At 71.8% G+C, this 49856-nt stretch carries 41 protein-coding genes and 1 pseudogene (1 of these 42 only partly in view); 23 read left to right on the forward strand and 19 right to left on the reverse strand.

What is annotated here, in order from left to right; all coding sequences use genetic code 11:
• Both BLV01_RS20195 and BLV01_RS20200 read right to left on the reverse strand, forming a co-directional pair.
• A protein-coding gene (locus BLV01_RS20195; RefSeq protein ID WP_091804274.1) for an efflux RND transporter permease subunit crosses the window boundary here: on the reverse strand, nucleotides 1-138 show its 5' end (the start). The gene continues 3027 nt to the left of window position 1, outside the view; only the first 138 of its 3165 coding nucleotides appear in the window; the start codon lies at nucleotides 136-138; its stop codon lies beyond the left edge, outside the window.
• 128 nt (nucleotides 139-266) lie between these two features.
• On the reverse strand, nucleotides 267-1325 hold the full coding sequence (locus BLV01_RS20200; RefSeq protein ID WP_254782706.1) for an efflux RND transporter periplasmic adaptor subunit: 1059 nt from the start codon (nucleotides 1323-1325) through the stop codon (nucleotides 267-269).
• A gap of 194 nt (nucleotides 1326-1519) precedes the next feature.
• Here BLV01_RS20200 and BLV01_RS20205 point away from each other — a divergent pair, with 194 nt between their 5' ends.
• From BLV01_RS20205 to BLV01_RS20215, 3 genes are all read left to right on the forward strand, one after another.
• Nucleotides 1520-2203, forward strand: coding sequence for a TetR/AcrR family transcriptional regulator (locus BLV01_RS20205; RefSeq protein WP_091804280.1), 684 nt, complete (start codon nucleotides 1520-1522; stop codon nucleotides 2201-2203).
• A gap of 176 nt (nucleotides 2204-2379) precedes the next feature.
• Nucleotides 2380-3048 (forward strand): protein-L-isoaspartate O-methyltransferase family protein, encoded by a 669-nt coding sequence (locus BLV01_RS20210; RefSeq protein WP_091804283.1) that lies wholly within the window; start codon nucleotides 2380-2382, stop codon nucleotides 3046-3048.
• 88 nt (nucleotides 3049-3136) lie between these two features.
• Complete coding sequence (locus BLV01_RS20215; RefSeq protein ID WP_091804286.1) at nucleotides 3137-4564, forward strand: TolC family outer membrane protein; 1428 nt, start codon at nucleotides 3137-3139, stop codon at nucleotides 4562-4564.
• Nucleotides 4565-4703: 139 nt separating this feature from the next.
• Here the strand turns inward: BLV01_RS20215 and BLV01_RS26425 are convergent, their stop codons facing one another.
• Nucleotides 4704-4871, reverse strand: a complete 168-nt coding sequence (locus BLV01_RS26425; protein ID WP_175486138.1) for a hypothetical protein — start codon at nucleotides 4869-4871, stop codon at nucleotides 4704-4706.
• A gap of 203 nt (nucleotides 4872-5074) precedes the next feature.
• A complete protein-coding gene (waaA, locus tag BLV01_RS20220; protein WP_091804289.1) occupies nucleotides 5075-6370 on the reverse strand; it encodes a lipid IV(A) 3-deoxy-D-manno-octulosonic acid transferase in 1296 nt (431 codons plus the stop codon).
• 573 nt (nucleotides 6371-6943) lie between these two features.
• Between waaA and lpxL the strand changes: the two genes are divergently transcribed.
• Nucleotides 6944-7870, forward strand: a complete 927-nt coding sequence (gene lpxL / locus BLV01_RS20225) for an LpxL/LpxP family Kdo(2)-lipid IV(A) lauroyl/palmitoleoyl acyltransferase (RefSeq protein WP_091804292.1) — start codon at nucleotides 6944-6946, stop codon at nucleotides 7868-7870.
• 118 nt (nucleotides 7871-7988) lie between these two features.
• Here lpxL and BLV01_RS20230 read toward each other — a convergent pair whose 3' ends face one another.
• The 6 genes from BLV01_RS20230 to BLV01_RS20255 form a co-directional block, all read right to left on the reverse strand.
• The gene (locus BLV01_RS20230) at nucleotides 7989-9296 is read right to left on the reverse strand and encodes an O-antigen ligase family protein (protein ID WP_091804377.1); all 1308 of its coding nucleotides are present in this window, start codon (nucleotides 9294-9296) and stop codon (nucleotides 7989-7991) included.
• Between the two features lie 58 nt (nucleotides 9297-9354).
• Nucleotides 9355-10494, reverse strand: coding sequence for a glycosyltransferase family 4 protein (locus tag BLV01_RS20235; protein ID WP_091804295.1), 1140 nt, complete (start codon nucleotides 10492-10494; stop codon nucleotides 9355-9357).
• Between the two features lie 10 nt (nucleotides 10495-10504).
• Complete coding sequence (locus tag BLV01_RS20240; protein WP_057946305.1) at nucleotides 10505-10705, reverse strand: zinc-finger domain-containing protein; 201 nt, start codon at nucleotides 10703-10705, stop codon at nucleotides 10505-10507.
• Between the two features lie 217 nt (nucleotides 10706-10922).
• Nucleotides 10923-11669: a pirin family protein gene (locus tag BLV01_RS20245; protein ID WP_091804298.1), complete on the reverse strand. Its 747-nt coding sequence runs from the start codon at nucleotides 11667-11669 to the stop codon at nucleotides 10923-10925.
• 92 nt (nucleotides 11670-11761) lie between these two features.
• A complete protein-coding gene (locus BLV01_RS20250; protein WP_091804301.1) occupies nucleotides 11762-12340 on the reverse strand; it encodes a YceI family protein in 579 nt (192 codons plus the stop codon).
• Between the two features lie 134 nt (nucleotides 12341-12474).
• A complete protein-coding gene (locus tag BLV01_RS20255; protein ID WP_091804380.1) occupies nucleotides 12475-13062 on the reverse strand; it encodes a malonic semialdehyde reductase in 588 nt (195 codons plus the stop codon).
• A gap of 162 nt (nucleotides 13063-13224) precedes the next feature.
• On the opposite strand from BLV01_RS20255, the gene BLV01_RS20260 reads away from it, so the two are divergent.
• A complete protein-coding gene (locus tag BLV01_RS20260; RefSeq protein ID WP_254782707.1) occupies nucleotides 13225-14157 on the forward strand; it encodes a mitochondrial fission ELM1 family protein in 933 nt (310 codons plus the stop codon).
• Between the two features lie 13 nt (nucleotides 14158-14170).
• Here the strand turns inward: BLV01_RS20260 and BLV01_RS20265 are convergent, their stop codons facing one another.
• On the reverse strand, nucleotides 14171-14575 hold the full coding sequence (locus BLV01_RS20265; protein ID WP_091804304.1) for an immunity 22 family protein: 405 nt from the start codon (nucleotides 14573-14575) through the stop codon (nucleotides 14171-14173).
• A 34-nt stretch (nucleotides 14576-14609) separates the two neighbouring features.
• Nucleotides 14610-17450, reverse strand: coding sequence for a bifunctional [glutamate--ammonia ligase]-adenylyl-L-tyrosine phosphorylase/[glutamate--ammonia-ligase] adenylyltransferase (gene glnE, locus BLV01_RS20270; RefSeq protein ID WP_091804307.1), 2841 nt, complete (start codon nucleotides 17448-17450; stop codon nucleotides 14610-14612).
• Nucleotides 17451-18634: 1184 nt separating this feature from the next.
• On the opposite strand from glnE, the gene BLV01_RS20275 reads away from it, so the two are divergent.
• From BLV01_RS20275 to BLV01_RS26430, 3 genes are all read left to right on the forward strand, one after another.
• Nucleotides 18635-20593 carry a multicopper oxidase family protein gene (locus BLV01_RS20275; protein WP_091804310.1) on the forward strand — a complete coding sequence of 653 codons (1959 nt, stop codon included), beginning with the start codon at nucleotides 18635-18637 and terminating at the stop codon, nucleotides 20591-20593.
• A gap of 293 nt (nucleotides 20594-20886) precedes the next feature.
• Nucleotides 20887-21372 (forward strand): hypothetical protein, encoded by a 486-nt coding sequence (locus BLV01_RS20280; RefSeq protein ID WP_139178921.1) that lies wholly within the window; start codon nucleotides 20887-20889, stop codon nucleotides 21370-21372.
• Nucleotides 21373-21395: 23 nt separating this feature from the next.
• Nucleotides 21396-22868 (forward strand): XVIPCD domain-containing protein, encoded by a 1473-nt coding sequence (locus BLV01_RS26430; protein WP_175486140.1) that lies wholly within the window; start codon nucleotides 21396-21398, stop codon nucleotides 22866-22868.
• Between the two features lie 24 nt (nucleotides 22869-22892).
• Here the strand turns inward: BLV01_RS26430 and BLV01_RS20290 are convergent, their stop codons facing one another.
• Nucleotides 22893-24998, reverse strand: a complete 2106-nt coding sequence (locus BLV01_RS20290) for an esterase/lipase family protein (protein ID WP_091804318.1) — start codon at nucleotides 24996-24998, stop codon at nucleotides 22893-22895.
• 148 nt (nucleotides 24999-25146) lie between these two features.
• On the opposite strand from BLV01_RS20290, the gene BLV01_RS20295 reads away from it, so the two are divergent.
• The gene (locus BLV01_RS20295) at nucleotides 25147-25509 is read left to right on the forward strand and encodes a hypothetical protein (protein ID WP_091804321.1); all 363 of its coding nucleotides are present in this window, start codon (nucleotides 25147-25149) and stop codon (nucleotides 25507-25509) included.
• 509 nt (nucleotides 25510-26018) lie between these two features.
• Here the strand turns inward: BLV01_RS20295 and groL are convergent.
• The 3 genes from groL to BLV01_RS20310 all read right to left on the reverse strand — a co-directional run bounded on the left by groL (nucleotide 26019) and on the right by BLV01_RS20310 (nucleotide 29259).
• Complete coding sequence (gene groL / locus BLV01_RS20300; protein ID WP_091804324.1) at nucleotides 26019-27659, reverse strand: chaperonin GroEL; 1641 nt, start codon at nucleotides 27657-27659, stop codon at nucleotides 26019-26021.
• 121 nt (nucleotides 27660-27780) lie between these two features.
• Complete coding sequence (locus BLV01_RS20305) at nucleotides 27781-28068, reverse strand: co-chaperone GroES (protein WP_057946296.1); 288 nt, start codon at nucleotides 28066-28068, stop codon at nucleotides 27781-27783.
• A gap of 381 nt (nucleotides 28069-28449) precedes the next feature.
• The gene (locus BLV01_RS20310; protein ID WP_091804327.1) at nucleotides 28450-29259 is read right to left on the reverse strand and encodes an AraC family transcriptional regulator; all 810 of its coding nucleotides are present in this window, start codon (nucleotides 29257-29259) and stop codon (nucleotides 28450-28452) included.
• 154 nt (nucleotides 29260-29413) lie between these two features.
• Here BLV01_RS20310 and BLV01_RS20315 point away from each other — a divergent pair, with 154 nt between their 5' ends.
• The 4 genes from BLV01_RS20315 (at nucleotide 29414) to BLV01_RS20330 (ending at nucleotide 33306) form a co-directional block, all read left to right on the forward strand.
• Nucleotides 29414-29692, forward strand: coding sequence for a hypothetical protein (locus tag BLV01_RS20315; protein WP_091804330.1), 279 nt, complete (start codon nucleotides 29414-29416; stop codon nucleotides 29690-29692).
• Nucleotides 29693-29982: 290 nt separating this feature from the next.
• On the forward strand, nucleotides 29983-30354 hold the full coding sequence (locus BLV01_RS20320) for a cupin domain-containing protein (protein ID WP_091804333.1): 372 nt from the start codon (nucleotides 29983-29985) through the stop codon (nucleotides 30352-30354).
• 495 nt (nucleotides 30355-30849) lie between these two features.
• The gene (locus tag BLV01_RS20325; protein WP_091804336.1) at nucleotides 30850-31260 is read left to right on the forward strand and encodes a helix-turn-helix transcriptional regulator; all 411 of its coding nucleotides are present in this window, start codon (nucleotides 30850-30852) and stop codon (nucleotides 31258-31260) included.
• Between the two features lie 333 nt (nucleotides 31261-31593).
• Nucleotides 31594-33306 (forward strand): endonuclease, encoded by a 1713-nt coding sequence (locus BLV01_RS20330; protein ID WP_254782709.1) that lies wholly within the window; start codon nucleotides 31594-31596, stop codon nucleotides 33304-33306.
• Nucleotides 33307-33552: 246 nt separating this feature from the next.
• On the opposite strand, the gene BLV01_RS20335 is transcribed toward BLV01_RS20330, so the two are convergent.
• On the reverse strand, nucleotides 33553-34563 hold the full coding sequence (locus BLV01_RS20335) for a zinc-dependent alcohol dehydrogenase family protein (RefSeq protein ID WP_175486142.1): 1011 nt from the start codon (nucleotides 34561-34563) through the stop codon (nucleotides 33553-33555).
• 100 nt (nucleotides 34564-34663) lie between these two features.
• Here BLV01_RS20335 and BLV01_RS25745 point away from each other — a divergent pair, with 100 nt between their 5' ends.
• Both BLV01_RS25745 and mprF read left to right on the forward strand, forming a co-directional pair.
• A complete protein-coding gene (locus tag BLV01_RS25745; RefSeq protein ID WP_175486144.1) occupies nucleotides 34664-35629 on the forward strand; it encodes a LysR family transcriptional regulator in 966 nt (321 codons plus the stop codon).
• A 121-nt stretch (nucleotides 35630-35750) separates the two neighbouring features.
• Nucleotides 35751-38333 (forward strand): annotated as a pseudogene (gene mprF, locus BLV01_RS20350) (bifunctional lysylphosphatidylglycerol flippase/synthetase MprF); the annotation flags it as partial.
• Nucleotides 38334-38383: 50 nt separating this feature from the next.
• On the opposite strand, the gene BLV01_RS20355 reads toward mprF, so the two are convergent.
• Nucleotides 38384-39811 carry a virulence factor family protein gene (locus tag BLV01_RS20355; protein WP_091804345.1) on the reverse strand — a complete coding sequence of 476 codons (1428 nt, stop codon included), beginning with the start codon at nucleotides 39809-39811 and terminating at the stop codon, nucleotides 38384-38386.
• 175 nt (nucleotides 39812-39986) lie between these two features.
• On the opposite strand from BLV01_RS20355, the gene BLV01_RS20360 reads away from it, so the two are divergent.
• Nucleotides 39987-40655 carry an SH3 domain-containing protein gene (locus tag BLV01_RS20360; RefSeq protein ID WP_091804348.1) on the forward strand — a complete coding sequence of 223 codons (669 nt, stop codon included), beginning with the start codon at nucleotides 39987-39989 and terminating at the stop codon, nucleotides 40653-40655.
• A gap of 216 nt (nucleotides 40656-40871) precedes the next feature.
• Here BLV01_RS20360 and BLV01_RS20365 read toward each other — a convergent pair whose 3' ends face one another.
• Nucleotides 40872-41963: an aldo/keto reductase gene (locus BLV01_RS20365; RefSeq protein ID WP_091804392.1), complete on the reverse strand. Its 1092-nt coding sequence runs from the start codon at nucleotides 41961-41963 to the stop codon at nucleotides 40872-40874.
• Between the two features lie 101 nt (nucleotides 41964-42064).
• On the opposite strand from BLV01_RS20365, the gene BLV01_RS20370 reads away from it, so the two are divergent.
• The 7 genes from BLV01_RS20370 to accC all read left to right on the forward strand — a co-directional run bounded on the left by BLV01_RS20370 (nucleotide 42065) and on the right by accC (nucleotide 49639).
• A complete protein-coding gene (locus BLV01_RS20370) occupies nucleotides 42065-43051 on the forward strand; it encodes a LysR family transcriptional regulator (RefSeq protein ID WP_091804351.1) in 987 nt (328 codons plus the stop codon).
• A gap of 83 nt (nucleotides 43052-43134) precedes the next feature.
• On the forward strand, nucleotides 43135-43467 hold the full coding sequence (gene cutA / locus BLV01_RS20375; protein ID WP_091804354.1) for a divalent-cation tolerance protein CutA: 333 nt from the start codon (nucleotides 43135-43137) through the stop codon (nucleotides 43465-43467).
• Nucleotides 43464-46046, forward strand: coding sequence for a protein-disulfide reductase DsbD (dsbD, locus tag BLV01_RS20380; RefSeq protein WP_175486146.1), 2583 nt, complete (start codon nucleotides 43464-43466; stop codon nucleotides 46044-46046). The genes cutA and dsbD overlap by 4 nt, the downstream gene beginning before the upstream one ends.
• Nucleotides 46047-46049: 3 nt before the next feature.
• Complete coding sequence (locus tag BLV01_RS20385; protein WP_091804360.1) at nucleotides 46050-46649, forward strand: TlpA disulfide reductase family protein; 600 nt, start codon at nucleotides 46050-46052, stop codon at nucleotides 46647-46649.
• A 511-nt stretch (nucleotides 46650-47160) separates the two neighbouring features.
• Nucleotides 47161-47601 (forward strand): type II 3-dehydroquinate dehydratase, encoded by a 441-nt coding sequence (aroQ, locus tag BLV01_RS20390; protein WP_091804363.1) that lies wholly within the window; start codon nucleotides 47161-47163, stop codon nucleotides 47599-47601.
• Nucleotides 47602-47668: 67 nt separating this feature from the next.
• A complete protein-coding gene (gene accB / locus BLV01_RS20395; RefSeq protein ID WP_091804366.1) occupies nucleotides 47669-48154 on the forward strand; it encodes an acetyl-CoA carboxylase biotin carboxyl carrier protein in 486 nt (161 codons plus the stop codon).
• 117 nt (nucleotides 48155-48271) lie between these two features.
• On the forward strand, nucleotides 48272-49639 hold the full coding sequence (gene accC / locus BLV01_RS20400) for an acetyl-CoA carboxylase biotin carboxylase subunit (RefSeq protein ID WP_091804369.1): 1368 nt from the start codon (nucleotides 48272-48274) through the stop codon (nucleotides 49637-49639).
• Nucleotides 49640-49856: the final 217 nt, after the last annotated feature.

The following is a 49856-nucleotide window of genomic DNA, read 5'->3' on the forward strand; positions in this document are numbered from 1 at the left end:
CACCTTGAAGGTGAAGGCCGGATCCTCGCTGCGGCCCAGGCGCAGGTAGGACATCGCGCCGGCCAGGGCCAGCACCAGCATCGCGTAGACGATCAGGCTGCGGTGGCGCAGCGCCCATTCGGAAAGATTGAAGCGCATGGGGTCGGTTCGCTCTTGCGTTCTTTATCGCGCGCGCACAAGCGGGCGCGGGGTCCGGCGGGCCGGAACGTGCGTGCGCGGCGTGCGGCGCGACAAAGCGCCGGCGCGCGCGGGCGAGGCGGCGGCGTTCACCGCTCCACCGGATGGTTCTCGCGATCCACCGGCGCCACCTTCTGGCCGTCGCGCAGCAGATGGCCGCCGGCCACCACCACCCAGTCGTCCGGGCCCAGGCCCGAGCGCACCGGCACCCGCTCGGGGCCGTACGGCCCGGTCGTCACCGGCTTGAGCCTGACCGTGCCGGTGCGCGGATCGGCGACGAACACGGCGCGGCCCTGGCCGGTCTGCTGCACCGCGGCCAGCGGCACGCTCAAGCCCGAGGCGGCGGGGTCGGCCTGGTAGATGCGCGCGCTCTGGCCCAGTTCCAGGGTCCCGGCGGGCGCCTCGACGGTGACCCGCGCGGCGTAGGTGCGCGAGGCCGGATCGGCGGCCGGAGCGACTTCGCGCACCCGCCCGGGCCAGCGCTTGCCCGGGAGCGACCACAGCTCCACCTGCACCTGCTGGCCCGGCTTGAACGCGGCGATGACGCCCTCGGGCACGGCGAAGGCGACCTCGCGCGCGCCGTCGGCGGCCAGCGCGAACACCTGCTGGCCGGCGGCGACCACCTGCCCGGCCTCGGCCGCGCGCGAGGCGATCACCCCGGCGGCCGGCGCGCGCAACTGGGCGTAGGCCGACTGGTTGCGCGCCACTTCCCAATTGGCCCGGGCCGAATTGAGCTGGCCCTGCGCGGCCTTGGTCTGGGCATCCTGGGCGTCCTTGGTCGAGCGGCTGACCAACTGGTCCTTGGCCAACTGGTCGTAGCGGACCTGGTCGGCGCGGGCGCGGGCGTATTCGGCCTCGGCCGCGGCCAGTTGGGCCTGGGCGGCGCGGGTCTGCGCGTCCAGGTCGCCCGGGTCGAGCACCGCCAGCACCTGGCCGGCGGCCACGTGCGCGCCGACGTCGACCTTGCGCTCGACCAGCTTGCCGCCGACCCGGAACGACAGCGGGCTTTCCTCGCGCGCGCGGACCTCGCCGGCATAGGCCGCGATCGCGGCGACCGCGCCGCCGGGCTTGGCCACCAGCACCGGCCGCGCGCCCTCGGCGGCGGGCTTGGCGCCGCCGCAGGCGCTCAGGGCCAGGGCCAGCGCCACGGCCAGCCACAGCCGGGCGGAACCGCCGGCGCGGGCGACGGGAAAGCGGCCTGCGGGACGGATATGACCGAAGCAGGCATGATCTGCGACGGAGGCAGGAAAAATCCGGCTGCGCATTGCGGACGGCCTCTTTGAGAATTAATGTACTTGCCAGTACTGTATAAATATCAAACCCGACAGTCCAGTATTTAAGCATGGTCTCGCCCCGACCCTCCATCCCAACCGACGCCGCTGGTCAGAAGACCGCCGCCCCGAAGCCGGCCGGTCCCGGCCGCCCGAAGGATCTGAGCAAGCGCAACGCCATCCTCGAGGCGGCCAAGCGGCTGTTCCTGATCGAGGGCTACGACGGCGTCAGCATGGATCAGATCGCCGCCGAGGCCGGCGTCTCCAAGCTCACCGTCTACAGCCATTTCGGCGACAAGGAGACGCTGTTCGCGGCTGCCGTGCGCGCCCATTGCGAGCAGCACCTGCCGGCCCTGCTGTTCGCGCCGGAGCCCGGTACGCCGCTGCGCGAGCGCCTGCTGGCGATCGCCCAGGCCTTCTTCGAGATGGCCAGCGCGCCGGAAGCGATCCGCATCCACCGCCTGTTGTGCACCCCGCAGCTGGCCCAGTCGCCGCTGACCCGGCTGTTCTGGGACGTGGGTCCGCAACGGCTGCACGAGGAATTCGCCGGGCTGCTGCGCAGCCGCGCGCAGGCCGGCGAGCTGGACCTGGCCGACGCCGATACCGCCGCGCGCCAGTTCTTCGCCGTGCTCAAGGGCGAGCCGTACGCCTTGCTGATGCTGGGTTATCCCTTGCCCGGCAAGGCCGAGACCCGCGCCCACCTGGAGGCCTCGGTGGACATGTTCCTGCGCGCCTATGCGCGGCGCGGGGGCTGAACGTGCCGACCCTGGCGGCGCCGCGCGCAACGCTAAGTCCGCGGCGTGCCAGGAGTTCCGGTGACTTTCGGCACTGAGCCCGGTTGCCCGGGTGGTTAATTCTTTTTCCGCCGGGGGGCGCGCGGTCCCGGTAGAATTCGCGGTTCCCGCGCACGAATTTCCCGAAGAACCCCCACATGACTACGATCGATTACGCCAAGGCCCGAGAACTGATGGTCGAACAACAAGTTCGGCCCTGGGACGTGCTCGACCCGCGCGTGCTCGACGTGCTGGCGGCGCTGCCGCGCGAAGCCTTCGTCGCCGACGCGCACAAGAACCTCGCCTACGCCGACCTGGCGCTGCCGCTGGCCCACGGCGAGTTCATGATGAAGCCGGTGATGGAAGGCCGCACCCTGCAGTCGCTGGCGGTGGACCCGACCGACGACGTGCTCGAGATCGGCACCGGCAGCGGCTACCTGACCGCCTGCCTGGGCCGGCTGGCGCGCGAAGTGGTGAGCCTGGAGATCCACCCCGACCTCGCCGCGACCGCGCGCGAACGCCTGGCCGGGCAGACCATCCTCAACGCCCAGGTGGTCGACGCCGACGCGCTGAACTACAGCACCGACCGCCGTTTCAACGCGATCTGCGTCACCGGCGCGGTGTCGCAGATCCCGGCGCAATGGCTGCAGTGGCTGCAGCCCGGCGGCCGCCTGTTCGTGGTCCGCGGCCGCTCGCCGGCGATGGAAGCGGTCCTGGTCGGCGGCGGCGAGCGCAACGAAGTCAACGCCGCGCGCATCCAGTCGTTGTTCGAAACCGACCTGGCTTACCTGCAAGGCGCCGCGCCCGCGCCCGCCTTCGAGTTCTGACCGTCCTGTCAGTTGTACGTCAGCACACCGTAAGAGCCCGCGTGCCAGCATGCGGACCCATCAAAACACGCAAGTCCAAGGAAGCCGCATGATTCGCCGTCCGCTCGTTCTTGCCCTCGTCGTCGGCCTGCTGCCCGCGGCCGCGTCGGCCGAAGACCTGCTGCAGACCTACGAACAGGCGCGGCAGAGCGACCCGAGCCTGTCCCAGGCCGAGTCCACCCGGCTGGCGACCAAGGAAGACCGCATCCAGGCGCGCGCGCGGCTGCTGCCTTCGCTGTCGGCCGACGCCAAGCTGACCAAAAGCCGCAGCGAGAGCGTGTACCGCGCCACCCGCAACGGCTCGTCGACCGATCCGGACGACGTCGACATCCCCAACGGCACCGACGTGCGCTCCGACAGCACCAGCCGCAGCTACGGCATCAACGCCAGCCAGGTGCTGTTCGACCGCTCGCTGATCAAGAACCTGCAGAGCCAGACCAAGCTCAGCGAAGCGGCCGACTTCACCCTGGAATCGGCCAGCCAGGACCTGATCGTGCGCACCGCGCAGGCCTACTTCAACGTGTTGGTGGCGCTGGAGAACCTGGCCGCCGCCGAGGCCGCCGAGACCGCGCTGCAGAAGCAGTTCGACTACACCACCAAGCGCCTGGAGGTCGGCCTGGCGCCGATCACCGACGTGCACGAAGCGCGCGCCCAGTACGACAACGCCCGCGCGCTGACCATCACCGCGCGCAACACGGTCGAGGACAGCTACCAGGGCCTGAGCCAGATCACCGGCCAGCCGGTGACCACGCTCAAGGCGCTGCCGGCCGACTTCAAGCCGAACCTGCCGGAAACCCAGCAGGTCGACGCCTGGGTCGACAACGCGATCGCCACCAACCCGGCGCTGCGCGCGCGCAGGCTGGCGGTGGAATCGGCCGACATCGGGGTGGAAACCGCGCGTTCCGGCCACTGGCCGACGCTCAGCCTGAACGGCGGCTACGGCGACAGCGCGACCTGGGGCGACACCCACGCGCTCGGCCAGACCTTCGGCCAGCCCGGCAACGCCAACCACGGCCCCAGCATCGGCCTGACCTTCTCGGTGCCGCTGTACGCCGGCGGCGCGGTGCAGTCGGGCGTGCGCCAGGCGCTGGCGCGCCGCGACGCCGCCCAGGACCAGTACGAACTCGAACGCCGCCAACTGGTGCGCAGCACCCGCAACGCCTACCAGGTGCTGGTCGCCGGCATCAGCGAAGTCGAGGCGCGCCGCCTCGCGGTGGTCTCGGCGCAGGCCGCCTACGACGCCTCGCAGGTCGGCCTGGAAGTGGGCACCCGCACCGTGCTGGACGTGCTCAACAACCAGCGCACCCTGCTGCAGGCGCAGCAGTCCTACGCCCAGTCCAAGTACAACTTCCTGCTCAACCGCCTGCTGCTGGAACAGGCCGCCGGCTCGCTCGACATCGCCGACGTGCAGGACGTCAACCGCCTGCTGACCGCCGACGCCGCCACCAACCTGGCGCCGCCGCCGACGATGCGCTGAGCCGCGCGCGAATCGCGCAGCGACGAAAAAGCCGCCGTTTCCACGGCGGCTTTTTCGTTTCGCGGCGGCGGCGCGGTCTTTCGCCGCAGCGCGCCGGCGCCGGATCGCGCCGGTCGATCCCGGCACCCTCGGCCCCGGATCATTCGGGCAGTTCGAGCGCCATCAGCATCGCCAGGTACAGCAGCCACAGCGCCGCCATCGCGCTTCCCAGCGCGAGCCACGCCCGCCGGCCGGTTTTTCCGCGGGTCAGCCAGGCCGCCGCAAAGCAACACAATGCGGCCAACGGCAGCAACAACAATATCGGCACTGCGGCGCGCTCCTGAGCGTGGGCGTTCGTGGCCGGCGCGGCCTCGCGGCGATGCGCCTTCCTAGCGCGAGACTACACGCGCCCATCGAGCGTGCGGGCCGCTGCGCAGCGCAGTGGACCACGCCCCCGGTTCGCGCGGGCGCGGGCGCCGCGATCCGGCGCTGCCGGCGGACGTTGCCGGCCGCCAGCGACGGCCCGCCGCCTCAATCGCGCGGCGGCAACGCCGGCTGCAGCAGCGCCATCGTCCGCGCCAGCGCGCCGCGGCCGGTTTCCACCAGCGCGCGGCCGGCGGCGACCATCTGCGCGCGCTCGGCCGGATCGGCCAGCAGGCGCTCCACCGCCGCCTCGACCTGCTCGGCGTCCTGGCCGATGCGCAGCGCGCCGGCGTCGTCCAGGCGCTGGGCGATCTCGACGAAATTGTGCAGGTGCGGGCCGGTGACGATGGCGGTGCCGGTCGCGGCCGGTTCGAGCAGGTTGTGCCCGCCGATCGGCTGCAGGCTGCCGCCGACGAAGGCGACGTCGGCGCAGGCGTAGAAGCTCATCAGCTCGCCGAGGGTGTCGATCACGAACACGTCGTCGCCCGGCTGCGGCCAGCGCGCGCGCGAACGCGTGGACACCTGCCAGCCGGCGCTGCGCGCGTTCTCGGCCACCACCCGGAACCGCTCGGGGTGGCGCGGCGCCCACAGCAGCAGCAGGCCGGGGAAACGCTCGCGCAGGTGCCGGTGCATCGCCACGGTCACCGCTTCCTCGTCCTCGTGGGTGCTGGCGGCGATCCACACCGGGCGCTCGCCGGTGTGGCGATGGCATTCCTGGGCGAAGTCCTCCAGCGCGTCGGGCACGCTGACGTCGAACTTGAGGTTGCCGGTCTCCACCACCTGGCGCGGGTCGGCGCCGAGTTCGACGAAGCGCTGGCCGTCGGCGTGCGATTGCGCCGCGACCGTGCGCACCGTGCGCAGCGCGCGGCTGACCAGCGGCGCCAGCACCCGGTAGCCGCGCAGCGAGCGCTCCGACAGGCGCGCATTGAGGATGTAGGCGGGAATGCCGCGGTCGCGGCAGCCGAACAGCAGGTTCGGCCACAGCTCGGTTTCCATGATCAGCGCCGCGCACGGCTGGTGATGCTTGAGGAAGCGGCCGACCGCGCCGGGCAAGTCGTAGGGCAGGTAGACGTGCTCGACCGAATCGCTCCAGGCCGCGCGCGCGCGGTCGGCGCCGGTGGGTGTGATCGTGGTCACCAGCAAGCGCAGGTCCGGGCGGCCGCGGCGCAGCGCGTTGACCAGCGGGATCGCGGCATTGACCTCGCCGACCGAGACCGCGTGCAGCCACAGGGTGCGGGTCTGGGCCGGGCCGCGGTAGACCGCGTAGCGCTCCAGCCAGCCGCGGAAATACGCCGGCTGGCGAAAACCGCGCCAGATCAGGTGATAGACCGTGACCGGAGCCAACAGGTACAGGGCGACCGAATACAGGCCGCGCAACAGGCGCTCGATCAAATCCTTCCGCATGGCGCCAAGGATAAAGGCTGCGGCTGCGGTTCGGGGTGGCGGCGGTGTTCATGAAGCCGGTCCGGCGCTCGGGGCCGTCTGCCGTCGGCGCTGTTGCGGCTGCGTCGTTGCGGCGAACAGCGCAACCCGGCCGCGGCGGCGGGAGGGGCTTCCGCCGCGATGCTCCGCGCTCGGATCGCCGCGTCGCTGCGGACACAACAGCGTCGGGCCTGAAGACCCTCCCACAACCGCGGCGCTTCGCGATGTCCATCGCGAGCCCGCCTGGGTTTGCGTTCGCTGTGCGCTGCGGTTTAGGAGATACATCAACGGCAACGTCAAGATGGATCGCGGCTTTCGCCGCAATGACGGGGTCGCAGCGGTCCGATGGCACGGGCACGGGTATGGGCATGGGTGCGGGCAACTTGGCGATACGGCGATACGGCGACGCCGGACCATGGTCGCGGCGTCCACGCCGCGATTTCGCCCGATCCCGCGTCGCCTGCTTCATCGCCCGCCGCGCCGCGGGCTACGCCTCGGCGCCGGGCAATGCGTTGCGCTCACAGCATCGCCGCCCGCAGCGAATAAACTATCGCGATGGCCGAACCCGCCCTGCCCCCCCGTCCTTCCCTGCTCTCGCCGCGGCTGTGGCCGATGTGGCTGGCGCTGGCCGCGATGTGCGCCGGCGCGCGCCTGCCCTGGGGCCTGCAGCGCCGGCTCGGCGCGCTGATCGGCGCGTTCGCGCTGCGCGCGGCCGGCACCCGCCGGCGCGCGGCGCAGATCAACCTGAAGCTGTGCTTCCCGGAGAAGAGCGACGCCGAGCGCGAGACCCTGCTGCGCGAGAGTTTCCGCGACCTGGGCATCGGCTTCTTCGAGTTCGCCCGCGCCTGGTGGGGCGGGGTCGAGCCGATGCGGCGCACGGTGCGGATCGAGGGCGTGGAACTGCTCGACGAGGTCCGCGCCGCCGGCCGCGGCGTGCTGATGATCTCCGGCCACTTCATGACCCTGGAGATGTGCGGCCGGCTGATGTGCGACCGGCTGCCGCTGGCCGGCATGTACCGCAAGCACCGCAACCCGGTGATGGAATGGGCGGTCAAGCGCGGCCGCCTGCGCTACGCCGCGGCCATGTTCACCAACGAGGAGATCCGCCCGGCGATGCGCCACCTCAAGCAGGGCGGCTTCCTGTGGTACGCGCCGGACCAGGACATGCGCGGCAAGGACACCGTGTTCGCGCCGTTCTTCGGCGTGCCGGCGGCGACGATCACCGCCACCCACCAGTTCGCGCGCCTGGCCGGCTGCGCGGTGGTGCCGTTCTTCCATCGCCGCGAAGGCGCCGACTACATCCTGCGCGTCGGCGCGCCGCTGCCCGATTTTCCGTCCAGCGACGCCACCGCCGACAGCGCGCGGGTCAATGCCCAGATCGAGGCGATGGTGCGCGAAGCGCCGAGCCAGTACCTGTGGATCCACCGCCGGTTCAAGCGCCGGCCGCAAGGCATGACCTCGCCGTACAAACAGCAACCGTAAGCCGCGCCCGCTCCCTGTAGGAGCGGCGCAAGCCGCGACCGCCACATCGCGGCTACGTCGCAACCTTCGCCGTAGTTTCGATGTCGCGGTCGCGGCTTGCGCCGCTCCTGCATGAAAGCTACTCGCTGCGCGGCTGGGCCAGCAGGCTGCCCGCATACAACGCCGCCAGCAGCAGCGTCAGCCCGCCCCAGAAGGTCGAATAGAACGCCAGGTGGGTGTTGAGCGGGAACACCGTCACCGCCAGCGCCACCATCGCCGGACGCGCGCGTTCGCGCGCCTGCGCGTCGGCGAAGGCCCAGGCGCGCCACGCCAGCGCGGCGCCGGCCAGCCACAGCAGCAGGCCGAAGGCGCCGGTTTCGCTGAGCACTTCCAGGACCAGTTGGTGCGCGTGCAGGGCCGGGCCGTCGCCCCACGACGTGGTCACCCCCGGCATCGGGTCGCAGCCCGGGAAGGCTTCGCGGAAGCCGCGCGCGCCGACGCCGTTGAGCGGATGCGCGGCGATCATGCAACCGGCCGCGCGCCAGATCCGCGCGCGCCCGGACAGCGCGTCGTCGAGCCCGGCCACGTCGGCGCTGACGATGTGCGCGGTGCGTACCAGCCGCTCGTGCACCTGGCTGGAGGTGCGGTCCAGCACCACCAGCGCGAGCAGGCCGCAGGCGAACAGCGCCAGCAGCTTCTTCCAGCCCAGCAGGCGCCAGCCGCTGAGCAGCAGCACCAGGGCGAAGGTGATCCACGAGGCGCGCGAGCCGGCCAGCACCACCACGATGCCGGTCAGCGCGGTCGCCGCCAGCCAGCCGGCCAGGCCGTAGCGGCGGCCGGCGGCGTACAGCAGAAACGGCGAGAAGCTGGCGATGACCTGGCCGAGCTTGAGGTTGCACGGGCCGAGCACGCCGCCGAGGCGGTCGACCACCGCCAGTTCGCCCGCGGTGCACATGCCGTGCCCGCTGATCGCCTGCTTGGCCGCGTCGATGGCGCGGAACAGCGGGCTCTCGACCGCGCCGGACAGCGCCTGCAGCAGCGCGTCGGCGATCCACACCGCCAGGATCGCGGCCAATCCGCCGAAGGTGATGCGGCGTCCGCGCGGCGACGCCACCGCCGCGGCGACCAACCACAGGAACGGCAGATAGCGCAGGTCCACCGCGGCCTCGCGCAGCGCGCGCGCCGGATCGACCGCGTCGATCGCCGAGACCAGTTCGGGCAGCCAGTACGCCGCGAACAAGGCGCTGGTCAGCGCCCAGGCCGCGTCGCTGAGCAGGCGCGGGCCGGTGCGCATGCGCCCCAGCGCCAGCTTCACCAGCATGGTCAGCGCGCCCAGGCTCAACACGGTCTCGGCGAAGCCCGGCGCGAACAGCAGCGCGACATAGGCCAGCACCCAGACCGGCGCCCAGCGCCAGCCGACGATTTCCTGCGGCGGCGGCGCGCGCATCGCGCCGGCCGCATCCGCGGCGAACGACGCGGGCGCGCCCGGCGACGGCGCGGCCGGCTCAGGCATCGACGAGTTCGGCATAGACGGCAAGCGTGGCCTCCTGCATGGCGCGCAGGGAAAACGCCATCGTATCCACTGGCGCGGGCGCATGCGTTAGCAATTCGCAAGCGCTGCGCTTGAGCGCGAGCGGATCGAACGCCGCGACCGCGCCGCGCGGTTGCAGGCGCGCCAGCAGCTCGCCGACGCCGCCGTGGTTCCAGCCCAGCACCGGCCGGCCGCAGGCCAGCGCCTCGACCACGGTGCGGCCGAACGCCTCGGGCTTGCGCGAGAGTTGCAGCACCAGGTCGCTGGCGGCGTAGGCGCGCGCGATCGCGTCGGTCGGCGCGGCGAAGGCGACCGCGTCGGCGATGCCCAGGCCCTGCGCGAGCTGCTGCATTTCCTCGATGTAGTCCTCGCGTCCCGGCTCGCGCGCGCCCGGCAGCCACAGCCGCGCATCGAGGCCGTCGGCGCGCACGTCGGCCAGCAATTGCAGGCCGTCGGCATGGCCTTTCAGGCGGGTGCCGCGGCCGGGCAGCAACAGCAGCGGGCCGTCGCCGGCGAGCTGCGGATGCTGCGCGGCGGCCCAGGCGCGCGCCTGGAGGTCGGGCCACGGCGCGCGCGGGAACGCGGCCGGGTCGATCCCGCGCGGCACCACCCGCAGCCTGTACGGGTCGGTGTCGGGATAGTGTTGGAGCACGTAGTCCCGGACGGTGTCGGACACGCAGATCACGCGCTCGCCGCGGGTCATGACCTGGCTGTAGCGCGAGGGCGAGTTGAGCCCGTGCACGGTGGTCACCAGCGCCGGCCGCGCGCCGTCGGGCAGGCCGCGCCAGGCCAGCAGGCCGACCCAGGCCGGCAGGCGCGAGCGCAGGTGCAGTACGTCCACGCCCAGCTCGGTCATCAGCCGGCGCAGCTTGAAGGCATGCAGCAGGGTCGAGGGCGACTTGCGCCCGATCGGCAGTTCGATGTGCTCGGCGCCGAGCTGCAGCAGCCGCGGCACCAGCCGGCCGCCGGCCGAGACCACGATCGCGCGGTGGCCGGCGCGCACCAGCGCATCGGCGATTTCCAGGGTGGAACGCTCGACGCCGCCGGATTCCAGCGCCGGCAGCAACTGCATCGCCGTCAGCCGGCGCGTGGGGGTCGGCTGCGGCGGATTCATGGCGGCGGGGTCAGTCGACCAGGGTGTAGTGCGCGCCGCAGTACGGGCACTGGCACTCGCGCTCGGCCTCGATCGGCAGGTACACGCGCGGATGCGAGTTCCACAGCGCCATCGACGGCAGCGGGCAGCTCAGCGGCAGGTCGGCGCGGGTCACGGTGTAGCGCTGATCGGCGTTGGCCTGGGTGGGGTGGGCGTTGGCTGCGGTGGTCATGGGGCACGACGGGTGGCGACGCGGGCAGGCATTTTAGCAGCGTGGGCGCGGCGGCGCGTGTACGCGGCCGCGCGAACGGCGGCAAGGCCGCGGCGGCGCCGGGTTCGCGCCAGACGCGGCCAAGCGCCGCGGCCGGGCGAGGCCGCGTCGGCGCGGCCGTTGGCTGCCGGGGGCTGCGCAGCAGACGCTGCGACGGCGGCGCAGGCAAGGCCCGCGATCACGCCGGCGGCGGCAGCTCCAGCAGCAGCGCTTGCGCGCCGTGATCGCCGGCGGTCAGCGCCAGTTCGCCGGATTCGCCGACCCAGCCGAGCGCGTCGCCCGCGGCCAGGGCGCGGCCGTTGGCCTCGGCCTCGCCGCTCACCAGCTGCAGCCAGTACCCTCGGCCGACGTCGAGCGCGCACCGCAGCGCCGCGCCCGCCGCGAGCGTGGCCGTGGATAGCCGCAGGTCCTGGCGCACCGGCAACCCGCCCTCGCCGCCGTCGCGCGAAGCGCGCAAGGCCCAGCCGCGGTCGCCGGCGGCCGGCGCCGCCGACAGCGCGTACGCGGGCCGGGCGTTGAGCCGGTCGGGCTGGATCCAAATCTGCAGGAACCGCAGCGGCGCGTCGGCCGCGGCGTTGAACGCGCGATGGCGCATGCCGTGGCCGGCGCCGAGCCATTGCAGCTCGCCGGCGCGCACCACGCCCGTGGCGGTGTCGTCGCCGCCGGCGGCCTCGCCGAACTCCGAGCCGGCCACGCCTTCGAAACCCATGGCGCCTTCCAGCACGTAGCTGAAGACGTCCATGTTGGCGTGACGGTGCACGGCCAGGCCCGCGCCGGGCGCGGCCCGCACTTCGCGCAGCACGCGCAGCGCGCCGAACCCCATCCATGCCGGGTCGTAATAGCCGCCCGAGGAGAACGTGTGCAGGCTGTCGCTGCCGTCGGCCGGGACCCGGCCGCGCTCGCGGGAAAGGCGTTGGATGATCATCGCGCCATTTTAGCGCGCAACGCGGCGCGCTTCGGGCGGCAAAAACGCGAACGGCGCCGCCCGCGGGCGACGCCGTTCGCAAGCGCGGCCGCTTACTTCTTCGGCACGATCGCTTCGGTGGTGATGCGGATCTTGACCTCGTCGCTGACGTTGGGCACGTACTTGCCGATGCCGAACTCGCTGCGCTTGAGCGTGGTGGTGGCGTCGAAGCCGGCCGCCGCGCGCTTGGCCATCGGCTGCTCGCCGATCTTGTTGATGTTGACGTCCAGCACCGCCGGCTTGGTCACGCCGTGCACGGTCAAGTCGCCCGTCACCTTGAGCTTGTTGGCGCCGGCCGCTTCGACCTTGGTGCTCTTGAAGGTGATGTTCGGGTACTTGGCGGCGTCGAAGAAATCGGCGCTCTTGAGGTGCTCGTCGAAATCGCCGACGTGCGAATCCAGGCCGTCGAGCGGGATGGTCACCTGCACCGAGGACGCCGAGGGCTTGGCCTGGTCGTAGGTGATGCTGCCGTCGACCTTGCCGAAGTGCGCGATCGGGTTGGAGAAGCCGAAGTGGCTCCAGCTGGCGACCACGTCGGTGTGGTTGGGGTCGATCTTGTAGGTCACCGGGGCGGCGGTGGCGGCGCCGGCGAAAGCCAGGCCCAGGGCGGCGGCGAGCAGGATGCGCTTCATTGGAGAACTCCTCGGAATGTCGTCGGGTGGACGCTGGTCGTTGTAGGTACGGCGGTGTTGCGGGGGAACCACTATCGCCCGGCCCGCGCCGCGCCAGGGCGGCGCCAGCGCGGAACCGTGCCGGCGCGCACGCATCACTCGATGCGCGCGGCCTCGTCGAACGGCAGGCGCGGCGAGCGCGGGAACAGCTTGTCGTGGTCGCCGTGGCCCAGGTTGATGAGGAAGTTGGACTTGATCTTGGTGCCGGCGAAGAAGGCCTCGTCGACCTTGGCGTTGTCGAAGCCCGACATCGCGCCGGTGTCCAGGCCCAGCGAACGCGCGGCCAGGATCAGGTAGGCGCCCTGCAGGCTGCCGTTGCGGAACGCGGTGACGTTGATCGCCGCGTCGTTGCCGGCGAACCAGCTGCGCGCGTCGTCGTGCGGGAACAGATACGGCAGCTTTTCGTAGAACTCCAGGTCGTGGGCGACGATGACGGTGACCGGCGCGGCCAGGGTCTTGGCCAGGTTGCCTTCCGACAGGGCCGGGCGCAGCTTCTCCTTGGCCTGCGGGGACTTTACGAACACGAACCGCGCCGGCGAGCCGTTGGCGCTGGTCGGGCCCCACTTGGTCAGGTCGTAGAGCTGGCGCAGCGTCTCGTCGCTGATCTCGCCGCCGAGCACGTTGTGGGTGCGGGCGCTGCGGAACAGCTGATCGAGGGCGTCGTCGGGGAGGGCCTTGGACATCGTCTTCTCCATGGGGCTGCCAAGCTGGGGCAAGTGATCGGGAGACGGAAGTGTAGAGTCTCGACCCGGCCGCTAAATCGACACCCCCGGAACGGATTACCTGCATCTGTGCAACGAAACAGCATTTCGGCGAAGAATGACGCCACTACTGCAACCTGGCTGTTGACCGACGGGCTGGCCGGCAACCAGCGCCAGGCCTCGGCGCTGGCCCTGGCCCTGGGGCGCCCGGCCCGGCATTGGCTGCTGCAACCGCGGGCGCCGTGGCGCTGGCTGTCGCCGCGCCGGCTGCCGGGGTCGGAACGGGCCTTCGGCGAGGAATTCGCGCAGGCGCTGAGCGGCGCCCGCCCGGCCCTCGCCATCGGCTGCGGCCGCCAGGCCGCGCTGGCGACCCGGCTGATGCGCGAGACCGGCGCGCGCGCGGTGCAGATCCTCGACCCGCGCCTGCCGCCCATGCATTGGGACCTGGTGATCGCGCCCGAGCACGACGGCCTGCGCGGGCCCAACGTGATCACCCTGCTCGGCAGCCTCAACCCGGTCGACGACCTGTGGCTGGCCGGCGCGCGCAAGACCTTCCCCGCCTTCGGCGAACTGCCCGGCCCGCGCACTGCGCTGCTGCTGGGCGGCTCCAGCGCCCACGCCCGCTTCGACCGCGCCGCCTTCGACGCGCTGGCCTCGCGCCTGTCGGCGCAGCTCGAACGCGAGGGCGGCAGCCTGCTGGCGACGACCTCGCGGCGCACCCCGGCGGACATCCGCGCGCGCCTGCGCGAACGCCTGGCGTCGCTGCCGCAGGTGTCGTGGTACGAGCCCGGCGAAGGCGCCAACCCCTACCCGGGCCTGCTCGGCTGGGCCGACCGCATCGTCTGCACCGCCGACTCGGTCAACATGCTGTCCGAGGCCGCGGCCACGCGCGCGCCGCTGTTCGTGTTCGGCATCGACCGGGTCGAAGGGCGGCCGCGCCGCTTCGTCGACAGCCTGATCGGCCTGCGCCGGGCGCATGCGTTCGATCCGCACCTGCGGCCGTTCCCGGTGGAGCCGCTGCGCGAGACCGCGCGGGTGGCGCGCGAGGTCCGGCGTCGCCTGGGCTTGCAGGACTGACCGCGCGCCCGCCTCAGCGCGCGCGGCGCGGCCGCGAGTTGTCGAAGCTGCCGATGAAGCGCAGTTCGTTGTACAGCCGTCCCGGCTGTTCTTCGATGAAGGCGCAGCGGTCGTAGTAGTACAGCGCGTTGCCCGCGGCGATGCCCAACTCGTGGCAGCGGGCGACGATCGCGCGGTCGGTGGCGGGCGAATACGTGCCGACTTCGAGCACCAGTTCCTCGACCGGCACCGCCCGCGCGCCGACGGTGACGTAGGCGACGAAAAAATCCGAATCGATGAAGCCGCAGCCGAAATCGCGGTGCGCCGGGCAACCCGAGCCCTGTTCTTCCATGCCCTGGGTGTAGCGGTCGAACGCGTCGGCCTGGGTGGTGGTGCCGATCCAGACCGAGATCATGTCGCGGGCGTCGTGGTCGATCACCGCGGGCTCCCCACCGGCGAGCGTTCGCGCCGCCTCACGACGCCGCCCGCAAGCCGTGCTCGCTCATCGCCGCGCCGATCGCGCGGCGCGCGGCAGCGATCGCATCGGTCTCGGCCACCCGCCGCGGGCGCCGGTCCAGCGTGCATTCCAGCCCCGCCGCGAGCAACACCGCATGCGCTCGCAACAAGCCCTCGGCATGTTCCGGCGACAAGCCGCCGGCCGCGCGCGCGGCCGCGATCAAGCCGGGCGTATCGCGCGGCGCCAGCAGCGCCGGCGCGCGCGCGCTGTCGCGCAGCACCAGGTACTGCAGCAGGAATTCCAGGTCGACCAAGCCGCCTTCGCCCTGCTTGAGGTCGAAGAACGCCGCGTCGCTGCGGTCGAGCTCGGCGCGCATGCGCGCGCGCATCGCCGCGACGTCGCCGCGCAGTTTGTCGCCGTCGCGCGCGCGGGCCAGGGTGCGCGCGCGGACGTCGTCGAAGCGCGCGTGCAGGTCGGCGTCGCCGGCGACGAAGCGCGCGCGCACCAGCGCCTGATGCTCCCAGGTCCAGGCGCGCTCGTCCTGGTAGTCGGCGAAGCTGGCCAGCGACGACACCAGCAGGCCCTTGGCGCCGTCCGGCCGCAAGCGCACATCGACATCGAACAAGCGCCCGGCCGCGGTGACCGCGCCGAGCAGGGCGACGATCTTCTGCGCCAGCCGCGCGAACCAGCGCGTCGCGTCGAGCGAGCGCGCGCCGTCGGACGCCGCGCCGCCCTCGACCGCGGGCGCTTCGTACAAGAACACCAGATCCAGGTCGGAGCCGAAGCCCAGTTCCTCGCCGCCGAGGCTGCCGTAGCCGAGCACGGCGAAACGCGCGCCGGGCACCCGGCCGTGCGCGGCGGCGACTTCGGCCTGGGCCATCGCCAGCACCTGCGCCACCACCGCATCGGCCAGCCAGGCCAGCTGGCGCGCGCTGTCCTCGGCCGACTGGCGGCCGTCGCGCAGCGCCATCGCGATGCGGAAGCTCAGCGCCTGCCGGGTTTCGTTGATCGCCTGCAAGGCTTCCTCGACATCGCCGCTGGCATCGAAGCCGGCGCAGGCGGCGAGCAGTTCCTCGCGGTCCGGCAGCGGGCCGGCCACGCGCGCATCGAGCAATTCGTCCAGCAACAACGGGTGCGAGGCCAGCCGCTCGGCCAGCAGCGCGCTGCGCGAGACCACCTCGACCAAGCGCGACAGCGCCGCCGGCTGTTCGTCGAGCAAGGCCAGATAGGCGCTGCGGCGCAGGACGTTGTGCAGCAGCGCCAGCAAACGCTTGAGCGCGAGCATCGGCTGGCTCGACGCCGCCGCGGCCTGCAGCAGCGCCGGCAGCACCCGGTCCAGGCGCGCGCGCGCGGCGTCGGACAGGCCGCGCACGCCGGGGCTGCGGGCGAAATCGCGCAGCGCCGCGTCGGCGTCGGCGGCGGCGTCGAAACCGGCGTCCAGCAGCGCCTGCGCCTCGCCGGCCTCCGGCAGCGCGCGCCAGTACGCGGTCAGCGCGTCGGGCGCGGCGCGGCGCCGGCGCGGCGCCAGCAGCGCGTCGAATTCGGCGGTGATGCGTTCGCGGCGGCGTTCCAGTTCGGCGCGCAGCGCGTCCCAGTCGGCGTAGCCCAGGCCGGCGGCGATGCGCGCGCGCTCGGCCTCGCCGGCGGGCAAGGCGTGGGTCTGCGCGTCGCGCAGCATCTGCAGGCGGTTTTCCAGCCGGCGCAGGAAGCGGTAGTCGTCGGCCAGCGCGTCGCCGGCGTCCTCGCCGATCTGGCGCTGCGCGACCAGCGTCGCCAGCGCCGGCAGCAGGCGCCGGCCGCGCAGCTCGGCCTCGCGGCCGCCGCGGATCAGCTGCAGCGCCTGCACCAGGAATTCGATCTCGCGGATGCCGCCGGGCCCGCGCTTGATGTCGTCGGCCAGTTCCTTGCGCGCGACCTCGGCGCTGATCGCCGCCTTCATCGCGCGCAGGCCGTCGAGCGCGCCGAAGTCGAGATAGCGCCGGTACACGAACGGCCGCAGCGCGTCGACGAAGCGCTCGCCGGCGTCGAGATCGCCCGCCACCGGCCGCGCCTTCTGCCAGGCGTAGCGTTCCCAGTCGCGGCCTTCGCGCTGGAAGTACTGCTCCATCGCCGCGAACGACCACGCCACCCGGCCGGCGTTGCCGTACGGGCGCAGGCGCAGGTCGACGCGATGGCTGAAGCCCTCGGCGGTGAGTTCGTCGAGCAATCGCGCCAACTGCTGGCCGAGCTTGGCGAAGTAGGTTTCCGCGTCGAGCGCGCGCGCGGCGTCGCGGCCGTCGAACTCGGTGCTGCCGTCGTGCTCGTAGGCGTAGACCAGATCGACGTCGGAACTGAAGTTCAACTCGCCGCCGCCGAGCTTGCCCAGGCCGAACACCACCAGCCGCACGCGTTCGCCGGCCGGCGTGCGCAGCGCGCCGTAGCGGCGCTCGAACTCGTCCTCGAGCGCGTCGTGGGCCAGGCGCAGGCAGGTTTCGGCCAGTTCGGTGCTGCCGCGCAAGGTGTCGCCGACTCCGTCCAGGCCGAGCGCGTCGCGCCAGATCAGCCGGGTTGAACCGGCGGCGCGGTAACGGCGCAGGCGCGTGCCCCAGTCGGCGCGGCCTTCGGCGTCCAACTGCGGCGGCGGCAACGGCTGGGCGCCGTCGTCGGCGGCCAGCGCGAGCAGCAGCGCGGGCTGGCGCGCAAGGGTGTCGATGGCGAAGTCGCTGACCACCGCCACGCGCGCCACCCGCGCGGCCAGCGCCGCGTCTTCGAGCGCGGCGCGCGCGTCGTCGCAGGCGTTGCGCAGGCGCGCGAGTGCGCGTTCGGTCAGGGCGGAGAAGTCGGTGGCGGCCGCGGCGGCAGGAACGGAAGCGTGCATGCGCGCGATGATCGCATGGCGATGGCGGCGGGCCGGATCGCGGGCCGCGCCCCGACGCCGCTGCCGCAAGCGCGTTTCGCGCTGGCCCGGCGCGCCGGGGCCGCCGCTGCCGCTGGACGCAGCGCCTGCGCTCGGCGACGCTGCGGATAAAAACGCTGGGCAATAAAAAAGCCCGCTCCCGGATGAACCGGTTGCGGGCTTGCTCCCTCCCCCACGTCGGGATGCGTGCTGATCGTGAAGGAAGCGTTAGCGGCTTTGCACGCTGCACTGCAAAACAGAACTTGCCGGTTCATTTGAAACGCTCTCGCGCGAAACCGCCCTCCAACGCGAAAACCTTGCGGCGCAAGGCTTGTTACCGATGACAGGCGAAACCCCGCGGCGGGCTGCGGCGAGTCGCGGCGCGCGGCGCGGCCGAACCTGAACAGGGAGGGCCCGCGCGATTTGCGCCAAACCGCACTCCGCCCGTGGCGCTCGTCGCAGGCGATTCGTGTCCCAGGCCGCAGCGGCGTCGCCTAGGCGTCGCTCGGTGGGTGCCCGGCGCGCGTCCGAACCGGGCCGGCGCAGCCGCGGCGAGCGAGCGCGCCCAAACCTCCATAGCACCGACCGGTACGCCCACGCCCGCGATCCGGCGGATGGAGCGCCACACTTCGCCGCGAACACACTGCGGCCGCATACGCCTGCGCGCAACGTCGCGTCCGGTGCGCAACGCGACGCAAGCCGGGCCTCGCTGCGCCGCGTCGCCGCGCTCGACGACTTCGCGCGCATCGCCCGGCGCGCAATGCCGGCGAACGCATCGAACCACGCCCAGCCCGGACCCCACACCCGACTTCACAGCGACACGCCGCGCTGTCCTGCCGCCCCGGCTTTCGCCGTTCATCAAGCGAGCGCGAACGGCCGCCGCGATTGCGACGGCCCGCACTCGGTGCCGCAGCAGGACGCGCATCGCGAACGGGTTCGCGCCAGTCCGGCGAACCGCGCGCGGCGCTCCACGCAGCGTCGAACGGCCCCCGCCCGCGCGGGGCCGCGCTCCGCCCGCGCCGCGACCGCTGCGGCGTGCGGCGCCGCAGGGGACGACACGCAAGCCGACTCACCGAGCCGCCGACGCGGCGCGGCGCGCCCGTTCGCGCCGCGCGCGCCGGCACCACCGTGCCGCGACGGCACGCTTCATGCCACAGGGGTTCCGCATGGACATTTCCGTTCCCAAATCCGCGCCCGCCGCACTGCGCCCGCGCAACGCGCTGGCGCTGTGCCTGGCCTTGGCCATGCCCGGCGCAGCGCTGGCCCAGGAGGCCGCCGCCGAGCGCGCCGCCGCGCCGCCGGTGCTGGCGCGCATGCTGCGCTCCACCGACGCGCCGCAGGCCGCGCAGAAGCTGCTCACCGCCGAAGGCGCGCGGCCGCTGGACACGCGCGAGGCGCGGCTCGAGTTGGTCGTCGATACGACCACTTCGCGGATCTGGAACCCGGCGAGCTCGCGCTACGACACCGTCGAGCTGCGCTCCTACAAGAGCCCCGGCACCGACCCGGCGATTCCCTTCGTCGCCCCCACCGTGGTCACCGCGCCCGGCGAGACCGTGCGCATCGCGCTCAAGAACGACCTCAAGCCCGAACCCGACTGCGCCCAGCCCAGCCTCAACACGCCGCACTGCTTCAACTCCACCAACCTGCACTCGCACGGCCTGTGGGTCAGCCCGACCGGCAACAGCGACAACGTGCTGCTGACCCTGCGTCCGGGCGTGGCGTTCGAGTACGAATACAACCTGCCGGCCGACCATCCCGCCGGGACGTTCTGGTACCACCCGCACCTGCACGGCTCGACCGCGCTGCAGGTTTCCAGCGGCATGGCCGGCGCGCTGCTGGTGCGCGGCCAGCGCCTGCCCTCGCCGACCCGCAACGGCGACCTCGACACCCTGCTGCGCGACGCCTCGGCGGAGCAGCCGATGCCCGAGCGGCTGCTGATGTTCCAGCAGGTCGCCTACGCCTGCCGCAACGACGCCGGCAAGATCAAGACCGCCGCCGACGGCACCTGGATCTGCGATCCGGGCGACGTCGGCCGGATCGACAACTACGCAGACCAGTTCGGCTTCGGCACCTGGCAGAAGTCCGGGCGCTACACCAGCGTCAACGGCGTGGTGCTGCCGACCTTCTCCGGCCTGCTGGCCGGCCGGCTGGAGCGCTGGCGGCTGCTGCACGCCGGCGTGCGCGACACCGTCAACCTGCAACTGCGCGAGTTGCGCAGCCGCGCCTCGTCGCCGGCGGGGCTGGCCGGCGACGCGCTGGAAACCTGGGTCGGCAAGAACTGCACCGGCGAGGTGCTGAGCCAGTTCGAAGTCGCCGCCGACGGCCTCACCCACGGGCAGATGATCGAAAAGCGCGAGAACGTGCTGCAGCCGGGCTACCGCAGCGACGTGCTGGTGGCGTTCCCGCGCCCCGGCCGCTACTGCGTGATCGACGCGGCCGCGCCGGCCAACGCCAGCGTCACCCAGGCCGCCGAGGACCGCCAGTTGCTCGGCATCGCCGAAGTCAGCGGCCTCGCCGAGCGGATCGACACGCGCGCCTTGATCGCGCGCCAGCTCAAAGCCTCGGCCCAGCGCAACATGCCCGCCGACGTGCAACAGCGGGTGCTCGCCGATCTGGACGACGGCCTGCGGCTGAGCGCGTTCGTGCCGCACCGCGACATTCCCAAGGACGAGGTGAACGGCCAGCAGTCGCTGTTCTTCAACATCACCGACGACGACCAGTACCAGGTCGACGGCAATTCCTACGCGCCGACCCAGGCGCGCGACCTGGTGCTGGGCCGCACCGAGGAATGGACGCTGACCTCCAAGCGCGGCGGCCATCCCTTCCACATCCACGTCAATCCGTTCCAGGTCGTGGCGATCTACGACCCCAAGGGCAACGACGTCAGCCAGAGCGGCGAAGCCTCCGACCCGCAGTACGCCAACCTGCGCGGCACCTGGAAGGACACCTTGTTCGTCAAGCAGGGTTACAACGTGGTGATCCGCACCCGCTACGAGCGCTACATCGGCGAATACGTCCTGCACTGCCACATCCTCGACCACGAGGACCGCGGCATGATGCAGAACGTGCGCATGCTGGTGCCCGACGGCAAGGGCGGCGGGATTTCGGCCAACTCGCACCATTGATCGCGGTGTGCGGCCAGGCTCCGCCGCGCGCGGAGCCTGGCCGGACCGTGGCCCGATCGGGGCGCAAAAAATCCATAACTTATCCAGCGATTCGCGCTGCTGCTTGTCCGCGCCCGCGGTTTGATCTATACCAAGCCGACGCACGCAGGACGCCTCGGATGCCTTTCCGCTTTCGCCCAGCCTGTACCGCTTCCGGCCGAACCGCCCCGGCGCTCGCCTGCGCATTGAGCATCGTGTTGTTGAGCGCCTGCGCCGCGGCCGGTCCGGCCAAGGTGTCCGTCAAGGAGTCCAGGATGCATCCTTCCGACGAATCTCCCGGCCGCACGGCCGACGCCGAAGCCGTCGGCGAAACCGTGTTGAAACTGCTCGCCGGCCTCGGCGCGCGCGAGCAGCTCAGCGCGCAACGGATCGAGCGCGATACCGGCTGGAGCCTGCAACGCTCCGAAAACAGCGCCCGCACCGGCGCCTCGCTCGGGCCGGATTGGGGTTACTCGCTCGAGCTGTTGGTGCCGGCCGGCTCGCAGCGCCAGCAATTGCGCTTCGAATACCGGCGCAAGCGCGAGGATGCCGACGCCAGCGCGATCTGCCGCCCCGATTTCGAGCGCTACGCGGCGACCCTGGAAGGCCTGGGCTACCAGCGCAGCCCGATGACGGCCGAGCACGACCGGCCGCTGGGCTGGAGCTTCCAGCGTCCGCAGTTGTGGATCCGCATCTACACCCGCGCCGAATCCGACGACGCCTACGAGCACGAGTGCGTCAGCCTGATCACGGTCGAATAACGCCAGCAACGCACGGAGGCAGCATGAGCGGCGAACCCATCGGAACGCAATTGCGCGCGCGCCTGGACGAGTTCGCAGGCCAATCGGGCGTCACCGCGGAAGCCGCGCGCAACCTGGAGGCGGCGATCGTCCGTTCGCCGGCGCTGACCCGGCAATTGAACGCGGCGGCCGACAGCCGCGAGCTGCTGCATTTCAAACTCAAGAGCGACGCCCATGCCGGCGGCAGCTTCGTCTCGCGCGACCGCACGATGGCCTTGGGCCTGGACGACCTGACCGACAAGTACGACGCCAACAACATGACTTTCGTGCTCGGCCACGAAGTGCAGCACGGACGGATCGCGCCGGGCCAGACCCAGACGCCGATGGATCAGGCGCGCCAGGCCTTCACCGAGCAGGCGCGCACGATGGCCGCCAGCGATGCGACGGTCCACAACTACACGCCGGCGCTGACGACGGTGATGCAGGCGCACCGCGACAACGAAGCGCGCGCGCATATCCAGGGCTGGAACGCGATGGTCGGCGCGCTGCGCGAGACCGACTCCAATCTGACCCTGGAAGATATCTACAAATCCTCGCCGCGCGCGGCCGACTTCATCGAACAGAACGGCTCCGACAGCAATCCTTCGTATCGGCTCAGGCGCAACCTGACGCTGGAGGCCGACCAATCGATTTCGCCGGACAACGCCGCCAACGTCCGCGCGATGGGCGAGTACTACTTCGACAAGTCGGCCGGCGACGCGCGGCTCGGCCATCGCGGCGGCTCGGACTACAGCAACCTGTACGGCGCGCGCTACATCGGCGAATTGGCCCGGCTCGAACTCGACCGCGGACACGCGCCCGCGAACGCGCCGCGGATCGAAATCGACATGCGCTCGCTCGGCCTGAGCGAGCGCACGCTCGAGCGCAACGGCATCAACCTCGGCCGCCACGCCGGCGAGCGCCTGCCCTACTACGATGTCGGCGGCCGCCGGCCGGAACCGTCGAACTTCGACCACACCATCGATTCCCACGACTACGTCCGCAACAATCGCCCGACGGCCGCGGCGCCGGCGGTCGCGCCCGCTGCCGCGCCGGCCTTGGCGCCCGCGCCGGTGCCCGATTCGGATCTGCGCAGTCCGCAACATCCCGACCATGCGCTGTACCAGGGCATCCACGACAAGCTCGGCGCGCAGGGGCACCCCTTGCACCGGAATGCGCAGGAAAGCGAGCGCCTGGCCGCGGCCTTGACCGTGGAGGCACGCCGCGCCGGCATCGAGCGCGCCGACCACGTCGTGATCGGCGCCGACGTCGGCTCAGGCCGCAGCGTGTTCGTCGTCCAGGGCGGGTTCGACGACCCCGCGCATCGCCGCGCCGGCGTCGCGATGCAGGACGCGCTGCGCACGCCGGTGGAGGAATCGAGCCGGCAGTCGTCGGCGCTGCCGCGCGAAACGCCGACGCCCGTGCCGGTGCAGAGCGAAACCCAGACCCAATCGCAGCCGCAGCCCGCGCACCGCTGAGCGTAGCGGCCGCGGCGGCGGCGCTCAACGCTTGCCGCGGCTCTCGTACGTCGCCGCATCCTCATGCAGGATCCGCCGCAACTCGGCGATCGCCTGCGGGGTTTCCTGCACGCTGTGGCCGGACACGATCGCCTTCTCCGACACCGCGCCGTCCATGTGCGCGCTCGGGTACGGCACCACGCCGTCGCTGGACTGCGCCAGGGCCAGCGTCGGATCGCGCTGGGCGACGATGACGTGGTACGGCAGGCCCGGTTCGATCGACAGGTCGCGGGTCGCGTGCATGAAGCGCGAGTTCGGACTCAGGTCGTCCGGGCCGGTCGGCGGTTTGCCCTTGCGCAAGCCGATGCGCTCCAGGTCGGATTCGCTGACGTCGTAGCGCTGGATCAGTTCGGCGGTCTCGCGCAGCACGTCCAGCGGCAGCCGGATCAGCTTGCGCACCATCCGCAGCGGCCAGCCGTCGGTGACCACCGCGCCGCGCTGCGGCGAGGCCATGAACACCGCGCGGCCGAACTGCGGCATCGGCTCGAACACGGTCAGCTGGCGCAGCATCGGGTCCTTGCGCACGCGCGCGATCAGCGCCGGGTCCAGCCCGTCGAGCATCGCATCGGCGACGTGGCCGCCGCTGTCGCTGAGCAGCAGCCGCCCGATCACCCCGCCCATGCTGTGGCCGACCAGCACCGCGTCGCGGCTGGCGACGTCGTCGCCCTGCGGGTCGTAGTGCTGGAAGGTCTGCTGCAGCGCCGACGCGATCGCGGCGCGGTTGGACAGCATGTCGATGTTGGTCGGATAGAACACCTGCCACAGCTGGTAGCGGCGGCGCAGGGATTCGTCGCCGAGCAGTTCGTTGGCGAGGTTGACCCAGGCTTCCGGGCTGCTGGCCAGGCCATGGATCAGCACGATCACGCGCTTGTCGGGATCGTAGGGCTGGTTGAGGTAGACGCGCGGCTTGAACGCGCGCGCCTGCTTGGGCCGCAGCAGGCTCGACAGGCTCAGCCGCGCCAGTTCCGAGCGCGCCAGCCAGATGCCGTAGGCGGCCGAGTAGTTCGCCGCCAGCGGCACCTTGCGCCCGGCGATGGTCTCGCTGTCGATGCGGTAGGGGTTGTACACATCCAGCTGCGCGCTGCGGCTGGCGAGCACGCCCTCCAGGCCTTCGCCGTCGAAGCGCAGGGTCACGGTGACCGGCAGGTAGCGGGTGTCGCGGTAAGGCGCATCGTCGCGGGCGCCGGCGGCCGCGCGCCGGCGCGGCGCGTTCGCGAACCGGTAGGACGCGGCGGCCGGGGCGGCATCGGCGGCGGCCGCGTTCGCGACGTCCGCGCTTTGCGAACCCTCCGCCGATGCGGCGCTCGCGGCCGCCGCGCCGGCGCCGCGGCGCGGCGGGAACACCGCGACCAGCGCGGTGCCGAAGCCGTCGCGCCGGTACACCGCGCGCAGGTTGGCGAAGCCGAGCGTGTCGGAGGCCAGCAGCGCCTGCGGGTCCTGCTGGATGTCGGAGGGGTCGTAACCGTGCAGCACCGCGCCCAACTGCAGTCCGCCGATGTCCAGCGTCGCCGCCTCGGCCTTGCCGGCGCTGGCCGCGAACGCGGCCTGGGCGATGGCCTCGACCGCGCGGTTGTAGTACTGCAGCACCTGCTGCTGGCGCGCCTCGAACACGCGCTGCTCCGGCGTGCGCGCGGTCGCGAACAGATACGCGTAGGCGTAGCGCGCGGTGGCGACCGCGGCCTGGGTGCGCGGGTCGGCGGCGGCGACATCGGCCGGCACCCGCGCGATCTCGGCCGCGGCCTGGCCCGAGCGCTTGAACGCGCCGGACTCGGCGCTGCGCTCCACCGTCGCCGGCAAGGCGTTCATGCGCAGCAGCTGCAGCTCGGCCGCCGTCGCCAGCCACTCCTCGGCCGGAGCCAGCGGACGCAGCTGCGCGACGCACGGATCGGGATCGCGCGCGCACGCGGCCGGGTCCAGGCCGGCAGAATTCAACGCGGTGGACGAGGCGATGCTGAGCCGGCCGCCGCTGAGCGCATCGACGCTGCGCTCGGCGGCGATGTCGCCGAACGCGCGCTCCTTGACCTTGACCACGGCGCAGCCGCTGCCGCCCAGCAACGCCAGTCCCGCCAACAAACCGATCAACGCGCGCATGTCCGATCCACCGGGGGAAAACCGTTCGCATTGTCGAGCGCGCCCGGCCCGGCGTAAACACCGACGGGCCGGCGCGCCGTCGCATCGCGCCGGCGACGGCGCTTCCCGCACCGGCTGCGCACCGCTCCGCGCGCAAGAGGCGCCCGTCATGCACCCCTCCGGCACCCCCGCAGAGTCCGTCGAGCCCGAACTGTTCGTCCAGCACCTGGCCTGCGTCAACAACGCCGGATTCATCGCCCGCTTCGTCGTCCAGCGCCTCGCCGGCGACCGTCTGATCGGCCAGACCCACCGTTTCGGCGGGTTGCGCACCGGCCAGACCCACCGCGTCGACCTGGCCCAGCTGCGCTTCCACGGCCAGGCCCTCGAGGTCGGCGACCGCGTGCGCCTGCGCGTCGGCGCGGTCGGCGGCGGCCGCCGCGACGGCCCGTCGGTGGCGTTCGCGCCGAACGGCCGGACCGCCAGCTTCAGTGTGCGCGGCACCACCCTGGTGTTTTCGATCGACCGCCTCTGAGTTCCGCGCCGATGACCGCGTCCCATGCGCTCAACGGCCGGCGCGTCGATCGGTTGCGCGACGGCGATCGCTTGTCGGTGCGCGCTCGCTGCACCGCCACATCGTCCAGTTGCGCCAGCAGAGCCTCCGCACCATCGGCGGAGATCCGATCCTGGGGCTGTCGGACCAGTTGGCGCTGAAATGGCCGGCCGGGCTGGACTCGGCGGCGTTGCGGGAAACCATCGGCCATCGCGGCCTGGTGCCGATCCTGTCGTTGCTGCCGTCGCCGCAACGGCATCGGTGCGTCGGCGCGATCGAACAGTTCGCGCGCTCCCGCGCCAGCCCGCGCTGCACCGCGCTCTACATAGCCGCGTGCGCGGCGCCGCTCAATCGCGATTCGCCCGGCAAGATCCTGCAGCCCTCGCCCGCGGCGGCCGCGCGTGGGCCGGCGCGGCGGCCCGCGCCGAGGCGAAAAAAAACCCCGCCTCGCGGCGGGGTCTTTTCGGTTCGCGCTACGGCGAACGGCCGGATCAGAAGTCCATGCCGCCCATGCCGCCCATGCCGCCGCCGCCCGGCATCGCCGGCTCGTCCTTCTTCGGCAGCTCGGCGACCATGGCTTCGGTCGTGATCATCAGACCGGCGATGGAGGCCGCGTTCTGCAGCGCGGTGCGGGTGACCTTGGTCGGGTCCAGGATGCCGGCCTCGATCATGTCGACGTACTCGCCGGTGGCGGCGTTGTAGCCGTAGGCGCCCTTGCCTTCGATGACCTTGTTGAGGATGACCGACGGCTCTTCGCCGGCGTTGGTCACGATCTCGCGCAGCGGCGCTTCCATCGCGCGCAGGGCGATGGCGATGCCGTGGTTCTGGTCTTCGTTGATGCCCTTCAGGCCGCCGATGGCCGCCTTGGCGCGGATCAGCGCGACGCCGCCGCCCGGGACGATGCCTTCTTCCACGGCAGCGCGGGTGGCGTGCAGCGCGTCTTCGACGCGGGCCTTCTTTTCCTTCATCTCGACTTCGGTGGCGGCGCCGACCTTGATCACCGCGACGCCGCCGGCGAGCTTGGCCACGCGCTCCTGCAGCTTCTCGCGGTCGTAGTCCGAAGAGGTCTCTTCGATCTGCGCCTTGATCTGCTTGATGCGCGCCTCGATGCCCGAGCTCTCGCCCGCGCCGTCGATGATGGTGGTGTTTTCCTTGGAGACCTGGATCTTCTTGGCGCGGCCCAGATCCTTGATGGTCGCCTTCTCGAGCTGCAGGCCGACTTCCTCGGAGATCACGGTGCCGCCGGTCAGCACGGCCATGTCTTCCAGCATCGCCTTGCGACGGTCGCCGAAGCCCGGGGCCTTGACGGCGCAGACCTTGACGATGCCGCGGATGGTGTTGACCACCAGGGTCGCCAGCGCTTCGCCTTCGACTTCCTCGGCGACGATCAGCAGCGGCTTGCCGGCCTTGGCGACGCCTTCCAGCACCGGCAGCAGGTCGCGCACGTTGGAGATCTTCTTGTCGTGCAGCAGGATGAACGGATCGTCCAGTTCGGCCTGCATCGACTGCTGGTTGTTGATGAAGTACGGCGACAGGTAGCCGCGGTCGAACTGCATGCCCTCGACGACGTCGAGTTCGTTCTCAAGGCCCGAGCCGTCTTCGACGGTGATCACGCCTTCCTTGCCGACCTTGTCCATCGCCTGAGCGATGAGGTCGCCGATGTTGTGGTCCGAGTTGGCCGAGATCGCGCCGACCTGGGCGATTTCCTTCGAGGTCGAGGACGGCTTGGACAGCTTCTTCAGCTCGACCACGGCCTCGGTCACGGCCTTGTCGATGCCGCGCTTGAGGTCCATCGGGTTCATGCCGGCGGCGACCGCCTTCATGCCTTCGCGGATCAGCGCCTGGGCCAGCACGGTCGCGGTGGTGGTGCCGTCGCCGGCGTTGTCGGAGGTCTTGGACGCGACTTCCTTCACCATCTGCGCGCCCATGTTCTCGAACTTGTCGGCTAGTTCGATCTCCTTGGCGACGGACACGCCGTCCTTGGTGATCGTCGGCGCGCCGAAGCTCTTCTCGAGCACGACGTTGCGGCCCTTCGGACCGAGGGTGGCCTTGACGGCGTTGGCGAGCACGTTGACGCCGCGCACCATCTTGGCGCGGGCGTCTTCACCGAAACGAATTTCTTTGGCAGCCATTGTTGCGAACTCCGGGAATGGGGATAGAGGAAATTGGGACTGGGAAGAGCGGCGGGCGGGAGGGGCGGATCGGACGTCAGCGCAAGCGCTTCAACGATTCCCCGTTCCCGACTCCCGGCGCTTAGCCCACGATCGCCAGGACGTCGTCTTCGCGCAGGACCTTGTACTCGATGCCGTCCTGCTTGTAGCTGCTGCCGGCGTACTGGCCGTAGATGACCTTGTCGCCGACCTTCAGCTGCGGCGCGCGCACGCTGCCGTTGTCCAGCGCCTTGCCCGGGCCGACGGCGACGACTTCGCCCTTGGTCGACTTTTCCTTGGCGGCGTCGGGGATGATGATCCCGCCGGCCGAGACTTCATCGGCTTCGATCGGCTTGACGACAACGCGGTCGTGGAGCGGCTTGAGATTCATGGCGACCTCTGTAAGTAGTTGAATTGGCGGATAAAGAACGGGAATTTTAGCAGTCGCACCCGGCGAGTGCCAATGCCGGGGACGAAAGCGCCCGGCGAACCGGGACCTGACCGGAGATAGGGCGCCCTGGAGCGCTTTCAAGGGGGGCGCGACGAATCCTGCGCCGGATCGGTGACAGCCGTCGGTCCGGCGGCGGTTGCGGGAGGGCCTTCAGGTCCGGTGCTGGTCGCTGTTGTGGGAGGGCCTTCAGACCCGATGCTTTCCGCTCCGGCCGCCGCGACCTTGACATAAAAGCATCGGGCCTGAAGGCCCTCCCACAACGGCTGGCCTTGCCGGCAGCCCGCGGCGACGGCGCCCCAACGCCGGCGACCGCAACCGGACTCAATCCCCCGCCCCACCCTCCGGCCCGCGCAGGTACTGGGTCGGCGCCGCGCCGAGGTGGCGGCGGAACATGGCGATGAACGCGCTGACGCTGTCGTAGCCGCAGGCCAGCGCCACCGCAGTGACCGCCTCGCCGGCGGCCAGCCGCTCCAGCGCCCGCAGCAGCCGGGCGCGCTGGCGCCACTGCAGCAGGCTGTAGCCGGTCTGCGCCGCGAAAAGCCGGGTCAGGCTGCGCTCGGACAGGTGCGCGACCGCGGCCCAGGCGGCCAGGCCGCGCGGATCGTCCGGCGCATCGGCCAGGGCCCGGGCGACCCGCAGCAGGCGCGGGTCCTGCGGCATCGGCAGGCCGAGCCGGCCGCCGTCGCCGCCGCCGGCCAGGGCGATCTCGTCGAGCAGCACCCGCGCCAGCCGTGCCTGGGCCGGGTCCAGCGGCGCGCCGGCCGGCCAACCGGCCGCGCGCGCCACCGCCTCGCGCAGCAACGGCGACACCGCCAGCGCGCACGGCTGGGCCGGCAGCGCCGCGCACTCGGCTTCGGCCACGTACACGCTCCAGCCGCTGAAGGCCGCGCCGTGCGAGCGCAGCGAATGCGGCTGGTGCGGCGGCACCCACACCGCATCGCTGGCCGGCACCAGCCAGCGGCCGCGAGCGGTGCCGACGCTGAGCAGGCCGCGATCGGCGCCGAGCAACTGGCCGCGCGCATGGCGATGTTCGGGCGTGTCGCGCACGCCGGGCGCGCGCAGGCGCGCGGCGAGCAGGAACGGCGCGTCGGCCGCGTCCAGGCGTTCGCGCGCGAGCAGGGGATCGGACATGGCCGGAACGCGATAGCGGATGGCCGGGGCAACGTAGCAGAGCCGGCCCGCGCGGCCCAGCATGGACGCACCGGCCCGGCGGCCGCGTTCGCTTCCGCGCCGGTTGTTTCAGCCTTGATTCCCCACCGTTCTTTTCTTTCCCTGGAGATCGCGCATGCGCGCCGAAGACATGCTTCCCGACCGCCAGGACGAAGTCCGCATCGGCGAGATCGTCGCCCGCAAGGGCTCGGTCGCCGCGTTCCTCGCCAACGCCCGCGTGCTCGCCGACCCGGCCGCGCCGGCGCCGACGCGCGCGCAGGCCGAACGCGACACCCGCGACCTGTTGCCGGCGCTGCGCGCGCTGGGCCTGTTCGACGTGTTGGAAGTGCGCGACGCGAACGTGCGCGACTGGGTCCGCGCACAGCTCGCCGCACTGCCGCCGAAGCCCGTGTAGGCGCGGCGCGCGCCGCGACACCACGCCTGCGACGCGAGCGGCCACCCCGCGGTCGCAGCTTGCGCAGCTCCTACAGTCGCTGCGTTGCGGCCCGCGCGAAAACCCGGCAATCTCCTGTAGGAGCGGCGCGAGCCGCGACCGCGACACCGCGCCTGCGACGCAAGCCACTGCCCCGCGGCCGCAGCGCCCGCAGCGCCTGCATCCGCCGCGTTTCGTCCCGCAGGCGAGTCCGCCCCGCCTGCGCGCAAGCGCCTACACTGTCCCGACCCCGCTGCCTGCCAGGTCCCGCCATGTCGATCGCCTCGCCCGCCCGCATCGCCGCTGCGCTCGCCGAACTGTGGTCGCCGCGGGTGGTGGCCGAGGTCGACGACGCCTACGTCAAGGTCGCGCGCGTGCACGGCACCCTGGCCTGGCACAGCCACGCGGACGAGGACGAGTTGTTCTACGTGCTCAAGGGCCGGTTGCGGATCGAGATGGAAGAACGCACCGTCGAGCTCGGCGAAGGCGAGCTGTTCGTGGTGCCCAAGGGCGTGCGCCACAACCCGGTGGCCGACGAGGAATGCCACCTGTTGCTGATCGAGCGCAAGAGCACCCGGCACACCGGCGACGAGGTGACCGACAAGACCCGTTCGCTCGCCGAGCAGTTGCGGCCGGTGGAGTGAGGCGTCGTCGCGGCCGGGCGCAAAGCGTCGGGCCTGAACGCCCCCGCACCGGCGCCGGGGCAGGCAGCGATGCCCGCGCGGTCGTGGGAGGGCCTTCGGGCCCGATGCCTTGCGGTCCGCCGCCGCGCATCCGCCCGACGCCGCAAAAAGAAAGAGCGCGTCCCGTGGAACGCGCTCTTTGGTGCGGAGATGGCTGTCCTGAGCATGGCGATCCTGCGCCCTTTCCCCCGAACCGACGTCGTGTCGTAAGCCGACGTCCGTATCAGCGTGGGGCCATCTTCCGGACTCCTTTTTGCGCTTGCCACCTGCCGGTCCAGCGAATCTGGCTACTTTAGGTGGCTCGAACACTTGTTCGATCCGGCAAGTGCTTGTAATCATTGAACCGACTTACGAACAACGACAACGAAAGCGCACAGGGTGCAGCGTCTATCGCTCACCCGGCGAACAGTGGTAGCAATTGCGTAGAAACCCCTGAAATTTTGCGCAGGAGGTCACATGACGCCACAGCAGCGCATCCGCCTGGCCCGCCGCCACGCCGGCCTGTCGCAGGCCGCCCTGGGCACCGCGGTCGGGGTGCAACGCAGCGCGGTCGGGCATTGGGAGTCGGCCCAGGGCAAGTTTCCCAGCGCCACCCACCTGCGCGAGGTCGCGCTGGCCACCGGCGTGCAGTTCGAATGGCTGGCCACCGGCCGCGGCCGCATGAACCTGTCGCAGGACACCGCGATGGACTCGGTCGCCGCCGCCGACGCGCTGCTGGTCGAGGACGCGCTGGAACTGCGCCTGCTCGCCGCCTTCCGCGAAGCGCCGGCGCGGGCGCGGGTGCCGCTGGTGGAGATCGCCGAGCAGCTGGCGCAGTCGCGCACCGGCCGCAGCCGCGCGCTGGGCAAGGCGCGCGGCGGGACGTGACCGCCGGCGGACGCGCGATGTGGCGCAGTTCGCAGCCGGAATCGCGATTGCGCGAACGCGGTCGCGATTTTTTCGTCCGGATGTGACCGCCCTCCTCGGGCGCTGTCACAAACCCCGACTAGACTCGCAGGCGCGCGCCCTGGGGAGGGCGCCGAACTTCCTCGATCCGCCCGGCCGCACCTGCCCGCGGCCGCGCGCGCGACGCCAATCACAAGGAGCCGTTTGATGCGCAAGTCCGTTGCTGGTCGTCCCCTCGCTTCGTCGTCCGCGCCCGCCCGGTCGGCGCGCCGCGCCGGGTTGCTCTCGGTCGCGATCGCCTCGCTGCTGCCGACGATGGCGCCGGCGGCGGTGTTCATCAACGAATTCCACTACGACGACGCCACTGCCGCCGGCGACGTCGGCGAGCGCATCGAAGTCGTCGCCACCGCCGGCGAAACCCTCAGCGACTACCGCATCGTGCTCTACAACGGCGCCACCCCGGGTGCGGCGACGATGTACGACAACGACCTGGTCCCGGCCGGCAGCGCGGCGACCTGCGGCGGCAGCGCGCGCATCGCCACCCTGACCTACCCGACCAACGGCCTGCAGAACGGCCCCAACGACGGCATGGCCCTGGTCGACGGCGCCGGCAACGTGGTCCAGTTCCTGAGCTACGAAGGCCAGATCACCGCCGCCGACGGCCCGGCCAAGGGCAAGACCAGCGTCAACCTGCCGGTGTCCGAATCCGGTTCCACCGCCGCCGGCACCTCGCTGCAGCTCGGCGGCAACGGCAGCGCCTACGCCAACTTCAGCTGGCGCGCCTCGGCGACGCAGAGCTTCGGCGCCTGCAACAACGGCCAGACCTTCGCCGGCACCCAGCCCAACACCCCGCCGAGCGTGACCTCGACCGTGCCGACCGCCGGCGCGACCAACTTCCCGGCCGCGGGCGACCTGTCGGTCAACTTCAGCGAAGCGGTGAGCCTGGCCGCCGGCGCGCTGACCCTGCAGTGCGCGACCACCGGCGCGGTGACGCTGAGCTATCCCTCCAGCGGCACCGCCGTGACCGCCTCCACCGGCACCGCGCTGCACGCCGGCGAGGCCTGTACCTTCACCGTGGTGGCGAGCAAGGTGACCGACAGCGGCGGCGCCAACCCGGCCGCCAACACCGTGGTGAACTTCAACGTCGCCAGCGGCGGCGGCACCCCAACCGGCTACTACCAGCACGTCAACACCTCCAGCCCGAGCCAGCTGCGCTGCTCGCTGCACGCCACGATCAAGGGCCACACGGTCTATCCGTACAGCGGCGGCACCACCAACACCTGGACGATCCTGGAGATCGCCGACGAGGACCCGAACAACGCCGGCCGCATCCTCGACGCCTACCGCAACCGCAGCTACGTCAAGGTCACCGACCGCGCCGGCAGCGGCGGCGGCATCAAGTACAACCGCGAGCACACCTGGCCGAACTCGCTGGGCTTCGGCTCGACCACCGGCAACAAGGGCCTGCCGAACGCGCCGTACACCGACACCCACATGCTGTACCTGACCGATTCGGCCTACAACGCCGACCGCGGCAACAAGCCCCTGGCCAACTGCTCCAAGACCAGCGGCTGCAGCGAGCGCGTCACCGAGGTCAACAACGGCACCGGCGGCGGCAGCGGCGTGTACCCGGGCAACTCCAACTGGTTCAAGACGCCCGACGGCAACGGCGGCTCGTTCGAAGTGTGGAGCCCGCGCAAGGGCGACATCGCCCGCGCGGTGATGTACATGGCGATCCGCTACGAAGGCGGCAGCGATCCCAACAGCGGCCAGGGCGAGCCGGACCTGGAGCTGACCGACGACCGCAGCAAGATCGTGGTCACCTCGTCGTCGCCGGCCTACATGGGCCTGCTCAGCACCCTGCTGCAGTGGCACCAGGCCGATCCGCCGGATGCGGCGGAAAAGGCGCGCAACGAAGTGGTCTTCAGCTTCCAGGGCAACCGCAACCCGTTCGTCGACCACCCCGAGTGGGCGACCTCGGCGCTGTTCACCTCGACCAAGCCGGCGAGCTGCCAGCTGGTTCCGTGATCGCGCTTTAGACGTCGGATGCGAAGGCCCGCGCGACGCGGGCCTTCGTTTTTTCGGGGCCAGCGGAAATCTTCGCTTCGATGCAGGTCCGCTTTCTGTGGGAGGGCCTTCAGGCCCGATGCTCTTCGCTCAGGTCGCCGCGACCTGAAACAAAAGCATCGGGCCTGAAGGCCCTCCCACAAAAGCGAAAAGCATCGGGCCTGAAGGCCATCCCACAAAAGCGCAAGGCCTCGGCGACGCCGTCGCTCAATCCAACAGCACCACCGGCTTGCCGAAGCCGCGCCGCTCGCCGATCGAGGCGATCGCCTGCGCACCGCGCGCGAACGCGAAGCGCTCGCCCACCACCGGCGCGATGCCGCGCGCCGCCACTTCGTCGACGAATTCGCGCAGGTCCTGCAGGCTGCCGACGCTGACGCCGTGGATGTTGAGCTGGCGCGCCATGATCGGCCCGATCAGGTTGCCGTCCACGTTCATGCTGTCGAGGAAGCCGATCACCGCGATATGCGCGTTGTCGGCCGCGGCGTTCAACAGGCTCAGGAACTGCGGCCCGCCGACCACGTCGACGATGCCGTCGACGCCGCGCCCGCCGGTCAGTTCGCGCACCGCCGCGGCCAGATCGGGCGTGCGGCGGTAGTCGATCACCGCGCGCGCGCCGAGTTCGCGCAGCCGTTGCGCCTTGGCCGCATCGCCGCTGGTGGCGATCACGTCCAGCCCGCGCGCCGCGGCCAGTTGCAGCGCCATCAGCGAGACGCTGCCGCTGCCCTGCACCAGCACGCTGGCGTCGGGCGCGAGTTCGAGCTTGCGCAGCGCGCTCCAGGCGGTCAGGCCCGACACCGGCAGGGTCGCGGCGGCCGCGTCGTCGAGCGCGGCCGGCGCGCGCGCGAGCGCGGCCGCCGGCAGCACGATCCAGCGCGCCAGCCAGCCGTCGAGCGGGCCGCCGAGCTTGCTGAGGTGGTTGGCCGACTTGAACGGGCCGTCCAGCCAGGCGGTGGTGTAGTGGCCGATCACCCGCTCGCCGAGGGCCAGGCCGGCGACGCCCGCGCCGAGCGCGTCGATCCGGCCGACGCCGTCGGACAGCGGCACGAACGGCCGCGGCAGCTCGGCCTGGTAGCGGCCGGTCGCCAGGGCGTAGTCGCGATAGTTGACCGAGGCGGCGGCGACGCGCACGCGCACCTGGCCCGGACCGGGCTGCGGCTCGGGCAGGGCGACGCGGCGCAGGGAATCGAGGGTGGTGCCTTGCAGCTGGAAGGCGTCCATGACGGGCTCCCGGGGATCGGGTCGGGACGCACAGGCTATTGTTGCTGCATCCGCCGATATAGGATCGGCGCGACAACTAATCATTGAGCCGATATCAATAATGTCCGCCGGCCTGTACTCCGAACTCGAAGCCTTCGACGCGATCCTGCGCCACGGCAGCTTCACCGCCGCCGCGCGCCAGCTCGAACTGACCCCGGGCGCGATCACCCGCCGGCTCAATGCGCTGGAAGCGCGGCTCGGGGTCAAGCTGCTGAACCGTTCGACCCGCCGGCTGAGCCTGACCGAGGCCGGCCGCGACTACCACGCCGAAGTGGCGCCGGCGCTGGCGCAAATCCTCGCCGCCGGCGAGCGCGCCCGCGACCGCGCCGCGCAGCCGCGCGGCGAACTGCGGGTGTCGCTGCCGATGAACTTCGGCCGGCTGTACGTGATGCCGCACCTGGGCGAGTTCCTCGCCCGCCATCCGGGGATCGAACTGGACGTGCAGTTCGACGACCGCTTCGTCGATCTGATCGGCGAGGGCTTCGACTGCGCGATCCGGATCGGCGCGCTGGCCGACTCGCGCCTGATCGCGCGGCGCATCGCCCAGACCCGGCGGATCCTGGTCGCCGCGCCGCAATACCTGGCCCGGCGCGGCGCGCCGGCCGCGCCGGCCCAGCTCAGCGAACACGACTGCCTGCACTACACCCTGTTCCGCGGCAACGCGAGCTGGGAGTTCCACGGCCGCGGCGAACCGCAGCGGATCCCGGTGCGCGGCCGGCTGCGCGCGAACTACGGCGCGCCGCTGGTGGACGCGGCGCTGCGCGGCGAAGGCATCCTGCAGACCGCGACCTTCGCCGTGGCGCAGGAACTGGCCGCGGGCCGGCTGGTGGAAGTGCTGCCGGACTGGAGCCTGCTGCCGATCGGCATCCATGCGGTGTATCCGGGCCGCGAGTACCGGCCGCGCAAGGTCGAGGCCTTCGTGGCGTTCCTGGAACGGATCGTCGGCGCGCCGGCGGTGTGGGACCGGATTCTGCAAGGCGCGCCGCTCGCCGGCGCAGTCGCGCCCGGCCCGGCGGCGCAGGCCTAGCGCGGCCCGCCGCGCCCGCGGCCGGCCCGCCGTTACCTGCCGGTACCAACCCGCCGCCGGCCCCTCATTCCGTTTTAGCGCGGTTTGCTGAAAGCTTTAGCACCCCCGCCCGCCCCGCCGCATGAGTTCCCAGACCGCCGCCACCCCGCCCGCTGCCGCCGCCACGCCGTCCAATTGGCGCCGCGCCCTGTCGATGCTCGCCAGCCTGGCGATCCTGGCGCTGGCGCTGCATGCGCTGGCGGGGGAGTTCAGCGGGCATGGGGTCAAGGCGATCAAGGACGCATTCCGGGAGATCGACTCTCTTCGTATCGCCTTGGCGTTTGTGCTGGGCCTCGCCAGCTATGCCTGCTTGGTTGGCTTCGACGCCATCGGCCTGCGCCGCAACGCGGTCAAGGTCAAGCCGATGCGGCTGATCCTCACCGCCTTCCTCGCCAACGCGGTCGGCCACACGCTCGGCTTCGCCGCGCTGACCGGCGGCGCGGTGCGCCTGCGCGGCTACGGCGCGGCCGGGCTGTCGCTGGCCGACATCGGCCAGGTGGTGCTGATGAGCACGCTCGGCTTCGTGTTCGGCGCCTGGGTGCTGCTGGCCTGCGCGCTGATGTTCGAACCGGCGCCGGCGGCGCTGCTGCTGCCGCTGGGCGAGAACGCGATCCGCGCCGCCGGCGGCGCGGTCGCGCTGGCCTTCTTGGCGTTGCTGATCGCGGTCGGCCGCGACGGCCGCACCTTGCGCTTGCGCGGCCATGCGCTGTGGCTGCCCGACCGCCGCACCGTGCTCAGCGTCACCGCGCTGAGCGTGGTCGAACTGGCCCTGGCCGGCGGCGCGCTGTACGTGCTGCTGGCGCCGTCGATTCCGCCCGAATCGGGCACCGGCTTCGTCGGCTTCGTCGGCCTGTACCTGGTGGCGGTGCTGGCAGGGTTGGTGTCGAGCGTGCCGGCCGGCATCGGCGTGTTCGAATGGAGCCTGCTCAAGCTGCTGCCGAGCGTGGCCCCGGCCAGCCTGCTGGCGGCGGCGCTGGCCTACCGCATCACCTACTACGCCGCGCCGCTGGTGCTGGCGACGATCCTGGGCCTGGTCGCCTCGGCGCGCGGCCCGGTCGCGCAGAGCGCCGGCGCGCTGCGCACGGCGTGGCTGGCGGTGCGGCCGTGGCTGCCGCACGTGATCGCGCTGGCCGCGTTCGTGCTCGGCGCCGCACTGATCCTCGACGGCACCCTGCCCAAGCCGCAGCACCGCCTCGCCCACGCGCCGCTGCCGCTGATCGAAACCTCGCAGTTGCTCGCCAGCCTCGGCGGCGTCGGCCTGCTGCTGATCGGCCAGGGCCTGCAGCGGCGCAGCCACGCCGCGTGGGCGCTGGCGCTGGGCGTGTGCATCCTGCTGCCGCTGCCGTCGTGGCTGCGCGGCGGCCACTGGCTGCTGGCGCTGGCGCCGCCGCTGGTGGCGCTGGCGCTGTGGGCGGCGCGGCGCGAGTTCTACCGCCAGGGCGCGCTGCTCGACGAGGCCTGGTCGTGGCGCTGGCTGCGCAACCTCGGGCTGGTGCTGATCGCGGCGATCTGGCTGCTGTTCTTCGCCTACAGCCACGTCGAGTACCGCAACGAGCTGTGGTGGGAATTCCTGGTCTCCGGCAACGCGCCGCGCGCGCTGCGGGCGATGCTGCTGGTCAGCGTGGCGGTGATCGCGTTCGGCCTGGCGCGGCTGCTGCACGCTGCGCGCACCGCGCTGCCGGCCGCCGACGAAGCCCAGCTGGCGCTGATCCGGCCGATCCTGGCCCAGGCCGAGGACAGCCAGGCGCACCTGGCGCTGACCGGCGACAAGGCGTTGCTGCTGGACCCGCAGCAGCGCGGGCTGGTGATGATGCAGCGCTACGGCGGCTCGCTGATCTCGATGGGCGACCCGGTCGGCCCGCCCGAGGTCGCGCGCGAACTGATCTGGCGCTTCCGCGAGGAAGCCGACCGCATGGGCGTGCGGCCGGTGTTCTACCAGGTCGGCGAGCAGTACTGGCAGACCTACCTCGACCTCGGCCTGACCCTGGTCAAGCTCGGCGAGGAGGCGCTGGTGCCGCTGACAGACTTCAGCCTGCAGGGCGCCAACCGCGCCGACCTGCGCCAGGCCTGGAACCGCGGCAAGCGCTCGGGCCTGAGCTTCCGCATCGTCCCGGCCGAGCAGGTCGCGCCGATCCTGGCGACGCTGGAGGAGATCTCCGACGACTGGCTCGAATTCAAGTCCGGCGAGGAAAAGGGCTTCTCGCTGGGCAGTTTCGACAACGCCTACCTGGAACGCCTGCCGGTGGCGCTGGTCGAGCACGAGGGCCGCATCGTCGCCTTCGCCAACGTATGGAACGCGACCAACGGCCGCGAGCTGTCGATCGACCTGATGCGCCACGCAGCCGACGCGCCCAAGGGCACCATGGATTTCATGTTCGCCGAGCTGCTGCTATGGGGCCGCGCGCAGGGCTTCGAGCGCTTCTCGCTGGGCATGGCGCCGCTGTCGGGGCTGTCCCAGCACCGCCTGGCCGGGCGCTGGAACCGCTTCGCCAACCTGATCGCGCGCCACGGCGAGCGCTTCTACGGCTTCGTCGGGCTGCGCCGGTTCAAGGCCAAGTTCGATCCGGTCTGGCGCACCCGCTATCTCGCCGCGCCCGCCGGCATGCACCTGCCGGCGGCGCTGCTGGACGCGACCCGGCTGATCTCGCTGGACCCGCGCCGCCACGACGAAGGCGAACGCCATGTCGCGCGGTTCCCGAGCAGCGCGCCGGCGCCTCAGGGCGACGCGGGCGCCGACGCGATCCCGGCCGCCGCCAGCACCCGCGCGGCGACGCCGTCGTAATCGCCGCCGACGTGATGGTCGCCGTGCATCTTCTCGATCCGCACCCCGCCCGCGGGCAGGTGCGGGCATAACGCGTCGGCGTCTTCGCTGCCGTAGATGCACAGCACCTGCGCGGCCGGCATCTGCGCCACCTGCGGCGCGATCGGCAGGCCCTGGCCGCTGCTGCCGATCCAATTGCTCAGGTGGAATTCGTATTCGGCCTTCTGCCCCGGCGACAGCAGCGCGGTCAGCCGCACCAGTTCGCGCGTGGCCGGCGGCAGCTGGTTGTAGCCGCCCGGCAGCACGTCGGCGCCTTGCGAGAAGCCGACCAGGATCACCCGCGAACGTTTCCACTGCGCGCGGTAGTAGCGCACGATGCGGTCGAGGTCGGCGCCGAAGCTTTGCGGCGTGCGCGGGCTCCAGAAGTAGCGCAGCGAATCCACCCCGACCACCGGCACGCCGGCTTCGGCCAGGCGCGCGCTGACGCTCTTGTCGACGTCCGCCCAGCCGCCGTCGCCGGAGACGAACACGGCGAAGGTGTCGCGGTTGCCGCCGGCCTGCGCCGGCATCTCGTTGACCGGCAATCCGGCCAGGTCGGCCGGCGGCGGCGGCAGGCTGGCGTGGCGCTGCGCGCCCAGCGACGCCAGCGCCGCGCGCAGCCCCGGCAAGGCGTCGCCGCGCGCGTCGCGCCGGAAGGTGCGCGCCTGCGGCACCGCCCGGGCGAAGGCGTCGGCCTGCGCCGCCGGGCACGCCGGCGGGCCGCCGGCGGACGCGGCCAGCAGCCACGGCACCTGCAGCGGCTGCGCCTGCAACTGCGCGCGCTTGCCTTCGACCTGCAGCTTGAGCGAGCCGCTCGGGCACAGCGCCTGCGCCGCGCGCAGGCTGGGGCAGAAGTCCAGCGATACCGCGCCGGCGAACAGGCCGGCGTTGCCCTGCGCGGCGATGGCGTAGGCGAACGCCGCGCCCTCGCCGTCGCCGAGCAGCAGCGGCAGGTGATAGGTCGGCAGGCGGTAGTAGGCCTGCACGTAGCGCGAGAAATTCTCGACGTCGCCGGACGAGAAATTGCACTTGCCGCCGTCCTTGCGCAGCACCGCTTCCAACGCCGCCAGATCGACCGTGACCACCATCGCGCCGTCGGCGACGAGCGCATCGACCCGCGCCTTGCGCGCGGCCGCGCCGATGCCGTCGGCGAACCACATCACGAAACGTTTCACTTCGCCCTGCGGCAAGCGCACCGGCGTGCGCACGAAGCGGCCGTGGGTGATGTCGCCGGCGGACGGCGGCGCGGGCGCCGCAGCGGCCGGCGCGGCCGGCGCGGGCGCGGCGAACGCCGCGCACAAACCGGCGGCGAGAACGGTGGACAGGCGGAACGGCGCGCGCATGGGGATCTCCTGGGTGCGCCACCTTATACCCGTGCCGCTGTCGAGAGAATGCGTCGGCGCGCCGTGTGCGGCCGCGAATACGGCGGCCGCGGCCGCCGCCGCGCGCGCCGACACCCGCGGCGTTTATGATCGGCTGGCCCGACCGGGCGCGAACATCACGCAAGGAGCCCGCCCCATGCCACGCACGGCCGCCATCGTTCTCGCCGCCACCGCGCTGTTCGCCGCATCGCCGACGCCGGCGCAGCCCGCCGCCGTCGCCGCGCCGCCGGCCGGCGAAACCGCCTGTTCGTTCGGCGCTTTCGTTACTGAAACCGACCCGGCCGGGCTCAACGTCCGCGCCGGCCCGGGCACCGCGCACAAGGTGCTCGGCACGCTGCCGCCGATCCGCCACAGCCGCGACGAACCGCCGATGAGCGCGATGGTCGAGGTCGAGGTGATCGCCGGCGCCGACGGCTGGTTCAAGATCCGCGGCGCGCAGGACAACGACGCGCTGATCGAAGGCCCGCAGCGGCCGATGTTCAAGGGCACCGGCTGGGTCAGCGGGCGCAAGCTCACGGTCAAGTCGCAGGCGAGCAGCGGTCGGCAACGGCCGGATGCGAAAGCGCCGGCGGTCATGATCGGGCACGACGCGATGAGCTTCGACACCGATGCCTTCGTCGGCTCGGCCCGTTTGGCCGGGTGCTCCGGGCGCTGGGCGCTGGTCGAATTCGGCCCGATCGAGCGCGACGACGACTCCGGCCTGGAGATCAAGCCCGCGGCCAAGGCGGGACTCGCCGGCGGCCGCTTCCGCGCCTGGGTCGACCGGCTGTGCGCGCTCCAGGAAACCAGCTGCGACGGTGCTTGATGCGGCCGGGCTTTCAGGCCCGATAGCGCTGCTTCGCCGTAGCCTGCGGCTGCGATAGTGCTGCTTTTAGTGTGGGAGGGCCTTCAGGCCCGACGCTTTCCGATCCGATGCGACGCAGCGGCCGGAGCCAACAGCCTCGGGCCTGAAGGCCCTCCCACAGTGCGATCCGGCTACATCGTTCTTAGTTCTTACTGAGTCATTCCCGCAGCGCGCCGATCAAACCCGCACCGGCCGCTCGACCTCGCCGAACACCACGCTGTGGACCATCGGCGATTTCAGGAAATCGTGCGGAAACCCCAGCTCGATCCGGCTCGCCGCATCCAGCCGCGCGCGTTGCGTCTCGTCGAAGCGCACGTCGAGCGCGCCGAGGTTGTCGTGCAACTGCGCCAGCGTGCGCACGCCGACGATCGGCGAGGTCACCGCCGGGTCCAGCAGCGTCCACGCCAGCGCGACCTGCGCCGGCGTCTTGCCCAGTTCCGCCGCGATCTGCTTGACCACCTCGGCGATGTCGAGCGCGCGCGCGGTCAAGACGCCGTTGCTGGCGGCGACGTTCTTGCGCGTGCCCACCGCTTCGGGCACGCCGCTGCCGATGTCGAGATCGGCGCGGCTGTATTTGCCGGTCAGCACGCCCATGCCCAGCGGCGACCACGGCACCACGCCCAGGCCCAGCTCGCGCGCCATCGGCATCAACTCGCGTTCGACCGTGCGCTCGATCAGGCTGTACTGGATCTGCAAGGCGATCAACGGCGACCAGCCGCGCAGGTCGGCGATCGCCTGCATGCGCGCGATCTGCCAAGCCGGAGTGTCGGAAATGCCGACGTAGACCAGCTTGCCGACGCGGACCAGATCGTCCATCGCGCGCAGCACTTCCTCGACCGGCGTGGTCTCGTCCCAGGCGTGCAGGTACAGCAGGTCGATGTAGTCGGTGCGCAGCTTGCGCAGGCTGTCCTCGACCGAGCGCACCATGCTCTTGCGCTGGTTGCCGCCGGCGTTGGGGTCCTTCGGCCGCGCGGTCAGGGTGTACTTGGTGGCGATCACCAACTCGTCGCGGCGGCCTTCGGCGAACTGGCCGAGCAGGCGCTCCGAGCTGCCGCCGGTGTACTGGTTGGCGGTGTCGATGAAATTGCCGCCGCGCTCGAGGTAGGTATCGAAGATCCGCCGCGCTTGGGCTTCGTCGGCGCCCCAGCCCCAGTCGGTGCCGAAGGTCATCGCGCCCAGCGACAGCGGCGAGACGCGCAGGCCGGAGCGGCCGAGCAGGCGGTAGTCGGTCAGCGAGGCAGGCAGGGCGGCGGTGCGGGCGGTGCTCATGGCGGCGTCTCCGGTGGCGATGCCGGCATCCTGCGCCGCGGACACTGCTGCGTTAATCCGGCATTATCCGCATGGGCCATTTAGCGAACGGAGCATAATCCATGCGCGGCAGCGACTACGCCGAATTGCGCGCCTTCGCCGCCATCGCCGAACACGGCAGCTTCGTGCGCGCGGCCGCGCACCTGGGGCTGTCGCCGTCGGCGTTGAGCCAGACCATCCGCACGCTAGAAGAACGCCTGGGCGTGCGCCTGCTCAACCGCACCACCCGCTCGGTCGCGCCGAGCGAAGCCGGCGCGCGTTTGCTGGCCAAGCTGCGGCCGGCGCTGGACGACCTCGACGCGGCGGTGGCGCTGGTGCGCGACGCGCGCGATACGCCGGCCGGGCTGCTGCGGATCAACGCCTCGCGGATCGCGGCGGTGCAGCACATCGCGCCGCTGCTGGGCGAGTTCCACGCGCGCTACCCGGACATCGTGGTCGACCTGGTCGCCGACGACCGCCTGGTCGATATCGTCGCCGGCCGCTTCGACGCCGGCGTGCGCCTGGGCGAGATGGTCGAGCAGGACATGGTCACCGTGCGCCTGGGCGGCGACGCGGAAATGATGGTGGTCGCCGCGCCGGACTATCTGCGAGACCACGGCGTGCCGCGCGACCCGCGCGAACTGCGCCGCCACCGCTGCATCAATTTCCGCTGGCCCACCGACGGCAGCCTGTACCACTGGGAATTCGAACGCACCGGCGCGAACGGGTCGGAGAAGCTCGAAGCCGCGGTCGAAGGCCCGCTGATCGTCACCGAACCCGAAGTGGCCCGGTGCGCGGCGCTGGACGGCGTCGGCCTGGCCTATCTGTTCGACTTCCACGTGCGCGAACACCTCGACGCCGGCCGCCTGCAACGGGTGCTGGCCGACTGGACCCCGGCGTTTCCCGGCTTCTTCCTGTACTACCCGAGCCGGCGGCAGATGCCGGCGCCGCTGCGCGCCTTCGTCGATTTCGTCCACCAACGGCAGGCGCCGACGCCGGCGCGCCAACGCCCCGGATCGGCAAAGCCGGCGCCGGCGCGTCGCCCGGGCGGCCGCTCCGGCCGGCGTTGAGGCGCGCGCCGCGGCGCGGATCGGTGACGCCGATTGCCGCAGCCGCCCGCGTCCGCATCGCGCCGGCCGCTTACACTGGGGTCATGCGCGTCGACACCCTGCCCTTGCTGCTGCTCACCACCTGCCCCGACCAGGCCAGCGCCGACACCGTCGCCCAGGCCCTGGTCGAGGAAGGGCTGGCGGCCTGCGTCACCCAGCTTGCGGGCGCGACCTCGGTGTACCGCTGGCAGGGCAAGATCGAGCGCGCCAGCGAGATCCAGCTGCTGATCAAGACCCGCGTCACGGTTTGCGCCGCGGCCATGGACCGATTGGCGCAACTGCATCCGTATGAACTGCCGGAGATGATCGTGGTCGAACCGCGCGACGTCTCCGAGCCGTACATGCGATGGGTAAACGAACAGACTCCCGACCGATGACCCTCCTTTCCGCTTTCCGCGGCCGGCGCCGGTTGCGCGCCGGCGCCGCCCTCGCCTTGGCCGTGCTCGGCCTGTCCCTGTCCGCGCCGGCCCTGGCGGTGGACGAGAAGGACCTGCTGCCGGTCGACGAGGCGTTCGCGCTGAGCGCGCAGTCGCCGGCGCCGGACCGCATCGCGATCTCTTGGAAGGTCGCCAAAGGCTATTACCTCTACCGCCACCGCATCTCGGTCAAGAGCGACGCCGGCTTCGCCGCGCAGGCGCTGCAGCTGCCCAAGGGCAAGGCCTACCGCGACCAGTTCTTCGGCGACGTGGAGACCTACCACCAGGACGTCGCCGCGACCCTGCCCGGCCAGGCCAAGGCCGCCAGCGCCAAGCTGACGATCAAGTACCAGGGCTGCGCCGACGCCGGCGTGTGCTACCCGCCGCAGACCCGCACCGTCGAGGTCGCGCTGGCCGCGCCGGCCGCCGGCGCCGGCCTCGGCAACGCCGCCGCGCCGGCGATGGACCCGGCGCCCGCAGCCGCGCCGCTGGCCACCTTCGGCGCGCGCGGCGGCGCCTCCAATCCGTTGCTGGGCGGCAGCTCGCCGCTGAGCGCGCCGGCCGCCGGCGCCGGTGCGGGCACCGACGCGCTGCCGCTGCCGCCGGAGCGCGCGTTCGGCTTCGAGGCCATCGCCAAGGACGGCGACACCCTGCTGCTGCGCTTCACCCCGGCGCGCGGCTATTACCTGTACCGCGACAAGACCTCGCTGAAGACCGACCGCGCCGACATCGCCGCCGGCAAGCCGCAGTGGCCGCGCGGCACCGCGCACCGCGACGAGCATTTCGGCGACGTCACCGTGTTCTTCGACCAGATCGACGTGCCGCTGCCGCTGCTGCGCAAGACCGCCGAGGCCGGCAGGATCGTGCTGACCGCGGGCTTCCAGGGCTGCCAGACCGACGGCATCTGCTATCCGCCGATGACCCGCAAGATCGAGGTCGACCTGGCCCGCGGCACCGTCTCCGCGGCGACGGCCGCGAGCGCCGCGGCGAGCGCGACGCCCGCCGTGGCGGCAACGGCGGCCAGCGCAACGCCGGCGGAGGCGACGACGGCCGCCGCGGCGAACGCGCCGGCCGCGGCGGATGCGGGCGTCGCCGCCGTTGCCGGCACCGATGCCGACCCGAACGCCGACGCCACCGGCGCGGCCACTGCCGGCTCCGCCGACGACAGCGCCGCCGGCGCGATCGCCGGCCGCGCCGACCAGACCGCCGCGCCGCAGGCCGCGCCCGCTGCCGCCCAGGCCGAAGACAGCCTGCTCGCCGCCTCGCTGGCCGGCCCCAACCGCTACTTCGCCCTGCTGACCTTCTTCGGCTTCGGCCTGCTGCTGGCATTCACCCCGTGCGTGCTGCCGATGATCCCGATCCTGTCGGGCCTGATCGTCGGCCGCGGCCCGGGCCTGGGCGCGCGCCGCGCGTTCTTGCTGTCGCTGGTGTACGTGCTCGCCAGCGCGGTGGTGTTCACCATCGCCGGCGTCGTCGCCGGCCTGGTCGGCGCCAATTTGCAGATCGCGTTCCAGACGCCGTGGGTGATCGTGCTGTTCGCGCTGCTGTTCGTGGCCCTGGCGCTGTCGAGCTTCGGCCTGTTCGAACTGCAGTTGCCGCACAAGCTGCGCAGCCTGGTCGGCGCCGTCAGCGACCGCCAGCGCGCCGGTTCGTGGACCGGCGTGGCGATCATGGGCGCGTTGTCGGCGCTGATCGTCGGCCCGTGCGTGGCGCCGCCGCTGGCCGCGGCGGTGCTGTACATCGGCCAGACCCGCGACCCGCTGTTCGGCGGCGCGGCGCTGTTCGCGCTGGCGATGGGCATGGGCGCGCCGCTGCTCGCGTTCGGCGTCGCCGCCGGCAAGGGCCTGCCGACCAGCGGGCCGTGGATGGTCGGCGTGCAGCGGGTGTTCGGGGTGGTGTTCCTGGGCATGGCGGTGTGGATGCTCTCGCGCATCCTGCCGGGCCCGGCGACGCTGGCGCTGTACGGGGCGATGCTGCTCGGCGCGGCGGTGCTGGCCGCGCTCGGCGGCGGCGGCGCGGACCGCAGCTTCGGCCTGCGCGCGCTGGCCTGGGTGGCGGCGCTGTTGCTCGGCGTGGCCGGCGCGGCGCAGGTGTTCGGCGCGCTCGCCGGCGGCCACGACCCGCTGCAGCCGCTGGCCGGCCTGCGCGGCGGCGCGGCGGCGCAATCGGCCGAACTGCCGTTCCGCAAGATCAAGTCCAACCAAGATCTGGACCGCGAGATCGCCGCGGCCCAGGCCGCCGGCCTGCCGCTGATGCTCGACTTCTATGCCGACTGGTGCGTGGCCTGCAAGGAAATGGAGAAGTACACCTTTCCCGAACCGGCCGTGCACCGGGCGCTGGACGGCTTCGTCCTGCTCAAGGCCGATGTCACCGCCAACGACGAGGCCGACCAGGCGCTGATGAAGCGGCTGGGCGTGATCGGCCCGCCGATGACGATCTACTACGCCCATGGCGCCGAACGCCGCGAGCTGCGCCTGGTCGGCTTCGAGAAGGCCGAGCCGTTCGCCCAGCGCGCGCGCGCCGCGGCCGGGGGACGCTGAGCCATGGCGATCCCCTCGGCGGTCAAGGTGATCGCGGTGGCGGTGGCCGCCGGCGCGCTCGGCCTGTTGGCCGGGCAGGTGGTCGGCGGCGGCGGCTGGTTCTCGCGCACCGAGCTGGGCCAGCGCATGCTCCAGGCCGAGATGAAGATGCAGGCGCCCAAGCCGCCGGCCGACCTGGCCGTGGCCGAGCGCGGCCAGCCGATCCCGGCCCTGCGCCTGCCGGACCTGCACGGCCAGCCGGTCGAACTGCCCAAGGCCTACGCCGGCCGGCCGCTGCTGATCAACCTGTGGGCCAGCTGGTGCGGCCCCTGCATCAAGGAAATGCCGGAACTGGACCGCTACGCGCGCAGCCAGGGCGCGAACGGCGTGCAGGTGATCGGCATCGCCCTGGACCACCGCGACGACGTCGCCGCCTTCCTCCAGCGCGTGCCGGTGCACTACCCGATCCTGCTCGACGCCGCCGGCCCGCGCGACGCCGGCGTCCAGCTCGGCAACCCCAAGGGCGTGCTGCCCTACAGCGTGCTGGTCGGCGCCGACGGGCGCCTGCTCAAGCAGCGGATCGGCCCGTTCCAGGACGGCGAGATCGATAGCTGGGCGCAGTGAACCGGTCTTGGGCAGCGGCAGGGCCCTTCAGGCCCGAGGCTGTCGTTTCCGATCGCGGCGACCCGACCGAACGGCGTCGGGGCTGAAGCCCTCCCACAAGAGCCCGCCCGGAAGCCGCAACCGCCGGTGGCCGTGCCCTTGTGGGAGGGCCATCAGGCCCGACGCTCTTGCCCCAGACCGCCGCGAACCCCACCCAGCCCCTACCGACATCTCCGAGCTGCGACCGCAGCCGCGCAATCCCCGTGCCGGCCGCCCTCCCGCCACGCCCGGCCGTGTGCTCGAATAGGCCGCAGCGCATCGCGAACGCGACCGTGCGCTCAGTGCGTGCCGCCAACGCCGCCGATCCGGCCGCGAACTTTCCGCTTGCGCCGCGAACGTGCCGGCATTTAGAGCCACCACTCAAACAACCGCTTAAAGCGCGATAACTTCGCCGATTTGGCGGGCAACTCCTGGACAACCCGCCGGCCTTGACGCAAACTGCCGCCCTTTGAAGGCAACCGTCCCGGTCCCGATGGCCAAGCTCCTGGTCCTGCACGGCCCCAACCTCAATCTGCTCGGTACGCGCGAGCCGGAGGTCTACGGCCGCACCACCCTGGCCGAGATCGACGCCGGCCTGGCCGCGCGCGCGGGCGAAGCCGGGCATGCGCTGGAGAGCCTGCAGTCCAATGCCGAACACGTCCTGGTCGACCGCGTCCAGGCCGCGCGCACGGACGGCACCGCCCTGATCCTGATCAACCCGGCCGCGTTCACCCACACCAGCGTGGCGATCCGCGACGCCCTGGCCGCGGTCGCGATCCCGTTCATCGAGATCCACCTGTCCAACCCGCACACCCGCGAGCCGTTCCGCCGCCACAGCTACTTCAGCGACCTCGCCGTGGGCGTGGTCTGCGGCTTCGGCGCCGACAGCTACCGCTACGCGCTCGAAGCCGCAATCAAACGGCTGGCATCCTGACCCCCTTTCGCCCGGACCGCGCCCGCGCGGCCCGCACCCAAGATCCAAAACCCCAGAGGCCCGTTGCATGGACCTGCGCAAAATCAAGAAGCTGATCGACCTGCTCGAGGAATCCAACCTCGCCGAGATCGAGATCAAGGAAGGCGAAGAGTCGGTGCGCCTGGCCCGCGCGCCCAAGGGCAGCTACGCCCTGGCGCCGGCCGCCCCGATCTACGCCGCCCCGGAACAGCCGCGCGCCGCGCAGCCGATGCCGATGCAGTCGCCGACCGAAGCGGCCACCGGCGGCAGCGCCAAGGCGCTCGGCAACGACCTGCCCGACGGCCACATCGTGCGCGCGCCGATGGTCGGCACCTTCTACACCTCGCCGGCGCCGGACAAGCCGTCCTTCGTCAGCGTCGGCCAGACGGTCAAGGCCGGCGACACCCTGGCGATCATCGAAGCGATGAAGATGTTCAACCCGATCGAAGCCGACGTCTCCGGCACCGTGCTCAAGATCCTGGCCGAGAGCGGCCAGCCGATCGAGTTCGACCAGCCGCTGTTCGTCATTGGGTAAGGCGGGAACCCAGGGGAACGGGGAACGAGGGCAATGGCGAGTCCGTCGCCGCGCCGTCGCCCTGCCCACTCCCCGGTTCCCTTCCTCGCCCATTCCCCGCTTCGTGTGAGAGCCCCAATGCTCGATAAAGTCGTCATCGCCAACCGCGGCGAAATCGCGCTGCGCATCCTGCGCGCGTGCCACGCCCTGGGCATCCGCACGGTCGCGGTGCACTCCACCGTCGACCGCAACCTCAAGCACGTCGCCATGGCCGACGAATCGGTCTGCATCGGGCCGGCGCCGTCGAGCGAGAGCTATCTCAACATGGCCTCGATCATCGCGGCCGCCGAAGTCACCGACGCCCAGGCGATCCATCCCGGCTACGGCTTCCTCAGCGAGAACGCCGACTTCGCCGAGCGCGTCGAGCAGTCCGGCTTCGTCTTCATCGGCCCGCGCGCCGAGACCATCCGCCTGATGGGCGACAAGGTCGAAGCGATCCGCGCGATGAAGGACGCCGGCGTGCCCTGCGTACCCGGCAGCGGCGGCCCGCTCGGCGACGACAACGCCGCCAACATCAAGATCGCGCGCGAGATCGGCTACCCGATCATCGTCAAGGCCGCCGGCGGCGGCGGCGGCCGCGGCATGCGCGTGGTCCACACCGAAGCGCATCTCAACGCCGCGATCCAGACCACCAAGTCCGAGGCCAAGGCCGCGTTCGGCAACGACATGGTGTACATGGAGAAGTTCCTGGAAAACCCGCGCCACGTGGAGATCCAGGTGCTCGCCGACGGCCAGGGCAACGCCATCCACCTGGGCGAGCGCGACTGCTCGATGCAGCGCCGCCACCAGAAGGTCGTGGAAGAAGCGCCCGCGCCCGGCATCACCGTCGAGCAGCGCGCGGAGATCGGCAAGGTCTGCGTTGAGGCCTGCATCCGCATCGGCTACCGCGGCGCCGGCACCTTCGAGTTCCTGTACGAGAACGGCCGCTTCTACTTCATCGAGATGAACACCCGCATCCAGGTCGAGCACCCGGTGACCGAACTGGTGACCGGCATCGACCTGGTGCGCGAGCAGCTGATGATCGCCGCCGGCCGCAAGCTGTCGATCAAGCAGGAGGACGTGGTGCTGGAAGGCCACGCGATCGAGTGCCGCATCAACGCCGAGGACCCGGAAACCTTCATGCCGTGCCCGGGCCCGATCAACCACTTCCATGCGCCGGGCGGCCCCGGCGTGCGCGTGGACAGCCACATCTACGAAGGCTACCGCGTGCCGCCGAACTACGATTCGATGATCGGCAAACTGATCGTGCACGGCCCCGACCGCGAGACCGCGATCGCGCGCATGCGCGTGGCGCTGAGCGAGATGGTGGTGGACGGGATCAAGACCAACATCCCGCTGCAGCAGCGCATCCTCTCCGATGCCGGCTTCCAGCAGGGCGGGATGAACATCCACTACCTCGAGAAGCGGCTCAAGGAACAGAAGGAAAAGACGATCGCGATCGTCTGATCCCGCCGCGTTCCTGCGCCTGGAAAGACCCCTCCCCCGGAGGGGTTTTTCGTTTGTGCGCCCGCCGTTGCTGTTGTCGTTGCCGTTGCTGTTGCCGTTGCCGTTCGCCCGGACGCAACCTCACGCGAAGCACATGTTCCGCAGCCCCGCAGGGCGTGCGCATGGATGCGCACGCGCGCCATGGGGCAGGATGCCCCTTATGGCGCGGCCCCGCGCC

The sequence above is a fragment of the Lysobacter sp. yr284 genome, from assembly GCF_900107375.1.
Classification (GTDB): Bacteria; Pseudomonadota; Gammaproteobacteria; order Xanthomonadales; family Xanthomonadaceae; genus Lysobacter.

Coding starts and splice junctions, on each gene's coding strand:
- BLV01_RS20205 (WP_091804280.1), top strand. CDS start 1,520: ATGGTCTCGCCCCGACCCTCCATCCCAACCGACGCCGCTGGTCAGAAG.
- BLV01_RS20210 (WP_091804283.1), top strand. CDS start 2,380: ATGACTACGATCGATTACGCCAAGGCCCGAGAACTGATGGTCGAACAA.
- BLV01_RS20215 (WP_091804286.1), top strand. CDS start 3,137: ATGATTCGCCGTCCGCTCGTTCTTGCCCTCGTCGTCGGCCTGCTGCCC.
- waaA (WP_091804289.1), bottom strand. CDS start 6,370: ATGCGGAAGGATTTGATCGAGCGCCTGTTGCGCGGCCTGTATTCGGTC.
- lpxL (WP_091804292.1), top strand. CDS start 6,944: ATGGCCGAACCCGCCCTGCCCCCCCGTCCTTCCCTGCTCTCGCCGCGG.
- BLV01_RS20230 (WP_091804377.1), bottom strand. CDS start 9,296: ATGCGCGCGCCGCCGCCGCAGGAAATCGTCGGCTGGCGCTGGGCGCCG.
- BLV01_RS20235 (WP_091804295.1), bottom strand. CDS start 10,494: ATGAATCCGCCGCAGCCGACCCCCACGCGCCGGCTGACGGCGATGCAG.
- BLV01_RS20240 (WP_057946305.1), bottom strand. CDS start 10,705: ATGACCACCGCAGCCAACGCCCACCCCACCCAGGCCAACGCCGATCAG.
- BLV01_RS20245 (WP_091804298.1), bottom strand. CDS start 11,669: ATGATCATCCAACGCCTTTCCCGCGAGCGCGGCCGGGTCCCGGCCGAC.
- BLV01_RS20250 (WP_091804301.1), bottom strand. CDS start 12,340: ATGAAGCGCATCCTGCTCGCCGCCGCCCTGGGCCTGGCTTTCGCCGGC.
- BLV01_RS20255 (WP_091804380.1), bottom strand. CDS start 13,062: ATGTCCAAGGCCCTCCCCGACGACGCCCTCGATCAGCTGTTCCGCAGC.
- glnE (WP_091804307.1), bottom strand. CDS start 17,450: ATGCACGCTTCCGTTCCTGCCGCCGCGGCCGCCACCGACTTCTCCGCC.
- BLV01_RS20275 (WP_091804310.1), top strand. CDS start 18,635: ATGGACATTTCCGTTCCCAAATCCGCGCCCGCCGCACTGCGCCCGCGC.
- BLV01_RS20280 (WP_139178921.1), top strand. CDS start 20,887: ATGCATCCTTCCGACGAATCTCCCGGCCGCACGGCCGACGCCGAAGCC.
- BLV01_RS26430 (WP_175486140.1), top strand. CDS start 21,396: ATGAGCGGCGAACCCATCGGAACGCAATTGCGCGCGCGCCTGGACGAG.
- BLV01_RS20290 (WP_091804318.1), bottom strand. CDS start 24,998: ATGCGCGCGTTGATCGGTTTGTTGGCGGGACTGGCGTTGCTGGGCGGC.
- BLV01_RS20295 (WP_091804321.1), top strand. CDS start 25,147: ATGCACCCCTCCGGCACCCCCGCAGAGTCCGTCGAGCCCGAACTGTTC.
- groL (WP_091804324.1), bottom strand. CDS start 27,659: ATGGCTGCCAAAGAAATTCGTTTCGGTGAAGACGCCCGCGCCAAGATG.
- BLV01_RS20305 (WP_057946296.1), bottom strand. CDS start 28,068: ATGAATCTCAAGCCGCTCCACGACCGCGTTGTCGTCAAGCCGATCGAA.
- BLV01_RS20310 (WP_091804327.1), bottom strand. CDS start 29,259: ATGTCCGATCCCCTGCTCGCGCGCGAACGCCTGGACGCGGCCGACGCG.
- BLV01_RS20315 (WP_091804330.1), top strand. CDS start 29,414: ATGCGCGCCGAAGACATGCTTCCCGACCGCCAGGACGAAGTCCGCATC.
- BLV01_RS20320 (WP_091804333.1), top strand. CDS start 29,983: ATGTCGATCGCCTCGCCCGCCCGCATCGCCGCTGCGCTCGCCGAACTG.
- BLV01_RS20325 (WP_091804336.1), top strand. CDS start 30,850: ATGACGCCACAGCAGCGCATCCGCCTGGCCCGCCGCCACGCCGGCCTG.
- BLV01_RS20330 (WP_254782709.1), top strand. CDS start 31,594: ATGGCGCCGGCGGCGGTGTTCATCAACGAATTCCACTACGACGACGCC.
- BLV01_RS20335 (WP_175486142.1), bottom strand. CDS start 34,563: ATGGACGCCTTCCAGCTGCAAGGCACCACCCTCGATTCCCTGCGCCGC.
- BLV01_RS25745 (WP_175486144.1), top strand. CDS start 34,664: ATGTCCGCCGGCCTGTACTCCGAACTCGAAGCCTTCGACGCGATCCTG.
- BLV01_RS20355 (WP_091804345.1), bottom strand. CDS start 39,811: ATGCGCGCGCCGTTCCGCCTGTCCACCGTTCTCGCCGCCGGTTTGTGC.
- BLV01_RS20360 (WP_091804348.1), top strand. CDS start 39,987: ATGCCACGCACGGCCGCCATCGTTCTCGCCGCCACCGCGCTGTTCGCC.
- BLV01_RS20365 (WP_091804392.1), bottom strand. CDS start 41,963: ATGAGCACCGCCCGCACCGCCGCCCTGCCTGCCTCGCTGACCGACTAC.
- BLV01_RS20370 (WP_091804351.1), top strand. CDS start 42,065: ATGCGCGGCAGCGACTACGCCGAATTGCGCGCCTTCGCCGCCATCGCC.
- cutA (WP_091804354.1), top strand. CDS start 43,135: ATGCGCGTCGACACCCTGCCCTTGCTGCTGCTCACCACCTGCCCCGAC.
- dsbD (WP_175486146.1), top strand. CDS start 43,464: ATGACCCTCCTTTCCGCTTTCCGCGGCCGGCGCCGGTTGCGCGCCGGC.
- BLV01_RS20385 (WP_091804360.1), top strand. CDS start 46,050: ATGGCGATCCCCTCGGCGGTCAAGGTGATCGCGGTGGCGGTGGCCGCC.
- aroQ (WP_091804363.1), top strand. CDS start 47,161: ATGGCCAAGCTCCTGGTCCTGCACGGCCCCAACCTCAATCTGCTCGGT.
- accB (WP_091804366.1), top strand. CDS start 47,669: ATGGACCTGCGCAAAATCAAGAAGCTGATCGACCTGCTCGAGGAATCC.
- accC (WP_091804369.1), top strand. CDS start 48,272: ATGCTCGATAAAGTCGTCATCGCCAACCGCGGCGAAATCGCGCTGCGC.